General features: G+C 39.4%; 45 protein-coding genes and 1 tRNA gene (2 of these 46 running past the window's edge). 20 read left to right on the top strand and 26 right to left on the bottom strand.

The genetic code is table 11. From position 1 onward, the window contains the following. Positions 1-542, top strand: partial view of a copper homeostasis protein CutC gene (locus CBM24_RS23130; RefSeq protein ID WP_088162897.1) — the 3' portion only. The gene continues 205 nt to the left of window position 1, outside the view; only the last 542 of its 747 coding nucleotides appear in the window; its start codon lies off the left edge, out of view; the stop codon is at positions 540-542. 33 nt (positions 543-575) lie between these two features. Here CBM24_RS23130 and CBM24_RS23125 read toward each other — a convergent pair whose 3' ends face one another. Next, entirely contained in the window at positions 576-755 is a 180-nt protein-coding gene (locus tag CBM24_RS23125) for a hypothetical protein (RefSeq protein WP_046671880.1), read from the bottom strand. A 33-nt stretch (positions 756-788) separates the two neighbouring features. Beyond that, positions 789-859, bottom strand: a tRNA-Cys gene (locus CBM24_RS23120). A gap of 449 nt (positions 860-1,308) precedes the next feature. Between CBM24_RS23120 and CBM24_RS23110 the strand changes: the two genes are divergently transcribed. The 3 genes from CBM24_RS23110 (at position 1,309) to CBM24_RS23100 (ending at position 3,859) form a co-directional block, all read left to right on the top strand. Then, a complete protein-coding gene (locus tag CBM24_RS23110) occupies positions 1,309-1,926 on the top strand; it encodes a porin family protein (RefSeq protein ID WP_075994116.1) in 618 nt (205 codons plus the stop codon). A 116-nt stretch (positions 1,927-2,042) separates the two neighbouring features. After that, positions 2,043-3,179: an AI-2E family transporter gene (locus tag CBM24_RS23105; protein WP_088162895.1), complete on the top strand. Its 1,137-nt coding sequence runs from the start codon at positions 2,043-2,045 to the stop codon at positions 3,177-3,179. Positions 3,180-3,232: 53 nt separating this feature from the next. Further along, complete coding sequence (locus tag CBM24_RS23100) at positions 3,233-3,859, top strand: porin family protein (protein WP_088162894.1); 627 nt, start codon at positions 3,233-3,235, stop codon at positions 3,857-3,859. 214 nt (positions 3,860-4,073) lie between these two features. Here the strand turns inward: CBM24_RS23100 and rpsJ are convergent, their stop codons facing one another. The 4 genes from rpsJ to rpsL all read right to left on the bottom strand — a co-directional run bounded on the left by rpsJ (position 4,074) and on the right by rpsL (position 7,613). After that, positions 4,074-4,379 carry a 30S ribosomal protein S10 gene (gene rpsJ, locus CBM24_RS23095; RefSeq protein ID WP_028070501.1) on the bottom strand — a complete coding sequence of 102 codons (306 nt, stop codon included), beginning with the start codon at positions 4,377-4,379 and terminating at the stop codon, positions 4,074-4,076. A 78-nt stretch (positions 4,380-4,457) separates the two neighbouring features. Continuing rightward, complete coding sequence (fusA, locus tag CBM24_RS23090) at positions 4,458-6,581, bottom strand: elongation factor G (protein WP_088162893.1); 2,124 nt, start codon at positions 6,579-6,581, stop codon at positions 4,458-4,460. Between the two features lie 131 nt (positions 6,582-6,712). After that, positions 6,713-7,180, bottom strand: a complete 468-nt coding sequence (gene rpsG, locus CBM24_RS23085) for a 30S ribosomal protein S7 (RefSeq protein WP_046671863.1) — start codon at positions 7,178-7,180, stop codon at positions 6,713-6,715. Positions 7,181-7,199: 19 nt separating this feature from the next. Next, a complete protein-coding gene (rpsL, locus tag CBM24_RS23080; RefSeq protein ID WP_002993550.1) occupies positions 7,200-7,613 on the bottom strand; it encodes a 30S ribosomal protein S12 in 414 nt (137 codons plus the stop codon). A gap of 594 nt (positions 7,614-8,207) precedes the next feature. On the opposite strand from rpsL, the gene CBM24_RS23075 reads away from it, so the two are divergent. Next, positions 8,208-8,678: a hypothetical protein gene (locus CBM24_RS23075; RefSeq protein ID WP_088162892.1), complete on the top strand. Its 471-nt coding sequence runs from the start codon at positions 8,208-8,210 to the stop codon at positions 8,676-8,678. Between the two features lie 133 nt (positions 8,679-8,811). Here CBM24_RS23075 and rnr read toward each other — a convergent pair whose 3' ends face one another. From rnr to fsa, 3 genes are all read right to left on the bottom strand, one after another. Continuing rightward, entirely contained in the window at positions 8,812-10,944 is a 2,133-nt protein-coding gene (gene rnr, locus CBM24_RS23070) for a ribonuclease R (RefSeq protein WP_088162891.1), read from the bottom strand. Between the two features lie 259 nt (positions 10,945-11,203). Next, positions 11,204-11,632 carry a Fur family transcriptional regulator gene (locus tag CBM24_RS23065; RefSeq protein WP_075994111.1) on the bottom strand — a complete coding sequence of 143 codons (429 nt, stop codon included), beginning with the start codon at positions 11,630-11,632 and terminating at the stop codon, positions 11,204-11,206. A gap of 266 nt (positions 11,633-11,898) precedes the next feature. After that, a complete protein-coding gene (gene fsa, locus CBM24_RS23060) occupies positions 11,899-12,558 on the bottom strand; it encodes a fructose-6-phosphate aldolase (protein ID WP_075994110.1) in 660 nt (219 codons plus the stop codon). Between the two features lie 181 nt (positions 12,559-12,739). Here fsa and CBM24_RS23055 point away from each other — a divergent pair, with 181 nt between their 5' ends. Then, entirely contained in the window at positions 12,740-13,960 is a 1,221-nt protein-coding gene (locus CBM24_RS23055) for an MFS transporter (RefSeq protein WP_088162890.1), read from the top strand. Here CBM24_RS23055 and CBM24_RS23050 read toward each other — a convergent pair. The 7 genes from CBM24_RS23050 to CBM24_RS23020 all read right to left on the bottom strand — a co-directional run bounded on the left by CBM24_RS23050 (position 13,946) and on the right by CBM24_RS23020 (position 27,621). Further along, a complete protein-coding gene (locus CBM24_RS23050) occupies positions 13,946-14,389 on the bottom strand; it encodes a retropepsin-like aspartic protease (RefSeq protein WP_088163761.1) in 444 nt (147 codons plus the stop codon). The genes CBM24_RS23055 and CBM24_RS23050 overlap by 15 nt on opposite strands. Positions 14,390-14,544: 155 nt before the next feature. Then, positions 14,545-15,483, bottom strand: coding sequence for a malate dehydrogenase (locus tag CBM24_RS23045; protein ID WP_088162889.1), 939 nt, complete (start codon positions 15,481-15,483; stop codon positions 14,545-14,547). A 361-nt stretch (positions 15,484-15,844) separates the two neighbouring features. Continuing rightward, positions 15,845-18,169 (bottom strand): BamA/TamA family outer membrane protein, encoded by a 2,325-nt coding sequence (locus CBM24_RS23040; protein WP_232475614.1) that lies wholly within the window; start codon positions 18,167-18,169, stop codon positions 15,845-15,847. Then, positions 18,141-23,426: a translocation/assembly module TamB gene (locus CBM24_RS23035; RefSeq protein ID WP_088162887.1), complete on the bottom strand. Its 5,286-nt coding sequence runs from the start codon at positions 23,424-23,426 to the stop codon at positions 18,141-18,143. The genes CBM24_RS23040 and CBM24_RS23035 overlap by 29 nt, the downstream gene beginning before the upstream one ends. A gap of 379 nt (positions 23,427-23,805) precedes the next feature. Further along, positions 23,806-24,180 carry a DoxX family protein gene (locus tag CBM24_RS23030; protein ID WP_075994106.1) on the bottom strand — a complete coding sequence of 125 codons (375 nt, stop codon included), beginning with the start codon at positions 24,178-24,180 and terminating at the stop codon, positions 23,806-23,808. Positions 24,181-24,200: 20 nt separating this feature from the next. After that, positions 24,201-24,542 (bottom strand): DUF4342 domain-containing protein, encoded by a 342-nt coding sequence (locus CBM24_RS23025; RefSeq protein WP_232475613.1) that lies wholly within the window; start codon positions 24,540-24,542, stop codon positions 24,201-24,203. A 442-nt stretch (positions 24,543-24,984) separates the two neighbouring features. Then, positions 24,985-27,621, bottom strand: a complete 2,637-nt coding sequence (locus CBM24_RS23020; RefSeq protein ID WP_088162886.1) for a valine--tRNA ligase — start codon at positions 27,619-27,621, stop codon at positions 24,985-24,987. A 503-nt stretch (positions 27,622-28,124) separates the two neighbouring features. Between CBM24_RS23020 and CBM24_RS23015 the strand changes: the two genes are divergently transcribed. After that, positions 28,125-29,789 carry an LTA synthase family protein gene (locus tag CBM24_RS23015; protein ID WP_232475612.1) on the top strand — a complete coding sequence of 555 codons (1,665 nt, stop codon included), beginning with the start codon at positions 28,125-28,127 and terminating at the stop codon, positions 29,787-29,789. 4 nt (positions 29,790-29,793) lie between these two features. Further along, positions 29,794-31,719, top strand: coding sequence for an LTA synthase family protein (locus tag CBM24_RS23010; RefSeq protein ID WP_088162884.1), 1,926 nt, complete (start codon positions 29,794-29,796; stop codon positions 31,717-31,719). Between the two features lie 11 nt (positions 31,720-31,730). Here CBM24_RS23010 and CBM24_RS23005 read toward each other — a convergent pair whose 3' ends face one another. The 4 genes from CBM24_RS23005 to CBM24_RS22990 form a co-directional block, all read right to left on the bottom strand. Then, the gene (locus tag CBM24_RS23005; protein WP_157698576.1) at positions 31,731-32,801 is read right to left on the bottom strand and encodes a hypothetical protein; all 1,071 of its coding nucleotides are present in this window, start codon (positions 32,799-32,801) and stop codon (positions 31,731-31,733) included. 345 nt (positions 32,802-33,146) lie between these two features. After that, the gene (gene odhB, locus CBM24_RS23000; protein WP_088162882.1) at positions 33,147-34,385 is read right to left on the bottom strand and encodes a 2-oxoglutarate dehydrogenase complex dihydrolipoyllysine-residue succinyltransferase; all 1,239 of its coding nucleotides are present in this window, start codon (positions 34,383-34,385) and stop codon (positions 33,147-33,149) included. Positions 34,386-34,448: 63 nt separating this feature from the next. After that, the gene (locus CBM24_RS22995; protein WP_070562932.1) at positions 34,449-37,190 is read right to left on the bottom strand and encodes a 2-oxoglutarate dehydrogenase E1 component; all 2,742 of its coding nucleotides are present in this window, start codon (positions 37,188-37,190) and stop codon (positions 34,449-34,451) included. A gap of 181 nt (positions 37,191-37,371) precedes the next feature. Further along, complete coding sequence (locus CBM24_RS22990) at positions 37,372-38,628, bottom strand: deoxyribodipyrimidine photo-lyase (RefSeq protein ID WP_232475611.1); 1,257 nt, start codon at positions 38,626-38,628, stop codon at positions 37,372-37,374. Between the two features lie 482 nt (positions 38,629-39,110). Here CBM24_RS22990 and CBM24_RS22985 point away from each other — a divergent pair, with 482 nt between their 5' ends. From CBM24_RS22985 to CBM24_RS22975, 3 genes are all read left to right on the top strand, one after another. Beyond that, on the top strand, positions 39,111-39,980 hold the full coding sequence (locus CBM24_RS22985; RefSeq protein WP_088162881.1) for an NAD(P)-dependent oxidoreductase: 870 nt from the start codon (positions 39,111-39,113) through the stop codon (positions 39,978-39,980). Positions 39,981-40,176: 196 nt separating this feature from the next. Then, positions 40,177-42,015, top strand: a complete 1,839-nt coding sequence (locus CBM24_RS22980; protein WP_088162880.1) for a UbiD family decarboxylase — start codon at positions 40,177-40,179, stop codon at positions 42,013-42,015. 78 nt (positions 42,016-42,093) lie between these two features. Further along, a complete protein-coding gene (locus CBM24_RS22975; RefSeq protein WP_075994097.1) occupies positions 42,094-42,429 on the top strand; it encodes a HopJ type III effector protein in 336 nt (111 codons plus the stop codon). A gap of 168 nt (positions 42,430-42,597) precedes the next feature. Here the strand turns inward: CBM24_RS22975 and CBM24_RS22970 are convergent, their stop codons facing one another. Together CBM24_RS22970 and CBM24_RS22965 are read right to left on the bottom strand one after the other, a co-directional pair. Next, the gene (locus tag CBM24_RS22970) at positions 42,598-43,059 is read right to left on the bottom strand and encodes a VOC family protein (RefSeq protein ID WP_088163759.1); all 462 of its coding nucleotides are present in this window, start codon (positions 43,057-43,059) and stop codon (positions 42,598-42,600) included. A gap of 177 nt (positions 43,060-43,236) precedes the next feature. Further along, on the bottom strand, positions 43,237-43,812 hold the full coding sequence (locus CBM24_RS22965; RefSeq protein WP_088162879.1) for a Crp/Fnr family transcriptional regulator: 576 nt from the start codon (positions 43,810-43,812) through the stop codon (positions 43,237-43,239). 235 nt (positions 43,813-44,047) lie between these two features. On the opposite strand from CBM24_RS22965, the gene asnB reads away from it, so the two are divergent. The 3 genes from asnB to CBM24_RS22950 all read left to right on the top strand — a co-directional run bounded on the left by asnB (position 44,048) and on the right by CBM24_RS22950 (position 48,559). After that, positions 44,048-45,736 (top strand): asparagine synthase B, encoded by a 1,689-nt coding sequence (asnB, locus tag CBM24_RS22960; RefSeq protein ID WP_088162878.1) that lies wholly within the window; start codon positions 44,048-44,050, stop codon positions 45,734-45,736. Positions 45,737-46,019: 283 nt separating this feature from the next. Continuing rightward, a complete protein-coding gene (locus CBM24_RS22955) occupies positions 46,020-47,588 on the top strand; it encodes a M20/M25/M40 family metallo-hydrolase (protein WP_088162877.1) in 1,569 nt (522 codons plus the stop codon). Then, on the top strand, positions 47,588-48,559 hold the full coding sequence (locus CBM24_RS22950; protein WP_232475610.1) for a polysaccharide deacetylase family protein: 972 nt from the start codon (positions 47,588-47,590) through the stop codon (positions 48,557-48,559). Before CBM24_RS22955 ends, CBM24_RS22950 begins: the two co-directional genes overlap by 1 nt. Here the strand turns inward: CBM24_RS22950 and CBM24_RS22945 are convergent. From CBM24_RS22945 to CBM24_RS22935, 3 genes are all read right to left on the bottom strand, one after another. After that, complete coding sequence (locus CBM24_RS22945; protein WP_198385987.1) at positions 48,556-49,161, bottom strand: CDP-alcohol phosphatidyltransferase family protein; 606 nt, start codon at positions 49,159-49,161, stop codon at positions 48,556-48,558. The two genes, CBM24_RS22950 and CBM24_RS22945, sit on opposite strands and share 4 nt — an antisense overlap. Before the next feature lie 119 nt (positions 49,162-49,280). Continuing rightward, positions 49,281-51,464: a S9 family peptidase gene (locus CBM24_RS22940; protein WP_088162874.1), complete on the bottom strand. Its 2,184-nt coding sequence runs from the start codon at positions 51,462-51,464 to the stop codon at positions 49,281-49,283. A gap of 245 nt (positions 51,465-51,709) precedes the next feature. Then, on the bottom strand, positions 51,710-52,438 hold the full coding sequence (locus tag CBM24_RS22935) for a DUF1080 domain-containing protein (protein WP_088163757.1): 729 nt from the start codon (positions 52,436-52,438) through the stop codon (positions 51,710-51,712). Between the two features lie 72 nt (positions 52,439-52,510). On the opposite strand from CBM24_RS22935, the gene CBM24_RS22930 reads away from it, so the two are divergent. The 3 genes from CBM24_RS22930 (at position 52,511) to CBM24_RS22920 (ending at position 54,495) form a co-directional block, all read left to right on the top strand. Continuing rightward, entirely contained in the window at positions 52,511-52,879 is a 369-nt protein-coding gene (locus CBM24_RS22930; protein ID WP_088162873.1) for a dihydroneopterin aldolase, read from the top strand. Between the two features lie 78 nt (positions 52,880-52,957). Further along, a complete protein-coding gene (locus CBM24_RS22925; RefSeq protein WP_088162872.1) occupies positions 52,958-53,668 on the top strand; it encodes an AAA family ATPase in 711 nt (236 codons plus the stop codon). Positions 53,669-54,051: 383 nt separating this feature from the next. Next, positions 54,052-54,495 (top strand): Hsp20/alpha crystallin family protein, encoded by a 444-nt coding sequence (locus CBM24_RS22920; protein ID WP_088162871.1) that lies wholly within the window; start codon positions 54,052-54,054, stop codon positions 54,493-54,495. Positions 54,496-54,653: 158 nt separating this feature from the next. Here the strand turns inward: CBM24_RS22920 and CBM24_RS22915 are convergent, their stop codons facing one another. Continuing rightward, positions 54,654-55,091 (bottom strand): acyl-CoA thioesterase, encoded by a 438-nt coding sequence (locus tag CBM24_RS22915; protein ID WP_088162870.1) that lies wholly within the window; start codon positions 55,089-55,091, stop codon positions 54,654-54,656. Between the two features lie 117 nt (positions 55,092-55,208). Between CBM24_RS22915 and CBM24_RS22910 the strand changes: the two genes are divergently transcribed. From CBM24_RS22910 to CBM24_RS22900, 3 genes are all read left to right on the top strand, one after another. Then, the gene (locus CBM24_RS22910) at positions 55,209-55,712 is read left to right on the top strand and encodes an RNA polymerase sigma factor (RefSeq protein ID WP_075994087.1); all 504 of its coding nucleotides are present in this window, start codon (positions 55,209-55,211) and stop codon (positions 55,710-55,712) included. Beyond that, positions 55,702-56,343, top strand: a complete 642-nt coding sequence (locus tag CBM24_RS22905; protein ID WP_088162869.1) for a hypothetical protein — start codon at positions 55,702-55,704, stop codon at positions 56,341-56,343. Before CBM24_RS22910 ends, CBM24_RS22905 begins: the two co-directional genes overlap by 11 nt. Positions 56,344-56,437: 94 nt before the next feature. Beyond that, a protein-coding gene (locus CBM24_RS22900) for an ABC1 kinase family protein (protein ID WP_088162868.1) crosses the window boundary here: on the top strand, positions 56,438-57,671 show its 5' portion. The gene runs 419 nt beyond the window's last position; only the first 1,234 of its 1,653 coding nucleotides appear in the window; it begins with the start codon at positions 56,438-56,440; its stop codon lies off the right edge, out of view.

Here is a 57,671-nt window from a genome sequence, read left to right as displayed (position 1 = left end):
GAGGTGATTTTCTTTATACAGAGACCGAGATCTTAGAAATGATAGCAGATATTCAGTTGTGCAAGGAATTGGGGATAGATGGTGTTGTAATAGGTATGCTGAACGCAGATGGTACGGTGGATAAAGTGAATACTTTGCGATTGGTGGAAGCTGCGCGTCCCATGCATGTTACCTTTCATCGTGCTTTTGATCGCGTGGAAGATCCTTTTCAGGCATTAGAAGATGTCATCGAACTGGGGATAGATCGTATTTTGACATCTGGTCTGCAAAATTCTGCTTTAGCTGGAGCTCCACTACTCAAACAGTTAGTTCAACAAGCAAATGGCCGTATTGTGATTATGCCTGGTGCAGGTGTAGATGCAGCTAATATAGTTCATATTTTAGCGCAAACTGGTGCAGTTGCAATACATAGCTCAGCGAAAGAATTGCATGTGTCGAAGATGAGGTTTAACCAGAGTCAGGTCAATGGAATGGATGAGGCACAGTGGATGAGCTCAAAAGAAAAAGTCCACCAAATGGTGGACCTATTAAAAAGCCTTTAAAGTAGTACTTTAAAGGCTATTAAATTCTTCTTACTATTTAGCTTCTGAAGCTAATTGATTTAAGATAGCATCGTTTTTAACGATTTGGTTGCTAGCTTTCATTTTTGATCTAGAACCTAACTCTACGTTAGTTCCTAATTTCAAAAACTGAACTTCAACACGTGAAACAGTTTTATTTCTTCTATCTTTTCTTTTTAAACGTGTAACTCCCATTTTGATAATATTTTTATTGTTTAAAATAAAACGAGGTCGGAAGCGGATTCGAACCGCTGTAGGAGGTTTTGCAGACCTCAGCCTAGCCACTCGGCCATCCGACCCTATTTTTTTCCTTTTGAAGGTCTGCAAAAATAAAACTTATAATTGGAATTAAAAAATCTTTATGATAAAACTTTTATGTTTTTAAGCATCCGTCTGAAAACCAAGCTTGTATTTTGCTGTGTGATCCTTTGAGCGATAGTCAGCAGCAACATATCGGAGGGTTTTCAGCTTGGGATAACCAAGACGTTTTTGACAAAGCACTTTCCTCGGTAAAATCAAACACCGAACCCCTTGCAGCTCGCCATCAGATTGAAATAATACGCCAATCACTGTATCTTTTAAAGGACAATGCTAAATCGTGAAAAGATACTTTTTTGTGATGTTTTACTTTGTAAATTAAAGGCTTATGGATTTTGGAATAGATATTGCAAATGGAAATGTAATAAATCTCATACAGGAAATTATGAGATTAAGTGATAAAAGAAGAAAGTAAATTAAATTAGGAAACATGAAAAAACTATTATTATCTGCAGCAATTTTATTTGGTTCGTTAGGAGCTTTTGCACAAGGTGGATTGGGATATGGTCTCCGTGCGGGTGTAAATATTCCTAAATATTCTTTAAGTAATGAAAGCACACAATCAAATACAGGATTTTTTGTAACGGGTTATTTGGACGCTCCCGTTTCGCCTTATTTTTCTATTCAGCCGGGATTGTCTTTGCAAAATAAAGGTGGAAAGTGGACACCAGGTTCAGCTTCTGAAATTAAAGAGAGTGTAATGTCACTTGATATTCCAGTAAACCTAGTGGCTAAATTACCTACAGGAGATTCTGGTAACTTTTTTATTGGTGCAGGACCTTATGTTGGATTCGGATTAAGTGGTAAACGTAAAGGAGAGTTAGGCGAGGGAAATGTGAAAATTGAACGTGATCTAAATTTTGGTAGCAATGAAAATGATGATCTTAAACGTACCGATTTTGGTATCAATTTCTTAGCTGGTTACCAATTGACTAATGGTTTTCAGATCAATGCTGGTTATGGTTTAGGTTTAACCAACTTAGCTCCAGGGTCAGGTGATATGGCTAAAAATCGTATTTGGTCTGTTGGTATCGGTTTCGGACTATAAGAAATATAAGTACTTAAACTTATTATGAGGAAAGAGTCCCTGCATTTGTGGGGACTTTTTTATTGGATTAAACTTTAGTCAACCGAAATTGTTATTTTTATTCAAAAGATTGCTGCATGAAAAGATTTCTTCCTTTACCCTTTTATGTCAAACTTGCCTGTGTATTGATCAGTATACTTTTATTGGGATATTTGGCAAAGATCGGAGATACCATACTTATTCCCATGATTTTGGGCTTGTTGTTTTCGCTGCTGCTGATTCCGCTAAGTAATTTTATGGAACGGAAGCTACATTTTCCAAGGACACTGGCCGGCATATTGAGCGTTATTTTATTTTTCGGTGTTTTGGGGTACGGACTTTTTCTATTGGCCTCACAGCTTACACTCCTTAAAGAAGATTTCCCGGCTTTTAAGCAACAGATTATGGATGGCGTGGGTAATCTACAGACCTGGGTGAGCCAACAGTTTGGAATCCAGCATAAAGATCAGATTGATTTTATTAATAAAACAGCATCAAAATCCGTTGATTCGGGAACTTTATTTTTAGGTACTGCATTGGTTTCCCTGTCGTCGATGTTTATTCTGTTTGTCTTTACCTTTCTTTACACATTCTTCTTACTGATATATAGGGGACATATTGTCAAGTTTCTTTTATTTGTCAATCGTGTAGAGGACCGACCGATTGTTCTGGACGTGGTTCAACAGGTTCAGTATGTCGTCAAAAAATATCTGATCGGACTACTGATCCAAATGAGCTTGGTTTCCCTTTTGGTCTTTATTGTCCTTTCGTTGATTGGGGTAAAATATAGTCTGCTTTTGGCATTAATCACCGGGGTATTCAATGTGCTACCTTATGTTGGTATTTTCTCTTCCATGCTCATCATTGCCATTCTGACATTTGCGACATCTTCTTTTACTCATGTCGTCCTGGTCATTATCGCCCTCATTATTATACATATGATCGACAGTAATTTTATTGTTCCTAAGATTGTGGGTTCTAAGGTGAAAGTTAATTCGTTGTTTGCTATGCTCTCCATTATTATTGGCGAAATGGTATGGGGTATTTCCGGTATGTTTTTGGCGATTCCTATTTTGGCGATTGTCAAAATTATAATGGACCGCATTAAGGAGTTAAAACCTTGGGGATTTCTTTTAGGGGAAGAAGATAGTAAGGATGACGTTTACAATGATATGTACGCGACCTTGCACCATGAACTTCCCCCTTCGACTGAAATTGATAAAGAAGCCGAATAGTTTTTTTATTACTTTTGCCCGCTATCTCAAACATAACGAATAAAAGTAATTATATGAAGAGAATATTATTAACCACATTAGCCATTGTGGGAATGACAACCGGGCTTCAGGCTCAAATATCTTTCGGCCTTCGTACGGCGGCCAATTTTGCAAAGGAAATGAGATATTCAAGCTATGGAAGCTCGGCCTATCCTGCCATCACAAGATTGCATATAGAAGCATACGTAGAGCTTCCATTGCGTAATAATTTTGCCTTGCAACCTGGTGTGGCTCTTCAACAGACAGGGTCCAAAATGAGTACAGGTTCGCAAAATGGTGAAATTTTGATGGATGGCTGGCGTAAGGTACAATATCTTGAAGTCCCTTTAAACTTAATGTATTATTTTCCTCAAAATAATTTTGGTCAATTTTTTCTAGCTGGGGGACCATATACAAGCGTTGCAATCTCTGGGAAAGAGAAATTTTCTAGGACTGTAGAAGAAATTCAGTTTGGGACTAGAAAAAATAGCAATGAGATGAAAAAATATGATGCTGGATTAAATTTTTTAGCGGGATTTAAATTAACAAATGGCTTTTCGGTGCATGGCGGATATGCGTTAGGGCTTTTAAATATCAAGCTAGATGATAAGATTGATACCTATAATCGTGTATTTTCAATCGGACTTGGTTATCAGCTATAATTTTAGTTGCTCGAAAAATGTCTTTCATCCTCATGTTTTGGATTTATTAGTTTCATGAGGAATATTTGCGCAAACAAAACCTTCATGATTCGGCAGACAGCAACAGCAATGGAAGCCGACTGAAGGTTTCTTTCTAGCTAATAATATCAGACACATTCACAAAAAAAGGGCTTTTCTTACGAAAGGCCCTTCTTTTTTCAGTGACTGAAATCTATCACACTTTGATTTCTACTTCAACACCTGAAGGCAATTCAAGTTTCATCAATGCGTCAACAGTTTTAGCGTTTGATGAATAGATATCCAACAATCTTTTGTAAGCACACAATTGGAATTGCTCACGTGCTTTTTTGTTAACGTGTGGTGAACGTAATACCGTATAGATTTTTTTCTCAGTAGGCAATGGAATAGGACCACTAACAACTGCACCTGTAGGTTTTACTGTTTTTACGATTTTTTCAGCTGATTTGTCAACCAAATTGTAATCGTAAGATTTCAATTTAATTCTGATTCTTTGGCTCATAGTATATGATATTATTTAAAAATGACCGCTGATTAGAGCTATTAACAACCAGCGGTCGGTTTATTTTTGAGTTCTATATTATTCTACAGAACCTTTGATTTTACCTTTTGATTTTGCAATCACCTCTTCAGCAACGTTACGAGGGGCTTCTTCAAAGTGATCAAATTCCATTGTCGATGTTGCACGACCTGAAGTGATTGTACGTAATTGCGTTACGTAACCGAACATTTCAGAAAGTGGAACCAATGCTTTGATTACCTGTACACCGTTACGTGAATCCAAACCTTGCATTTGACCACGACGACGGTTTAAGTCACCCATTACATCACCCATGTTTTCTTCTGGTGTTAAAACCTCTATTTTCATAATTGGTTCCATTAACACTGGAGAACATTTAGGTAATCCTTCACGGTATGCTTGACGAGCAGCTAATTCGAAAGACAATGAATCTGAATCGACAGCGTGGAATGAACCATCAATCAAACGAACTTTCATTCCTGATAATGGGAATCCTGCTAATACACCATTTTTCATTGAAGTTTCAAATCCTTTTTGAACTGAAGGGATAAACTCTTTAGGAATTTTACCACCAACAATTTCATTAACGAATTGAAGTGGTGATTTTGATAAATCGAAATCTTCATCCGCTGGAGAAATAACAACTTTGATATCCGCGAATTTACCACGACCACCTGATTGTTTTTTGAATACCTCACGGTGCTCAGTAGTACCGTTGATAGACTCTTTGTATGATACTTGAGGAGCACCTTGGTTAACCTCTACTTTAAATTCACGTTTCAAACGGTCGATCAAGATCTCTAAGTGAAGCTCACCCATACCAGAGATAACTGTTTGACCAGTTTCTTCGTCAGTTTTTACAACGAATGTAGGATCCTCTTCAGCCAATTTACCAAGACCAATACCTAATCTATCAACGTCAGCTTGAGTTTTAGGCTCAATCGCCAAACCAATTACTGGCTCAGGGAAAGTCATAGACTCAAGAATGATAGGTGCTTTTTCGTCACAAAGTGTATCACCAGTTTTGATGTCTTTGAAACCTACAACAGCACCGATATCACCAGCCTCGATGAAAGGGATAGGGTTTTGTTTGTTCGCGTGCATTTGGAAGATACGAGAGATACGCTCTTTGTTTCCTGAACGAGTGTTCAATACATAAGAACCAGCATCTAACTTACCCGAGTAAGCACGGATAAAACATAGACGACCTACAAATGGGTCAGTCGCAATTTTAAAACCTAAAGCTGCGAAAGGCTCGTTTACAGATGGTTTACGTAAAATTTCTTCACCTGTATCAGGGTTAGTACCTTTTACAGCATCGATATCAAGAGGTGAAGGCAATAATTCCATTACTAGATCCAACATGGTTTGAACACCTTTGTTTTTGAAAGATGAACCACATACCATAGGAACAATTGCATTATCTAATACCGCTTTACGTAAAGCATCTAAGATTTCACGCTCAGTCAATGAATTTGGATCTTCGAAGAATTTCTCCATCAAAGTCTCATCATAACCAGCTACTGCTTCCAATAATTTCTCACGGTATTCAGCAACTTCATCCAACATATCTTCTGGAATTGGAACTTCTGTAAAGGTCATTCCTTTATCATGCTCATTCCATACGATACCACGGTTGTTGATCAAGTCAACTACACCTTTGAATGTATCTTCAGCACCGATAGGCAATTGTAAAGCTACTGCATCGGAACCTAGCATTGATTTTACTTGGCCAACAACTTTTAAGAAGTCAGCACCTGAACGGTCCATTTTATTAACGAAACCAATACGAGGTACTTTATATCCATCAGCTAGTCTCCAGTTAGTCTCAGATTGAGGCTCAACACCATCAACCGCAGAGAATAAGAAAACTAATCCGTCTAGTACACGTAACGAACGGTTTACCTCAACCGTGAAATCCACGTGTCCAGGAGTATCGATTACGTTTACTTGGTATTTGTTGTTACGGTAGTTCCAGAAAACGGTTGTAGCAGCAGAAGTAATTGTGATACCACGTTCAGCTTCTTGCTCCATCCAGTCCATTGTAGAAGCACCTTCGTGAACTTCACCAATTTTGTGGTTTACACCTGAGTAGTAAAGGATACGCTCAGTTGTTGTAGTTTTACCAGCATCGATGTGGGCAGCGATACCGATATTTCTAGTGAATTTTAAATCTCTTGCCATAATATTTTTAAGCAGCGGACCTTAATGGTCTTATGTGTTTAAATGTAATGTTAAATAAGTACACCGACCTTGATAAAAGATTGTTTTTATCGGAGGTCGGTGTAATCATATTTTTTTGAATGTCTTCAAAATTAGAATCTGAAGTGTGAGAACGCTTTGTTAGCTTCCGCCATTTTGTGCGTATCTTCTTTCTTCTTAACAGCAGCACCTTCACCTTTAGAAGCTGAAATGATTTCTCCTGCTAATTTTTCGAACATTGTTTTTTCACCACGTTTACGAGCGTATGAAATTAACCATTTCATACCCAAAGCGATTTTACGATCTGGACGAACTTCCATAGGAACTTGGAAGTTAGCACCACCAACACGGCGTGATTTAACTTCAACAGCAGGCATAACGTTGTTCAAAGCTTTTTTCCAAGCTTCTAAACCGCTTTCTTGTGTTTTTTGTTCTACTAATTCTACTGCGTCGTAAAAAATAGAATAAGCGATAGATTTTTTACCATCTACCATCATATTGTTTACGAAACGTGTTACCTGAACGTCATTAAACTTTGGATCAGGTAAAATGATTCTCTTTTTCGGTTTTGATTTTCTCATTTTTCTTTCCTCCGTTTAATTATTTCTTTTTACCTTTTGCTGGAGCTGCAGCTGCTTGTCCTGGTTTAGGACGCTTAGTTCCATATTTAGAACGACGTTGGTTACGACCTGCTACACCTGAAGTATCTAATGCACCGCGGATGATGTGGTAACGTACACCTGGTAAATCCTTAACACGACCACCACGGATCAATACGATCGAGTGCTCTTGTAAGTTGTGACCTTCTCCAGGGATGTAAGCGTTGACCTCTTTACCGTTTGTTAAACGTACACGAGCTACTTTACGCATTGCTGAGTTTGGTTTTTTAGGGGTAGTAGTATATACACGTGTACATACACCTCTTCGCTGTGGACATGAGTCCAACGCTGGTGACTTACTCTTATCAACCAGAGCTACTCTACCTTTTCTAACTAATTGTTGAATAGTAGGCATTTACCTGTTTTTGTTTATAAATTTTTTTACCTTAAATATTTTAAGTTCGCAAAGATACTGATTCCCTTTTGAATATGAAATAGTTAGTGTATAAAATTTAGATTATTTTTTGAATTGGTGCTACTCGTTTCTTTATTATCAATTGGCTTCTTTCGTATTCTCTGATCCTGACTATCCCTTTTTTCCTATTGCAGTGTGTTAAGCGAACCGTTTAGTATTTTTAGTCATTTGTAGCTTTGATTCAGGAAACTATCTGCAAGCAAGCTGAATATCCTCGTTTAGGCAACGATGGGTAGATTCTATATCCTTTTCGACAATAACTATTCAACTCCTGATGGTTTGTTGTACACGAATATGGACGATTATAGGGTAGCAAAACGGCAAAAAGCTATGTAATATAGGTTTCTTCTTGTAAGCACTCTAAGTTGTTCTTTCGCTGTGCAGTACCCTTTAAATAATGGTATTCTTTCGAAAATATTCTTCTACTGGTTTTCAGGTATATTGCACCTCCTGCATGTTTTTGCGTTCTGTTTGGCAAAGTGTTTGATAAACACGTGTAAATATTTAGTAGAAACAAATTAATGTATTCAAGTTATGAAAATCAAAATGAAATTAATGTATGCAGTGGTACTGGCCTTGGTAACCTTCGCTTTTGTTGGATGCTCAAAGGACGACGATAATACTGTACCATCAGAGAACAAAGGGGCTCTTAAGGTTACAGTTACAACTTCTTCATCTTTCACTGTTGACGGTGGAGATGTGTCTGTATCTTGTGGGTCTGCGGGAGGCGATGCTAAGCCACAAACGTGGACTGTTAATGGAGCTGCAGGGACAACAGGTCAAGTGTTATATTCAGTTGAAAAAGAGTATTTTCAAGGAGGTAAAACTGCTGTTTTGGAATCACCGGCTAATTATTTGACTGCTAGTGTAAATATTTCTGCATTTACAATTAAGCAACCATTTACACTTACATACAAGGTTGAGCAGGGAGGGAAAGTAATTGTTGAGAAATCTCAGGAAATTAAATCTGGAGTAACTCCTATATCAGTCTCATTAACATATTAGTATGTTAGTATTTTCGAGATGTGTCTGTAGAAACTAAATTGTTTTATTTTTTTAATACAAACTCAGGTTTTTTACAATCAATTTTTTAAGAAAAAGAGCGTTAATTTTGAATAATAACGCTCTTTTTTTATTCTTAACTCAACAACGTAAAATCAATCTGCCTTTTATCCAGATCCACTTTCTTTACGCGGATTTGAACCTCATCACCCAGCTGGAATTTCTTTTTCTTCCGTTGGCCAATGATCGCATAGTTCTTCTCGTCAAGTACGTAAAAGTCATCGGTGATATCCCGCAACCTGACCATACCCTCACATTTGTTTTCCTCAATCTCCACATACATCCCCCATTCGGTAACACCCGAGACAATACCCGTATATTCCGTACCAATCTGATCCTGCAAGTATTCGGCCTGTTTGTACTTAATCGATGCACGTTCGGCCTCAGCGGCTTTTTTCTCCATTTGGGAAGAATGCTCGGCCATTTTTTCGTAATGCTCTGCATTGATCTTGGTACCGCCCTCCAGATAGAATTGTAAAAGACGGTGTACCATCACATCGGGATAACGACGGATAGGAGAGGTGAAATGGGTGTAATAATCAAATGCAAGTCCATAGTGACTTGTCTTCTTTGTCGTATAGATCGCTTTGGCCATCGAACGTACCGCAAGTGAAGTCAGCATATTTTGCTCTTTGCTACCTTCTATCTTCGTCATCAGCGCATTTAAAGATTTCGCTGTTTCCTTATCCGTTTTGATGGTCAATTTATGACCAAACCGCGCTGCAAATTGAGAGAAAGTTGTCAGCGTCTCCGGATTAGGTACATCGTGGAACCGGTATACAAAAGTAAGCTTGTTTTTTCCACGGCCTTGTTTGCCAATAAACTCGGCAACCTTACGATTCGCCAATAACATAAAATCTTCAATCAGCTTGTGCGCATCTTTACGGACTTTGGTATATACCCCTGTAGGTTTGCCATTTTCATCCAAGGTGAATTTTACCTCTTCACTTTCAAAGGCTATTGCACCATTTTTGAACTTACGCTCCCGCAGAATATAAGCCAGTTCATTTAATTTCAGGATCTCTTCACTGAAATCACCCGATTTCGTTTCGATCACCTCCTGTGCTTCTTCATAACTGAAACGTCGGTCCGAATGGATAATCGTACGGCCGAACCATTGATCATGCACATTGGCTTTTTCGTCCAATTCAAAAACAGCCGAAAAACAAAGTTTATCTTCATGCGGACGTAGCGAACAGACACCATTGGAAAGACGCTCCGGAAGCATCGGAATAACGCGGTCAACCAGATAGACGGATGTGCCGCGGTTGAATGCTTCTTTGTCCAATTCTGTGTCGGGTATGACAAAATGCGAAACATCCGCAATATGAACACCGATTTCATAATTGCCATTCTCTAATTTTTGAAAGGAGATGGCGTCATCGAAATCTTTTGCATCCGCTGGGTCAATGGTAAAGGTCGTAACGTTTCTAAAATCACGCCGCTTTGCAATTTCTTCCGCGCTTATTTTTTCCGAAATCTGATTGGCTTCAGCTTCAACTTTTTTAGGGAACTCCAATGGGAAACCATAGTCGGCCAAAATAGCGTTCATCTCGGTGTTATTTTCCCCCTTGGTACCCAAAACATGTTTTACCGTTCCGACAGGATTTTTGCTCCCGCTTGGCCAGTCGATAATCGAAACGACCACTTTTTCCTTATCCTTGGCTCCATTCAGATTGTCCAAAGGGATAAAAATGTCGTGTAACATCTTGCGGTCATCCGCAATAAAAAAAGCAAAATTGTTGGAGATGCTGATCGTTCCCGTGAAATCAGTCTTGGCCCTTTGCAGGATTTCAACGACTTCACCCTCTTTCTTACGGCCACCTTTTCTTTTTTCGAAGGTATGGACCTTCACAATATCGCCATGGAGTGCCTGTCTAAGTTTCCGTGGAGCGATATAGATGTCATTTTCAAATTCGTCATCAGGAATTACATAGGCAGAACCGTCTGCAGTCATATCTACTTTTCCTGTGACATAAACTTTAAGTTGTTTCAGATTAAATTTGCCGCGCTCGACCTCAATAAAAAGCCCATTTCTTACATTATCATGTAAAATATCGGCTATAGCGACTTTTGAGTCGTTATCGGTAAGATTCAATTTTGACGAAACTTGTTTATAGTTGAGCGGCTTATTACCCGATTTTTCGAAGATATCGATAATCAGTTGTGTTAAGACCTCTTTATATGGATTTTCTTTTCTTGTTTTCATCCAATTATTATTTGTTAATTATTCATTTGCATCGATTTGCGGCAGTCTTCCTATTGCAGCGAAATGGCTGTGATAGCGAATTTGTAAATTCAGCCGATACAATAGATCATGAGCGAGCCGTACATCAAGATCGATGCCACTACAATGTACGAAAAAAACAGCATTTGAAACGACAATAACGAGCTAAACGGAGCATCTTCCGATAGCCAATGTATAGACAGTTCAGCCGAAAAATAGTTTTGGATTCGTACAGCCTGATTTACTTTTTGCAATGATTGCACACACCAAGTGCATTTACGGCTATCGCTTCGAGACTGAAGCCTTCTGGGATCGATACTTTTGGTAAGATCATATCTTCCAGACAGTACACAGAATTGCATACCCGGCAAATAAAATGTACGTGTTGGTCATGATGATCATGTTCTGAACAGTTTGTCGAACACATGGCGTAAGTAGCTGTACCGTGTAGATCAAAGATTTTATGGATAATCCCTTTCTCTTCAAAGCTGGCCAATACCCGGTATAATGTGACACGGTCAATATCCTTGCCCAGTAATTTTTCCAGTTCCGGCTGCGAAATTGCAGACTCTTTCCTCGAAATAATTTCAAGTACCTTCAACCGGGGTTGGGTAACTTTTAAACTATTTCGTTTGAGAATTTCTGGATATACAGTGTTGGAATCTTCCATGGATTTCTTCGTTAAGCCTTAGATCAAATACAAACTAAGAGAAATTTACTTTTATTTGCAAGTTTAAAAACTATCCGACGAATTTATTCATCGTATTTTTTCCTTTGCATAGACCATTAACGAACAGAAATGGGCCATTTCCTTTCTCAAAGATGCTTTTGACAGTACAAAAATACGGAATCTATTAAAAATAAGAAAACCGATAAGTTTAAGATTCGTGTCATCTTACTTATCGGTTTTCGTTACTATATCGAAATATAGGAATCTTATTTGCCTGCAGCTTTAGCGTGATCAGCTAAGAATGTCGCTAGACCGCTGTCTGTCAATGGGTGTTTCAATAACGCTAGGATCGCTGATAAAGGACCTGTCATAACATCAGCACCGATTTTAGCACATCCTAAAATGTGTGCACTGTGACGTACAGAAGCAGCTAAAATTTGTGTAGGATAGTTGTAGTTATCATAGATTAAACGAATATCTTCGATCAACGCTAATCCATCTGTAGAGATATCATCCAAACGACCGATAAAAGGAGATACATAGGTTGCTCCAGCTTTAGCAGCCAATAGTGCCTGACCAGCTGTAAATACCAATGTACAATTTGTTTTAATACCTTTTTTGCTGAAATATTTAATTGCTTTTACGCCATCTTTGATCATAGGGACTTTAACAACTATCTTGCTGTCAAGAGCTGCTAACGCTTCTCCTTCTTTGATCATTTCTTCATAATTTGTAGAAATAACTTCAGCACTGACATCGCCATCAACGATTGCACAGATCGCTTTATAATGGTTGATTACGTTTTCATCACCGCTAATACCTTCTTTAGCCATTAAACTTGGATTGGTTGTTACCCCGTCTAATACGCCTAAGTCTTGGGCTTCTTTGATTTGCTCTAGGTTCGCTGTGTCAATAAAAAATTTCATTGTATATGTTATTGAATGATAATTATTTGATTATTCTAAAGTTCGAAATAATGATGCAAAGTTATTGATTATATTCCAGTATTGAAGCATTGATTTTCACCTATTGTATCTTTATTTTAGCAAAAAGGAATCTCTTCTCCTAATTTTTTGTTATACTTTTAATATAGTATTATCTTTACATATGCAGGTTTTTCGTTCGCTCCATTATAGAAATTTCCGGTTACATGTTATAGGTCAAGCAATTTCCCTTATGGGAACTTGGATGCAGCGGATAGCCATCAGTTGGTTAGTCTATGAATTGACCGGATCTGTGTTTTGGCTTGGTTTTGTGCAGTTTATCTCCCTATTGCCTTCTTTGGTCCTGTCTCCATTTATCGGCAGTTTTGTCGATAAGCATAAAAAGTATAAATTGGTTCTGATAACCCAAATTGGTTTGATGATACAGGCTGGGATCTTGACCTTGGTCGTTTATCTGAAATGGGAGAGTGTCTTATGGCTTTCCATCTTAGGTCTTATACAAGGAGTTATTAATTCCTTCGATGTTTTGGGGCGTCAGTCGCTCATGATGTATTTGGTTGGGGACCGTAAAGATCTGCCGAATGCCATAGCGCTGAATTCAACAATTTTCAATGGCGCACGAATGTTGGGCCCTGCTATAGGCGGTATTTTACTGAGTACATACGGTGAACTCGTCTGTTTTGCCCTGAATTTTATCAGTTTTGTTCCGGTTATTATTACATTATTGATGATGAAGGTCGATGAAACACATGTTCAACTGAGCAAGGGAAGCAATTGGGAAGGCTTGGTCGAAGGCTTTCGTTACCTCAAACGTTCACCGCACATCTCCTCGCTGATTATTATCATGACATTCTCCAGCTTGATCGTTATTCCGTATACCTCGTTGCTGCCTGCCATAGCAAAAGAAATGTTTCATGGTGATGAACGTACGTTCTCCTGGTTTGAAAGTGCGGCCGGCCTGGGTGCCATGATTGGTGCTTTTAATATGGCCCGTTTAAAATCGGGTACCAATTTGCGCTATCAGGTGATGGGGGCTGCTGCGCTTATGGGAGTTGCATTATTGTTTTTGGCGCATTCGAGTATGCTGCAGATGGCACTCGTCTATGTGATGTTGGTATCCTTTGCCATGATGATGCAAAACTCAAGTATCAATACATATATTCAGACGCATGCCATACCGATCTATCGTGCTCGGGCAATCTCGTATTACGTCATGGCTTTTCAGGGGATATTTCCCATTGGTACATTGATGATAGGTTCCTTAGCCAGTTACTGTGGGCTTCGAACGACATTATACGTCATGGGGGGACTGGGGATATTGATTGCAATTGTGTACTATAGCTATCTCCGGCTCCATATCCACAAACGTCTATTTAAGTTTTAATTTCCGGGTTCTTAATTTTAAGGTGCGCTTTGCATAATCAATGACAGCGCCATAGTCTGCAAAAATATCTCCACCCAATACGCCGATCACTGGTTCGAGATCCATCTGCTGATAGGCATAATTGATCGAGCTTAAATCCAATACCGCAGTATTTAAGTTTTTTATCTGCCATTCACCTAATGTCAGACTCGGAATTTTTATATTGAAACTCTCCATTGAATTGGTGCCAAGTCCTGTTGATAATGTTTCTGAAGGTTCAAGCTGCAATTGGTCATCCAAAAGATGCCCCAATTGCGTTTTATCAAATACAGTTTTAGATGCGCCAGTATCAACTACCATCTTGAACGAACGATTATATATTTCTACATCGACTAAAATGTGTGTGCCCTGGCCTTGTAAATCCAATAATTGAAATGGTACTGTTGTCATATAGCCAAACATACCCAAAAATTCCCTTAAAAAAGAAATTTTAAAACCCGCAGTGCGTGTTGAACGTTCATAAAAAAAGCTGTTATTGATAGAATAACAGCTTTTTATCTCTTGATAGTTTATAAGCTACAGCTTATCTTTTTATTGTTTATGAGCTACAGCGCTTTTATTTCTTTCAGTACATTATTCATTGTACGTACTGCTTCTGCACTTTTATTGAATTTTTCTTTGTCCTCGTCATCGAGTTGAATGGGGACGATGCGATCCCATCCTTTTTTATTGATGATAACCGGTACGCCCAGATTGATATCTTCTTGACCAAATTCACCTTCCAAATAAACGGATGCTGTAAATAATTTTCCTTGATCACGTACGATACTTTCGACGACTGCAGCTGTTGCGGCTCCCGGAGCATACCAGGCTGAGGTGCCGATTAGGCTGGTTAATGTTGCTCCACCAACCATAGTTTTGTGTACAATTTCGCCTTGCTCTTCCGGGGTAAGGAAATCAGTGACTGGAATACTGTTCCACGTGGAGTGCTTGATGAGTGGTATCATTGTTGTATCTCCATGACCGCCAATGACAATGGCATTGAGATCGGCCGCAGAAGCATTCAGTTTTTCACTCAGTTGATATTTGAATCGTGCTGAATCCAATGTACCGCCCATTCCAATAATTCTATTCTTAGGCAATCCACTTGATTTAAGTGCTAGATAGGTCATGGTATCCATGGGATTAGATACGATAACAATGATAATATCCGGAGAATGTTTTACTAAGTTTTCGACAACCGACTTGACAATATTGGCATTTGTCCCAATCAATTCTTCGCGTGTCATTCCAGGTTTACGTGGAATCCCCGACGTAATAACGGCAACAGTTGAACCTGCAGTTGACAGATAATCATTGGTTACCCCCTTGATTTTTGATTCAAAACCCAATAATGCGGCAGTTTGTGCCATATCTTGCGCTTTGCCTTCTGCAAAACCTTCTTTAATATCCAATAATACAATCTCCTCTGCGACATTTCGACGGATTAAATTGTCCGCTGTAGTTGCGCCTACAGCTCCAGCACCAACAATAGTTACTTTCATATGTAAATTATTTGTTTATTCATGAGCTAATTGTCCGCTTAAGTATATACATCTGCCTTTTAATTATATAGCTGCCTTCGGCGGTTTTTATGCCACATCGCATACCCGGTCCATCTTCACGAATGCTTGTACTTTTTTTATATGGATATTTCATGAGCATTTATGTGGATTATTAAATAATTCTTGAATTTAATCAATTATTGTCAGTAAATCAATGTATTTAGCGGGAATAACTTGTTTTTTGACATAAGAAATAGACCCCTCCAAAATCGATGACTTTTATAAAATAGCAAAAAAAAATAACAGGCCTGAAATTCGTTCAAGCCTGTTATTTCTATCGTGTAAAATCAAATTTGAAATCCTAGAACGGATAGCCGATGGCTAGGTTGAACATCAAATTATCCTTTCTCCATTTTGAACTTCCAAAGTCGATATCCTTAAATACCCAACGTTCTCCTTTTGGAAGATAGGGAATGCGGAAAGGTATGGACATATCTGTACGAATGATCAAAAACGTAAAGTCGAAGCGTAATCCAGCTCCACCGCCGACGGCTAATTCATTTAAAAAGTTCTTGCTGAACTTACCACCCGGCTTGTTGACATCATCCCGTTGCAACCACACGTTCCCGGCATCAATGAATGCTGCCCAATGAACAAAGCCTGCTAATTTAGCTCTGTATTCTGTGTTAAGTTCCAATTTGATATCACCGGTCTGGTCGGCATAGAAGAGGCCGTTGCTTAATTTTTCAGGGGCAACTGTTCCTGGTCCAATTGCACGAGCACCAAATGCACGGATACTGTTAGGTCCACCCACATAATATTGTTTTAAATAGGGAAGTGACCGAGAGTTACCATAGGAATAGCTTAATCCTAAACTGACCCGAGAAGCAAGCTGCGAATTCTCCGACAATTTGAGATAGTGTCTGCCATCGCCACTGATCTTGATATATTGGGAGAAATAAGCATCGAACAATTTGAACGTTTTCCCTTTATTGAAATCAGCTCCTTTTATCAAACCGAGTATATTCCCCGAGAGGTCCAGGTTGCCTTTGAAATAAAATGTATTTTTCAAATGCTGCTTCATCGTATTTTGAAACGTGAAGTTATAATTTGGGCCAATCGTAAATTGTGGATCTATTGCGTGCCTTAACGCCGGAATAGTATCCATTTGTTTTTGGTAGTTTTCAGAAATACCTTTAGGCTGAACATAGGTAATCTCCATTAACGCAAGATCGTGCTGCTTCTCTTCAGACTCCTGCCAGATATAACCGTAATCCAATGCGATGGAATTTAAGGTATATGCTTTGCGGCGATTTAAAAATTCATAGCGGCCTTTGACATAAGTCTTCGGAATAAAACGTCGCGTAGGAGAAATCCTTCCAAAAGGGGACAATATCCGCGGGAAAGTCAGTGTAGCCTCCATCCCGTAACGGTAATAACTCGAATTGAGGTCAGCTGATCCACCGGTCTGGGTTTCATAACCACCGAATACATTAAAACTTAACTGCTCTGCGCCTTTAAATGCGTTGCGTAAAGTCCAGTTGACATTAACTTCTGTACCATTGTATACCGAAGCCATTTTTCCCAAAAGTTCCACACGGAGTGATTTTTTTGGCAATGGGGTTAAGTAGTAGTAGACGTCTAGTGCATTGGGAACTTCTTTGCTGTCAACAAAGTTATTTTTGACAAATTTCCAGCTATTGAGATTCACCAGATGGCTGATGGTTTGGTTGTGGGCATTACGGTTGTAGACGTCGCCGGGGTGGAAGAAGATATGATTCGCGATAACAGGCTTTCTATAAAGATGCTGGCGGTCTATAAAATAGTAGCTGCTATCATATAGTTCCGCGTTACGGGTGGATCGCTGATAACCGGTGCTTGTTTCCGTGTAGTTCGGGTAAACGTAGATTTTATTGATCTTTGACGGTACCCTCGCCTGTGCCGGTGTTTCCTTCTTTACAGTAACATACATGTCGACCTTGTTGTTCCGGTGTGAACTGTCTACCTGAACCAGGATGTAATCAGGGCTGAAATAATAATACCCTTTATTTTTGAGGTCATTGTCGATGCGGTCACGCTCATTTAGGATAACATCAAGGCTATAATTTTTGCCCACCTGTAAGAGACTTTGATCGGAGCTCGAACGAATATCTTTACCCAGCTGTGTGGTGCTGTCAATATCAAATTGAACAGATCTTATTCGGTAGATAAAATTTGGCTTGGCCGTATAATTAACCGTTGCTTTTTTGTTTTCAACTAAAGTGTCGGATTTTACTTCAGCATTAAAGAAACCAAAATTCTCCAGACGATTACGCAGTAGATTTTCATTGTACTCGCGATTGACATCGCTCAACAATACCGGTTTCTCACCAATTTTCTTGAAAAATTTTTTAATGATATTATTCCCTACAGAATCGCCGGCCATATTGTTGAAGTACAACTTGAATGGTACGCCAGCTAGACGTTTATTGGGTTTGGGCATCAATGCCGCTTCTAAATGCGTCGCAATCTTTTCCTTGTTTTCCTTGGAGATGGTGTCCGAATCGACTATCACGTTGCCTTTAACATATAAGCTTTCTCCTTCTTTCAGATTCTTGGTTGAAGAACAGGATGCTAGAAATGCAGCGCATGAAACTATTCCAACAATATACTTTAGTTTAGCTTGCATGATAACTCCTTTCCTCATCTTCATTTTTTATAGCTGTCGTTCTGATGGTATCTATAGTTGATTTTGGACTATCGCTTTTCGGCGTGTTTTTACTGGAGTCCAACTGTTGTTTACGTTTCTCTTGTTCTCTTTCCTCCATACGTTTTCTGTACTCAGGGCTATGGGTCATCAAACTATCTCTGATGACTGTGCGTACGCTATCACGATACACTGAATCGGTTTCCATACGTTCCACATCAAAACGTTTTCTGAAACCTTTGCTATTCGTGTCATAGTACGCTTTGAGTTTTTTCGAACTCATCCAGATTTCCCGGAACCTGTTGTAATCCATATTGATGATAAATCCGATACCTGTTTCTACATATTGGCCTTGGAGCGTAACCTGATATTGATTTTTACGATATACCCGTGCAAAATAACGGCCATCTTGCGAAAGTTGATAATCCAATTGGATATCCCCAGCAATATTGTTGGCGGTTTCTCCCGGACGTGTATTTCCTTCAACCTCAAAATTAGAACCAACGGTAATTTTTAGACGATCATTTAAAAGCATTTTAGATACACCGATATTCAGATCTGTTCGGGTTTGGCCCGCTCCAGTAGCATAATCTTCCTCCGAAGTTAAGTTGAAATCCAGTTCTACTCCGGTGATAAGCTCGGAGGCAAGGCGGTTCAATTGACCGCTCAGGAATGAACTGATGCTATTTCTGACAATGGCTTCTGTGCCGCCCCCACCGGATAAACTTTCAAATGGATTGGTCGACATAAAGCGTCCTAAAACGATGAGTGAAAAGACCTGCTTGTTCAGTTCAGATGGATTTTCACGCAAGGTGGTCAATGCGTTATTTACTTTGCTGATCACATCTTGGGAAACAACGGAGTTGTTTTCGTCCAAGTCGATATCAAAATTCAGTTGCGGTTGGAACAATTTGTCTGTAATCTTCAACAAGACATTGAAAGGAATACGTTGCTTGTATAAATTAGCGTTTTCTGATCCCAGTTGCGTCGCTACAAGCTCCAGCGTTGGAGCTTTGGTTGTGTATGCCGCTGTGATATTAAGCTGCGCATCCAAGGGATCTCCGTTCCAGGTGATCGTACTTCCTTTTCGGAATGTAAAATCTTTTTTTACGGGACCAAAACTGAATGAATAGCTCCCTTTGTCTACGGTAAATGTACCTGACAAGGTAATTTTGCTGCTCGCATCAATGCCTGCGTTCAGTTCCGCTTCTCCTTGGATATTCAGTGCATCCTGTGAACCGGCATCCAAGAGGATTTTAAATTTGGCATCTTTATCCGTTTGAAGATTCAGATCTACGTCGATTCCCGTCAGACGGGTTACGGTCATCGAATCTAATTTAGCAAATACGTTGGCTCTTGTGGTATCACTCTTATCAACAAATTCGACAACACCTTTACGATCGGCCATCCCGGGATCTTCGTTTGGCATAACAAAGGTGAAATCGGTATCATCTAATACCTTGATTGTACCATCAACGATAGGCTTATCAAGATTTCCCCGAATGCGAAGGTTCGAGGTAAGATACATTTTACCATAGAACATATCGTTGTCGCTTTGTGTTGAATTGAGCACCTCAAAATTGTCCGTATTGATATTGAGATTAAAATCAAAATCAGTATACGTTTTGGTTTCTATGGATCCTGTTACCTTGGCAATATTTCCTTTCTTGTCTTCTAATGCAAATTTAGGGAAAGTAATACCCCTTTCATCCAAATGAATGGTTTCATCTTTAGCTTTGAAAAGTGCATTCAACATAGCAATATTGAATTGTGCATCTTTAAACTTCACATCGCCGTTAATGAGTGGTTTGGATGGCGATCCCGTTATTTTTAACTGGCCTTCAAGATTTCCTTTCGAGTCTTTTAGATAACCCAAACTGAATGCCTGAACTGTCTGCATGGAGAGTGGCGCAATATCCAAGGTGAAATCCAGGGTTGCTTCTCCCTTTGGAGGATTGATAAAATCACCACTTAATACGACATTATTGCCATTTTCACTGATACTGATATTCGCATTATAGGTGTTTTCCTTTTCATTGTTAACTTTTATGTTGACATTACCGACAGTATCTTGTCCAATATAGAATTTGTCGATCGTAAGATCGGATACAAATACAGGGCTACTTTCCAAACGTGATATGGTTGCCTGACCATTAATCCCGCCGCCAAGATCGACTGTTTCACTTTCAAGCATTTTACTTAATGTCTCAATGCGGAAATTTTTAAAGGCAATGTTGAGTGGCGAATTGAGCACACTATCCTGCGATGATATACTCAGCTCTTGTCCTTTATTACTTAAGATAAAGTCATTGGCCTGAATACCCGTGCTTCCAAATTTGAGCACGTTGTTTGGATTTATCGTCCACTTGTCGTAGTTCAGCATAAGGCCATCCTGAAGTAGGCTAAAAACAAACGCTCCATTATCAACGCGCATATTGGCGCCCAAATGATACTGCTCTTTCTCTTTCTTGTCTTTAATCCAAAGGCCAAAATCCAAATTGTTTTGAATGACTTTACCACTGAAGACTGTATTCACCAGTTCGATATTGCTCACCTTGATTTTATTGATCAAGGCCGAGTAGTAAAGTGTACTGTCCAAGGTATTAATATCCAAGGTGACGTTATTGATTTCGGTGCCACTATAGGTGATTTTAGGGGCATCCAATTTCGCAAGAATAGTTTTTGACTGACTATTGAACATACCATCCAACGTAATATCAGACATTTCCGTTAATTCTGGAAGAAAATCCTTTACAAATTTAGTCCTGGTCAATTGGGCGGAAAACTCAATATTCTGAGGCTCATATTTGGGAACTTTAACACCTTTTCCCGGCTGGTAGTATACCTGTAAAATGTCTTGAATGGCATTCTGCAACTCTAAAATTTTGTATTTTCCGACCAAATGGGCATTCAAAAAGTCTGATTTGAGTAGCAGCAAATTGCGGCTGGTATCGGCTTTTGCAACAAGTGAAATGCTGTCTAAAGTATAATATGCGTCGTTGTAAAGAATGGATGAATTGGTGATATGTGACTCCCCATTTAAAAAATTCGGATCGGCTGAACTGAAATTGCCCACAAGTTTACCGTGGTATTTGAGATCGTCGTCCATTAATTTTAAGTTTTTAAGATTAATGGTATCTACCATAAGCTCAAAATCCACCTGCGGATATTTGGACTTCATGTTGGCCGTTGCATTTAACTTCAATTGAATATTAGGGTCGGGACTAACCACAGAGGCTTTGATATCACCTTTATCGGCAGTGAGATTCATATCAATATTCTGATAACGATAACCCATCGCATCCATTCGATTTACTTTGCCATCAAAATTGGCGACAAGTTTCTTCGGATCTGTTCCATGACCTTTGATTTTTCCCTCAAATGAAAGTATGCCTAATGTACTGTCCATTTTCATGATCTTACCAATGTCAAAATCACGAATACTCACAAATGCATCATAGGTTGTATCGCGACCTATCATGCCTACTTTACCATTGAACTTGGCTGTTCCTTTCTCTGTTACCAGCGAAAGATTGGTGTTAAAGGCATTCATCCCACCATTAAAAGTTCCGGTAAGGCCGATCGTATTGGGCAACTCTATTCCGCTAGGAAGCATTTTTTTTGAAACCAGCTTTTCGATATCCGAACGTCCTGTGGTCAATTTCTTTAAATTAAGATCCATTGACATTTTATCGACGTTGGGTAGACCCTTTAAATGCAGACTTGCAATGACACGTGTATTGGACAGGGTTTGGAAATCAATTGCCGGAATATTTAAATCATTTACCTTACCCACAACGCGACCATCAATATTAAACTTTTTGTCCATCAATGGTTTCATCACCTGCATGGTATCCAAAAAAGGAGCAAAATAGTAGATGTCGCGCATATCTACGTGGCTCTTTTTGATCGTTGCATTGACATAGATCAGCTCTGGCTTTTGGGCAATAATATCCAAAGATGGATAGGTTACTTTTAAGTAATCACGCAGTAGGGTACGTGGTGTTTCTGCGTACAGGTTTTTGATCTCCGCGCCGGTATTTGTATACTTAAAATCCCCTTTCAATTGCTTGATCACAAACCCGGAATGATCAGAGGCTACAAGCTCTTTTAATGATCCGCTGATCGAATCGGCGCTATAGTAAAGATCATTTAAACTGGTTTTCATTCCAGGGATCTTAATATTGAAGTAATCAAAGCCTTTCATACGGGCCTGATTGTTGTCTCTATACGCTAAGCTTGTATTGTTGATTTGGATTTCTTTGGCTGAGACAACCCAGTTTATTTTGGTGGTATCCGCGGTGTTTTTCGCTTCTGTGTTTACTTTTTTCTGGATCTTTCCAAAGAGCACATTATTGTCTGAACCGTCAAGATTGATCGTTTGAATATCGACAAGTTCTTTGTTAAGGTCGATCTTGTTAATGTCTGCATGAAGATTTTTGATATAAAATTTTGTATTCAGCAGACTGGATTGATCCTCATAGCGCACTAAGATATTGGTCAGGTCAGCAATCTGTATACCGACATCGGGAAGCAAGGTGGTTACTTGTGCCGTTTTATCTGTAATGCCAAAATCTTTGACCGTGGGTGCCGTGCCATCAACAACTGGTCGCCATTGTTTCACTGTGGCACTCAGACCATCTATCTTCACTTTGGGCAGATTGAAAGCCATGTTTTTTGTGAGGTCGAACTTCTTGACGTTGGTATTTAGGCTGTTCAGGTAAACATCAGCACTCGTTCCAATAACATCATCGGCATAGACAATATGAAATTTATCAAATTTGACCTTATCAAGGTTAAATAGAAGGGCTGAACTGCTGTCTGCAGTCGGTTTGCTTTCCTTTTGAGAAGCGAAAGCTTTAACAATATAATCAAAGTTGAATGAACTGTCCGGCAATGTACGGCGGATTTTTGCGGTGATTCCTTCTGCTTCAATGCTTTGAATTTCAACGGTATTTTTCAGAAGTTTTAGCATGTTGATATCGACAGCTATGCTTTTTCCTGCTACTAAGGTATCCTTGCTTTGGTCAGCTAAATAGATGTCCTCTAAAACCAGTTTTTTAGGGAAATCAATATTAATGTAGCCAATTTTAACGGGGGTACCGATCTTACCTTCCACATAGTGTGTTACTTTTCCAGCAATATAATTCTGAACGGAGGGTATTCTGATTAAAAATACGATTAAAATAGCCAGCGCAATTATTACTCCAATAATCCACAATATTGTTTTGAAAGCAATTCGGGTAAATCTGTTCAACGTATAATTTGATTTAAGTATCTATTAATAAAAATTAAAACGGAAAAAAGTTTGCTAAGTTTTCAGATATATAACGTATATCGCCACGATTTCAGCAAACTAAGGTAAATTTGCGTGTAAATGCAAGTTTAATTTATGTACTATACTTGCTAGCAAATATTAGACAGCTCTTCATTTCCCTTGTATAAAATCATTTTATCGTGGGAATGTTCTAAAAACACATCAAATAATTGACCAAACCATTCTAGTCGTACAAAGTTTTTTGTTTTTTAATTTTATGTTAATAAAAACATTAAATACCTATCAATTTGTCAAAGTAATAGGTATTTAATAGATGCATTATCCTGCTCGATATTCGTTTGGAGAAGAATATAAGCAATTATTCCATCAGTTTTTTATACTTGCCCCAGTTTTCGAATACCACCCATAGCCAAATAATGAAAAGTACAGCCCAAATAATTAGTCCCATTTGGCTGTAAAAAATCATGTTGTGGGTAAAAATACCAATGAGTATGGGGAAGATGACCAGTGCACCCAGTGTTCTCGTTTTTGGGAAAATAAACAATAAACCGCCCAAGAGTTCGATGATTCCAACCAGTGGCATTAGCCATTTGATCGTGGCAAAAGCCTCAAATACTTTTTTCATGTCCATATCCATTGGTGGCGTAGGCATATAATGAAAAAGTTTATCCAGCCCTGCATTGATGAATAGCAAGGCAAATAAAATACAAAGTATATTTTTAAAGATCTTCATAACGGTCAATTTTAAATTGATTATTTTACGGTTATCGTTGTAGGGGGATCAGTGCTGTTATCTTCTTTGTCTTTTTCTTCCTTGTTTGTATTTCGTTCTACGGTGATCGTACATTCTGTAAGCAATGCGGCTACAGCACCGATTGCAGCAAAAACAGGTGCTAAGATCAAGCCTATGGCACCAACAGTTACTGGAAAGCTCATGATTTCTTTGCCATGTTTGTCCGAAATGCTGATTTTGCTCACATTGCCCTCAGCAATGATTTCTTTGATCTTTTGTAAAAGGTTTTCACCGTTAATCTGAAATGTCTCTTTGAATCCCATAATGATATAATTTAAGTTCGCTCCTATAAAGTTATTCATTTTTTTACAGGAATTTATATAAAGTTATCAGCATGGTTGATCTTTGGTTAATTATAAACTGTAGGGTTATTTTGGAATAGGGCAAAGCGCTTTGCTTCTTGTTTCAAAAGTTTTTATCGTATATCCTTGTCCTATATATTGCCTGTGCATGACGGATCAAAATTTACTTGAGTCGTCTGTTGGGCTCTTTCGTGAAAGCTCGTGCTCTTCGTGGGGTACAATTGTCAATCAAATTCGCTCTTAATACGTTTTTTTATCGGATATACTTCGGATATTTAACGGAGCTTATTCGCTGGCAACCGAAGAAGCACCGAAGAAGCACCGAACGAGCTCCGAAGAAGTACCGAACAAGCACCGAATGATCTCCGAATTTGACCGCTCGTTAAACATAAAAAAAGTCCCGTGCATTGCACGGGACTTTTCGAGATTTATAGCGTAGCTGTTAACCTAATGCTGTTAAGCTTTCTTGAAGAATTTTAATCTTCGCTTCGGCATCAGCCTTTTTACTTTTTTCGTTTTCAACAATTTCAGGTTTAGCATTTTGCACAAACCGTTCATTGGAAAGCTTTTTGTCTACAGATACAAGGAAGCCTTTTAGGTATTCCAATTCTTTCTCGATACGCTCACGTTCAGCATCCGCATCAATATTATTTTCCAACGTAACATAACATTCGTCTTTGCCAGCAAGGAAACTTGCGGCACCAGCTACTTTCTCAGAAACAAAAGTTACGCCTTCCAAGTTTGCAATCTTGGTGATGATATCAATATATTGCTCCAGGTTGACGTCCGATTGTTGATTGATCGCTAATGGTAAAGCAACTTTAGGGGAGATACCTTTAGAATTGCGAATATTCCGAACTTCCGAAATAATCTGTTGAGCGATAGCGAAATCTTTTATAAGCTGCTCATCAAAATCATTCGCTGTAAGATAAGGGGCTACGATAATGCAATCTTTCTCGTCTTTCACACCGAACAGTTCGTCATGCCACAATTCTTCTGTTAGGAAAGGCATGAAAGGATGTACTAAAGTGAGTATACGTTGGAAAAAAGATTTTACTGTTGCTAAGGTTTCGCTAGAAATAGGGGAGCCATAAGCCGGTTTCACTAATTCAAGGTACCAGGCACAGAAGTCATCCCATACCAATTTGTAGGTTGTCATCAATGCATCTGATAAACGATAGTGTTTGAAGTTTTCTTCGATATCGACCAAGGCTTGATTTAACCTTGCTTCAAACCAAGATGCCGAAATCTTATCTGAATCCGAAGCTGGAGTAGCTGTAATTTCCCAGCCTTTAACCAAGCGGAATGCATTCCAGATCTTATTGGCAAAATTACGGCCCTGTACACAAAGTTCTACATCAAAAGGAAGGTCATTACCTGCTGGAGCAGTCAATAACATTCCCATCCGCGTAGCATCTGCACCATATTCATTCATTAAATCAATCGGATCAGGAGAGTTGCCCAGTGATTTAGACATTTTACGGCCCAGTTTGTCGCGTACAATACCCGTGAAATAAACATTTTCAAAAGGCAATTGTCCGCGGAATTCATATCCTGAAACGATCATACGTGCTACCCAAAAGAAAATGATGTCTGGGGCAGTGACTAAATCTTGCGTAGGGTAATAGTAGTTGATTTCTGCATTTTCCGGTTCGTTGATGCCATTGAAAACCGAAATTGGCCATAGCCAAGCTGAAAACCAGGTATCAAGCACATCCTCATCTTGACGTAGATCGGTCAATTGAAGCGTTGTATTACCTGATTTTTCCTGCGCTAAAACAAGGGCTTCTTCAACCGTTTGTGCAACCACAAAGTCTTCGTTTCCATCGCCATAGAAATAAGCCGGTATTTGGTGCCCCCACCACAATTGTCTTGAGATATTCCAGTCGGTAACATTCTCCATCCAATTGCGGTAAATATTTTTGAATTTCGTCGGATGAAATTTAATGGTATCGTCCATGACGTTATCCAATGCAGGTTTTGCCAAGTCTTCCATTTTAAGGAACCACTGATTAGAGATTTTAGGCTCAATAACAGCACCTGTTCGCTCTGAAGTTCCAACATTATTGGTATAGTTTTCAACTTGCTCCAATAATCCTTTTTCCTCCAGCTCTTTCTCGATTTCCTTGCGGACTTTAAAACGATCCATACCGGCGTAATGCAGGCCATTGTCGTTTAGTTTTGCTTCGTCGGTAAAGATGTCGACAAATTCCAGGTTGTGCTTTTTACCTAGTGCGTAGTCATTCACATCGTGCGCTGGAGTAACTTTAAGGCATCCTGTACCAAACTCCAAATCGACATATTCATCTTCAATGATGTTCACTTTTCTACCAACGATCGGCACAATGACTTGCTTTCCTTTTAACCAGGTGTAGCGCTCATCATTGGGATTGATACACACGGCTGTGTCACCAAAGATGGTTTCAGGACGGGTAGTCGCCACAACAATATATTGATCTGTTCCCTCAACCTGATATTTCAGGTGGTATAATTTGCCGTTTTTCTCTTTATAAATAACCTCTTCGTCTGAGATATTTGTTTTTGCTTCAGGATCCCAGTTGACCATGCGGTAACCACGATAAATCAATCCTTTATGATAAAGATCGACGAATACGCGGATAACAGATTGATATAACTCCGGATCCATGGTAAAACGTGTACGATCCCAGTCACAGGAAGCGCCAAGTTTTTCGAGTTGTTTTAGAATAATACCACCGTATTTTTCCTTCCATTCCCAAGCATGTTTTAAGAAATCTTCACGCGATAAAGATCGTTTGTCAATTCCCTGTTCTTTCAACATAGCGACGACCTTAGCTTCAGTGGCAATGGAGGCGTGATCGGTCCCCGGTACCCAACAAGCGTTTTTTCCCTGCATACGTGCGCGGCGAATCAAAACGTCTTGAATGGTATTATTCAGCATATGCCCCATGTGCAATACTCCCGTGACATTCGGAGGAGGCATCACAATCGTGTAAGGTTCACGTTCGTCCGGGGTGGAACGGAAAAATCCATTCGCTTTCCAATAGCTGTACCATTTTTCTTCAGCTTCTTTTGGATTGTAAGTTTTCGCTATGCTCATTTTAAATTTTTGTATTCAAACTTTTAAGGAACACAAAAGTAAGGAATTCTATGTTATTTTCCTTAGTAATCCATTGATCTTGTTCTCAAACAAAAAGAAGTTATGAATAAAGGCTAAGCAATAAGTTTATTGAAGATTCTCCTAAGCAGAAGAGGTGGTTATTGCAGTGGGGTAAAGCATAATGCAGGATTTATACTTTTTTAATCTTTTCTTCATATTACTAAGTAATTAGCCCGTATTTCATGTAAATTAATGTAAATTTGCCTGTTTTATTTTTACACGAAGGGATGCAACGATTTGCTAATGAGCTTAGAGCTTTAACACAGTATTTTCTGTTCTGGTTAATTATCTGTTTTATAGATAGATTGATTTTTGTTACTGCTTTTTTTGAGAAAATAGGTTTTTCGAATTTTACGGAGATTTTCAGAATTTATTACCACGGTTTGAACCTGGATTTTTCTGCTGTTTCCTATATATGTGCGCTGCCGTTTCTTGTGTATTGCATGTTAAGTTTTTTCCCAAAACTGAAACCCAAACGGCTGATCCTGGATATCTATACCATTATTGTCCTGGTATTGTTCTTTGTGACAAGCTTTATCAATGTTAACATCTACCGGGAATGGGGTGACAAAATTTCTAAACGTGCCATCGATGCATTTTTTGCCTCACCTTCGGGAGCCGTAGCTTCGGCTGAGTCCACGCCGGTGTTTCTCCCCATCGTTGGGATGTTGATCGGTATATTCTGTGGTTATTTTCTGTACCGTTGGATGTTTAAAAAAGTCTCTTTTTTCAATATCAAATCTCCTGTAGGTAATTTTTTCAAACTGGCAATCGGAGTCTTTGTACTTTTCACGTTTATCCGCGGTGGTTATGGGAGAGCGACACTAAACCCTAGTAAAGCCTATTATTCCGAGGAAACGTTTTATAATCATGCAGCGGTTAATACCCAATGGTCTTTTTTACGGGATTTCTTTGCCGAAAGTACCAAACTGAAAAACCCCTATAATTATTACGCGGATCAGAAGGATATTCAGGACAAGCTACGACCCGCCTTTCAAAGCCAACCTGATTCTGCCGTTGAGGTATTGTCAACGACTCGTCCGAATGTCGTTATTATTATGTTGGAAAGTTTTGTCGGCGATCTCATTCAGTCTCTTGGCGGGGAAAAGGGAATTACGCCACACATGGAAGAGTTGATTAAAGGCGGTATTTTGTTTGACCATATTTATTCTGCTGCTGATCGATCCGATAAGGGCATGGTAGCGGTTTTGAGCGGTTTTCCGGCACAAGGACCCGAGAGTATTATCAAGTATATCGACAAACATGAAAATATGCCTGCCATTGGACAGGAGTTCGATCATGCCGGCTATGAAACATCATTTTATCATGGTGGTCAGAGCGAGTTTTACAATTTTAAATCGTATATGCTGACGCATGGGATGTCTAGGGTGGTGGATAACGCCAATTTTGGATTGGATGCCGAACGTGCCTCATGGGGTGTATATGACCATGTGGTCTTTAATCAGATGATCAAGGATTTTAGAAAAGAAAAACAACCTTTCTTTTCGACGATCTTTACCTTAATTAATCACGAACCATTTGAGTTAAAACACGGCTATAAATTTGGCAACGCTACCAATGCGGATAAATTCCGAAGTACAGCAAATTATACGGATTCAGCTGTTTTTGATTTTATCAATAAAGCTAAAAAGGAAGCTTGGTATAAAAATACCCTTTTCGTAATTGTGGCTGATCATGGACATCGCCTTCCTTCAGAAAGGTGGGAACTATTTCACCCCAATCGCTTTCATATTCCGCTGATCTTTTTCGGTGATGTTATAAAACCTGAATATCGTGGGAAAATATTTAATAGAATCGGCAATCAAACGGATTTGGCGGCGACTTTATTGACACAATTGAAGCTCCCAACAGATCGTTATCATTGGAGCCGGGATCTTTTTAATCCGACGACGCCTCAAATTGCATTTTACAATTCGAAGGATGCCTTTGGTGTGATTACCCCACAACAGGCGGTTTCTTTCGATAATGTAGGCAGAATTATCAATTACAGATCCAACAAGGAATATCCTGCTGGCAAAACAGACAGCTTATTGAATATTGGCAAAGCGTATTATCAAGACGTATATCGTGAATTTTTAAAATATTAGAGCTATGAAATTAAGAGGAGTATTTGCACCTTATTTTGCTGTCGCAATTCGTTTTATCTTTCTTTTAGTCATCTATGCGTTATTGCGATTGGGGTTTTATGGCGTCAATGCTTCCTTATTTCCTCATGTCGATGCAGGTAAGCTCTTGGTGATGTTTGCGGGTGGTATACGATTCGACATTGTAGCCCTACTGTATTTTAATATTCTTTATATTGTGATGCTGACTGTTCCAGGTCCGTTTAAATCGAATAAAATCTATCAAAAAGTTGCAAAATGGATCTTTGTCGTGACCAATTCAATTGGTATAGCGTTAAATCTGATTGATTTTGCCTACTATCCATTTACCCTAAAAAGGACGACAGGAACGGTAATTGACCAATTTTCCAATGAATCCAACCTGATGAAGCTGGCTTTTGATTTCTGTTTGGATTATTGGTATCTCATTATAGTGTTGGTACTGGTTGTGTATGGTTTGATTAAATCGTATAAGCTTATTCAGATTGAAAGGACTACGAAATATAGCTGGAAGTCATTTTTGATCCAATTGCCTTTATTTTTACTGACTGCTTTTCTTTTCATAGGTGGTGTGCGTGGCGGTTGGGCCCATAGTACCCGTCCAATTACATTAAGTAACGCGGGGGATTATGTGGAGACACCGGAAGAAATGAATATTGTGCTGAATACGCCATTCAGTATATTGAAAACTTTAAAGGCTGTCAATCTTAAACCTATCCATTATTATTCCGAACAAGAGCTTGAGCAATTATACAACCCTATTCATGTACCGCAATCAGACCAGCCCTTTGCGAAGAAAAATGTCGTCGTTCTGATTTTAGAGAGTTTTGCAAAAGAACATTTTGGTGAGTTGAATAAAGATATCCAAGGTGGAAAATACAAAGGTTACACGCCTTTTTTGGATTCATTAATCCGCAATGCTTACACATTTACAGATACTTATGCCAATGGCCGTAAATCAATTGATGCTTTACCATCAGTCATTACCGGCATTCCTTCCATTGGTGAGCCTTTTGTGCTTTCGATATATTCTGGAAATGAAACCACAAGCTTAGCGAAGCTTTTAGGGAAAAAGGGATATGAGACTGCTTTTTTCCACGGAGCACCCAATGGCAGCATGGGCTTCTCCGCTTATATGAAACTGGCGGGTATCCAGCATTATTTTGGTAAAAACGAATATAACAATGACGCTGACTTTGATGGTATATGGGGAATCTGGGATGAACCGTTTTTGCAATTTGTAGCGAATAAGATCAACACGTTTCATCAGCCATTTTTCGCTAGTTTCTTCTCTTTATCTTCGCATCACCCATTTAAGGTGCCTGAAAAGTATCAGGGGAAATTTCCTAAAGGACCTTTGCCGGTACAGGAACCCATTGGATATACCGATAATGCACTGCGTGAATTTTTTGCAACAGCATCGAAAATGCCCTGGTACAAGAATACCGTATTTGTTATCTGTGCGGACCATGCTACTGTAAGCTACCTGCCGGAATATCAAACGGCAGCAGGGGGCTTCCAAATCCCTATTATATTTTATGCACCTGGTGATAATCTAGTTGGCAAAGCGGATAAATTGGTACAGCAAATAGATATTATGCCGACAGTGTTGAATTATCTGCACTATGATGAGCCTTATTTTGCCTTTGGTTCAGATGCCTTCAAACCGGGTAAGGATAATTTTGTGCTTAATAATAACTCAGGGAGCTATAATCTCTACTATAAAGATTATATGATGTCTTATGATGGACTGAAAGTGACTTCATTTTATGATCTTAAGAAGGACCGCTTGATGAAACAGGATCTGTTAAAACAACATCCAGCGGTATTGGATACGATGGAGACCAAGATGAAAGCCTTTATCCAGCAATATAACAACCGTATGATTGAAAACAAGCTGACCTATAAAAAATAGCAGCCGGTTTTCTACCTGTTCAATTTAGCGCGAATGCTTCTATCGATAATAAACAAAACCAAATCATAGACGAGGTAGATCAAGGGTAAGGTAAAGATGACCAACAGGATAAAACCGCGGGACTTTTCGTCAAAGACTCCATTGACAAGATAGTTGGCCAGACTGGACCAAAACCAGATAAAAAAGTAGAAAGAGCTTGGAATGATTAGATTTCCAAGTAGGAGTGCATAGCGGTATCGGCCAGTTTTGTATTTTAGATAAATACAGCGGATATGCAGGCAGAGCAGGCATATTGAGCCGATCAGGGCGAGCAGCTCGGGATGTACCCAAAGAATTGCTTGTGCTAACAAAGAGATTTTTAAGCCAACTTCAATATGAAAACTCTCTTTCTTTTCTACCTGATCAATTCTCCAGTGAACAATGGAATCTGTCTGTAATTTGGCTGTTCCCAGATCCTGTGTAAGTACATCCATCTTCCCGTCGAGGTGCAGATACAGTTCAATCGGGCCAAAAGACGACCAGTACCTGGAAGGGAATAGGAGGTAGTCAATTTGGTATCTGGTCCGAATATCCCGTCGGTCATAGCCCATATAAGCGCTGTATTGAACCTGAATGCTGTTATCACCTTTGTGAAGCTTAGCGGTAAAATGAAATGCATCATTCAGCGAAATACGTTTCCATTCATCGCTGTCGTAGCTGATTTCATAATAGCCATCCTTTAAACGTAAAAAGGGAAATTTTGAACCGGGCTGATCCATTTTTTTTCCTTCAATTTCGTTCTGATTGACAAGGATGCGATCCAATCCGTCCATATTTAAAGCGAGAAATACCAGTGGTAATTCGATAGCCTCTTCTGCATGGATGTTATAGACAATGCTGAAGTGACTGCGATAGTCCGAATTATAATCAGCAGTGTCTGCCAAAAGATGAATGTCAATACGCTCATTGGTAACTTTTAGCTTTGCGGCAGGAACAAGCTGTCCTGTTATGCTATGGGGGCTCATTGGATTTGCCATGTTGGCAAACAATGTCATTACAGCGAGTAATAGATATACAGTTGTTAGTAGAATTTTATACTTCATTTGCTTGATATTGTTTGCTTAACATCAAGTTTCATATTCGTATGCCGGCCTTTAAATGACAGTGTCGGTTGTATATTAGGATATGCTTGATCTTTAACAAGATGAAAGTAAAAATTAAAAAGGAGAAATTAAAAAGGCGATTTATATTCGTCTATCTCCGATTCATATTTGTCAAGTATATTGCTTCTATTCCGATGTCAATAAAAAACTTCATGATTTCGCAGGCACCCACAGCAATGGAAGCGAACTGAAGGTTATTTCTGGCCAATAATAGGAGACTCTTTCAGAAAAAAAAGACCCATGCCGCAAAGCATAGGTCTTTTATATTTCCAATTTTATTGAGGTTTAAACACCCAACAATAAACGAGCTGGATCTTCTAATAATTGTTTTACACGAACCAAGAAGCTTACTGATTCACGGCCATCGATGATGCGGTGATCATAAGAAAGTGCGATATACATCATTGGACGGATTACCACCTGACCATTTTCAGCAATAGGACGTTGGATAATGTTGTGCATACCCAAGATTGCGGATTGTGGAGCATTGATGATTGGCGTAGACATCATTGATCCGAATACACCACCGTTGGTAATTGTAAATGTACCACCGGTCATCTCGTCAATCGTTAATTTGTTGTCACGTGCTTTAACGGCAAGTGCAGCGATTGCTTTCTCGATTTGTTCCAATGACATTGCATCAGCGTTACGGATAATCGGAACAACTAAACCTTTAGGGGCAGAAACCGCGATTGAAATATCTGCGAAATCAGAATATACAATCTCGTTATCTTCGATACGTGCATTCACAGCAGGCCATTCAGCTAATGCAGTTGTTACAGCTTTTGTAAAGAATGACATGAAGCCAAGACCGATTCCAAATTTCTCTTTAAAGGTATCTTTATATTTAGCACGAAGATCCATGATCGGCTGCATATTGACTTCATTGAATGTTGTCAACATGGCCGTTTCGTTTTTAACGGCAACTAAGCGTTTTGCGATTGTTTTACGTAATGAAGATAATTTCTCACGACGTTCGTTTCTAGAGCCCACTACAGGAGCAACTGTTGCAGCTGGAGCGGCAGGTTTTGCTGCTGGTGCAGCTGCTTTAGCAACAGGTTGAGCTTTTTCGGCATCTTCTTTTGTGATGCGACCTTCTTTACCTGTTCCTTTTATTGTAGAAGGATCAATTCCTTTTTCTCTTAAGATTTTTGCAGCAGCGGGAGAAGCTGTGCCAGCAGCATAGCTATCTGGATCTTCATCTTTTGCAGCGGCAGCCGCAACTGGAGCTGCATTTGACGCTTCTGCAGCAGGGGCAGCAGCTGGAGCTGAACCACCGGCAGGAGCAGCACCTTCTTCAATTGTACAAACAACAGCACCGATTTCTAAAGTATCACCTTCTTGTGCAATGATTCTTAAGATACCCGCTTTTTCAGCTGGTAATTCAAACGTTGCTTTGTCTGATTCCAGTTCGGCGATGTTTTCATCCATCTCCACATAATCGCCATCTTGTTTCAACCATTGTGATAAGGTTACCTCCGTGATTGATTCACCTACGGTTGGTACTTTAATTTCTAAGCTCATATATAATGTTCTTTATTGACAATTGCGTCCTATAGATAAGACGCAATTGATTTTAAATTGTTTTTATTCGAATGATTTATTTAAGATTTCTGCTTGTTGCGCAACGTGTTGTTTCATGTAACCCGTAGCTGTACTTCCACTTTCTTTACGGGCAACAAAACCTGTAAATGCAATCTCAGTACCCATTAGTTTACGGCAGTAGTAAGACCATGCTCCCATGTTCTCATTTTCTTCCTGAACCCAAACAAATTCTTTTGCCTTGTTGTATTTTTTACGGATTGCTTTCAATTGCTCTGTAGGAATTGGGAATAATTGTTCCAATCTGACGATAGCGATATCTTTGCGTTTGTCCGTTTCTTGTTTTTCTAATAAGTCGTAGTAAACTTTACCCGAACAGAATAACACGCGTTTAACGTCTTTTGCCGCAACATTTGCATCATCAATTACCTCTTGGAAAGCAGCTTCTGTAAAATCTTTCAACGGTGATACCACTTTAGGGTGGCGCAACAATGATTTTGGCGTAAATACAACCAATGGTTTACGGAACTCACGTACAAGTTGACGACGCAACAAGTGGAAATAGTTAGCTGGAGTAGTACAGTTTGCTAAGATCATATTCTCATCCGCACATAACTCTAAGAATCTTTCGATACGTGCTGAAGAGTGCTCAGGACCTTGACCTTCCATACCATGAGGAAGCATCATAACTAAACCGTTAGAACGTTTCCATTTTGTCTCTGCACTCGATAAATATTGATCAACGATGATTTGAGCACCGTTATAGAAATCTCCGAATTGAGCTTCCCAGATTGTCAACGAATTTGGATTAGAAGATGCATAACCATATTCAAATCCCAAAACAGCATATTCTGACAGTAACGAATTGTAGATAGAGAATTTATCGCCACCTTTAATATTGGCTAAAGGAACATATTTCTCTTCCGAATCTTCAAGCGTCAATACCGCATGACGGTGTGAGAATGTTCCACGTTGTACATCCTGCCCCGAGATACGTACACGGTTACCTTGATCCAATAATGTCGCGTAAGCCATCAATTCGCCCATTGCCCAATCGTATGAATCAGCAGTGATCATTTTGGCGCGATCTTCAAACAAACGTGTAATCTTACGGAAGAATTTTTTGTCCGAAGGTAAGGTTGTGATTTCTTTTGCTAATTTTAAGAATAGATCTTTTGCAACTTTCGTTTTATCCGAGGTTGTTAATACTTCACCTTTTTTAGCAGGACGCAATCCTTCCCATGCACCTTTAAACATCGGGATCTCTTCAGTCAATACCTCAACTGTTTTAGATTCCTCAAATTTAGTTTGCAATTCAGCTTTAAATTCTTTCTCGATATTTTTAGAATACGCCTCGTCAATACTTCCTTCAGTAATTAATTTTTTAGCGTAAACTTCTTTCGGGTTCGGATGTTTTTCGATGATTTTATACAACAATGGTTGCGTGAATTTTGGTTCATCAGCCTCATTGTGTCCAAATCTTCTATAACATAACAGATCGATAAATACGTCTGTTTTATATTTTTGACGGTATTCAACCGCTAAATTAATCGCATAAACTACCGCTTCAGCATCATCACCGTTCACATGGAACACAGGTGAAGAAGTGATTTTTGCTACGTCTGTACAGTATGTTCCAGAACGCGCATCCTTGTAGTTCGTTGTAAATCCAATCTGGTTGTTGATGACAATATGTACCGTACCGCCAGTTTTGTAACCATCGAGTTTGGACATTTGGGTTACTTCGTAAACTACACCTTGTCCAGCAATTGCTGCGTCACCATGAATGATGATCGGTGCAATTTTAGAAGAGTCGCCTTCGTATTTGAAATCAATCTTAGAACGGACCATACCTTCAACGATTGGATCTACAGTTTCCAAATGCGAAGGGTTCGGAGCCAAACTTAAGTGGACAGATTTGCCATCGTTTGTTTTGACCTCAGATGAAAAGCCCAAATGGTATTTTACGTCACCACCAAAGTTTACTTCAGGATCATCAGCGTAAGTCTTACCTTCAAATTCAGAGAATACTGATTTGTAAGATTTACCCATGATATTAGTCAATACATTCAGACGGCCACGGTGAGCCATACCGATAACAAATTCCTGGATACCGATTTCTGCACCTTTTTCAATGACTGAATCTAATGCTGGGATTAAACTTTCTGCGCCTTCCAATGAGAAACGTTTTTGACCTAAAAACTTAGTGCCTAAAAAGTTTTCGAATACAACGGCGTGGTTTAATTTGTTTAAAATTCTCTTTTTTGTGTCCAAAGAGAATTTTGGCATGTTACGGTCCGCTTCCATACGGTCCTGTAACCATTTAATTTTTTCTGGGTTACGGATATATTTGAATTCTGCACCAATAGAACGGCAGTAAGTATCCTCCACCAATTGACGGATGTCTTTTAATGTTGCTGGACCTAAACCGACTTCAACACCTGCATTAAAAACGGTGTTCATGTCTGCTTCAGCAAGACCAAACGTTTCTAATTCCTTGCCAGGATAGTATTTACGTCTCTCACGAACAGGGTTAGTGTGTGTGAATAGGTGGCCACGGTCACGGTAGCCATTGATCATGTTCAGCACATTGATTTCTTTCAATACGTGCTCAGGAGTAGCTTCGCCTACTGAACTTGTTGTTCCACCAGCATTTTGACCGAAATCAAAACCTTCAAAGAATTTTTGCCATCCGAAATCTACCGATTGGGGATCTTGCTTGTACGATTGATATAAGCCATCGACATAAGCCGAATCAGCATTACTCAAATATGTCAGATTGTCCATTTACAATTAAAACTATGAAATTTGTCAAAGTTATGAATAAAAAAAGAGTTTCTAATACTGAAATTGAATAATTTAATCAATAAATCTATCCAATTCTTAACATTTTTAGCATGATTTAAAAAGGGCTTCTAGCGTACTACAAATTTATTTTCTATTGGAATTATTTATTTCTGCCGAAGATTTATTTAACCAGTATTTCCTCCAGTTTTGGAAGTCCATTTGGGAAATGAGTTTTGATCAATTTTTGCCAATCCAGTGCTTTATTGTCTTTTTCACTTGTCCCAACCCCGGCAATATGAGACCACTGTCCATAAACAGTTGCCGGAGAATAGTCTAATAGATGTTCCTCATACCAGGAGGCGCCACGAAGCCAGTTTACCTGATACTCATGAACTAAATAGCTGGCCGCGATTAGGCGTGCTTGATAGGGGATATAGCCGGTCTTCTGTAATTGGACCATCACACTGTTTATAAAATCATGTTCTGTATGGCCCGATTTCCATTTTTCAAATAATTCCTCATTTCCTTCTAAGGTCGGATGATCCTGATGGGAGCTGTTTTTAGTACCCTGTGGCTTAAAAAATATATTCGGATATTTTTTAAGCATAAACCTAAAATAATCGCGCCAGAGAAGAATGTCGACAATTTTTTCAAATCGTTTGTCCTTTTTACCTTCACCAAGTTTTTTGATATTGTTATAGAGTAAAATAGGTGACAAGGCACCTGAAGCTATAAAAGGCCCTAGAATCAAGGGGTCCTGGTCCGTTTCCGGATAGGTTGACAATACCGCATGCATAATACTAAGCGCTGTGTCTTCGCCACCGAGAATATAGATGTCATCAACAGATTTGATCTCCTCCTCTGAATAGCCTAAATCTTTTAATGAAGGGATTTTGGTGTCCTCGAGATGGGGAGGGGTAAGGAAATTGGTCGGAAATGGGATTGGTTGCCGAACTAGACTTTCCCGCTCAACTTTTTTCTTGAAAATAGAAAAACCATTGGGTATATCTTTAATAGGGAAAGGGAGGTCTTCCTTGTGGTACAGGGTATGGCCAATGAAATGACGCAAATTTATTTTGCTGCTCCAAAGCTCACTTTCTACTTTTTCCGATATAGAAGTCTCCCGAAGTGCCACTTCGCGGTGGTGATAAACTTCGTTGACTTGGTATTTTTGTGCTATTCTTGGGATAATATCTTCAGGCTTGCCAATATAAGTTAATAAGTCGCTACCATGGCTCTTTAATTTTTCTTTTAAAGCGGTCACGGCTTCGATAACAAAGGCCGCCCGTAAAACACCGGTATTTAAGGTGCCAAATTGATTGCGGTCGAAATATCGGGGATCAAAACAGTATACCGGGATGATAAATGAACTTTTTTCAGAAGCTTGATAAAATACTTCATTGTCATGAAGTCTTAAATCATTTCTAAACCAGATCATTGTAGCCCTTTTGTCCATAGAGGTGAAGATAAATACTTTTTAGTGCAGCCTATTTTCAGAAGATTTACAAATATATAAGGATATTGTGTTCCTGAAAGTATTTATGCGCGAATTGACAAAAAAAGGACAATGACGGTACTTTTTTGAATGGTTTACTATATTTTGGTTAGGAAAAAATAAAAATAGTATTAAACTTATTTGATGTTTCTCTGTTCTAAAATCAGGGAATTATGATATTTGTAGGTCATTGCCGTTGCTCTTAAGACGATCGGAGTAACAGATTAAAAGCGTAAGAAAAACATGGAAAAAATAGCTGCATCACCAATGAAACCATCCTAGGGATTTTGTTCGTTTAAGAGATTAAAAGGGTAATACATAAATACAGCGTACTAGGAAGAAACGATCTTATTTAATGGCTCACAATCGTGAGAACGAATCATTAAATCGCGATGGTTTCATAGCCATAAAAATAGAGAATACGAATGAAAAAGGTTTTAATCAGCGGGCTAAATACCTATTTGGGACGACGGGCATCCTGTTATTTGCAATCCAGCGATTTTGATGTGACGGGATTAGTGCGCAACTTATCCCTTTTTAATAAAATAGTGAAAGAAAAGGTAACGGCAAAGCTTTTTGAATTGGACCTGCTACGGAAAGGAGAAGCTTTCGAGCGTTTTCAAATTGCTGATCTCAATTTTGGGATTTATTTTACACAAGTTCCTTCACTCGATAACGATATACAGCTTCAGCTTGAATTGCTTGGTCTGCGCAATTTCGTGGAAATTTGTAAACGTGGCGGAAATAATCGTGTCATTTATGTCGCAAGGCTAATGGATGAACATTTCTTGGAGCCTGTACGTGATCTACTGGAGAACTTACGTGTCCAATATACCATTGTGATTAAAAGTAGTGTGATCGGGAAAGAGAGTGTTTTAAACCGGATATTTGCGAAACTCGCCAAACGGCAGACCATATTTTATTGGAACTGGGTGGCTTCACTGAAGTTTCGACCGCTGCCTTTGCTCGATGTATACCGCTGGCTGCGGGAAATGCCTTGGGAAAATAATTTTATATCAGAAGTTATTTACCTCGGCGGCAATGAAGAAATGACATTTAGAGGCTTATTTTACCATTTCCTTAAGTGCACTTCCGAGAGTCAAAAGAGAGAAATTAGCGTCAATAAATTCTTTGCTAAACTTTTGCTGACAAGGTTGAATGATATCAATAAAGAAGATATCGACGAATTTAGAAGAGTACTTTATTATGAGAAAAATGTAGATAATTCAACTTGGCAGCGGGTGCAGGCATTTGAATTTACTCCTTTGAAATCCTATGTCTGCATGGATACCTAGTGGGCTACTGAAGCCCTTGCGCGATGTGCTTGTTTTGTTTGAACGTTGCTTTTAGGGTGTTTTGGCCATCTTATGTCGGTTGTATCCGATGGTAGGGGAGCAAGATCGAAGATCGCTAAAGGTTTTTTCTTTATATCCTGTTTAATAAATTATTCTGTTAAATTTGTGGATTAACGTGTTGAAGCAGATTTAATATATGGGATACAATAGTTTAGAAGCATGTGTTGCGGATCTTGAAAAACATGGCCATTTAATTCGGATCAAAGAGGAGGTCGATCCGTATCTGGAAATGGCTGCAATTCATATGCGGGTATTTGATGTTGAAGGACCGGCATTGTATTTTGAAAATATCAAAGGTTCGGAGTTTCCAGCTGTATCTAATTTATTTGGAACGCTGGATCGTTCGAAGTTTATGTTTCGGGATTCGTTGGATCACCTGAAGAAATTGGTGGATGTTAAGATGAATCCTGCCGCAGTGCTGAAAAATCCCTTTCAATATATTGGTTCATCGATGACCGCCCTAGGAGCTTTGCCCTGGAAAAAAAAGTCGGGGGCTCCCATACTTCACGGAAAAACATCAATTAGTAAACTTCCGCAGATTGTCAACTGGCCAATGGACGGTGGCGCTTTTGTGACGATGCCGCAGGTATATACCGAAGATATTGCCAAACCTGGTATTATGCAGGCTAATTTGGGGATGTATCGCATTCAGCTTTCCGGGAATGATTATCTGCCCGATCAGGAGATTGGTTTACATTATCAATTACATCGTGGTATCGGGGTTCATCAAACTAAGGCAAACGCGCTCGGTAAACCTTTAAAGGTGAGTATTTTTGTCGGCGGACCTCCAGCCCACCCCTTGTCTGCAGTAATGCCACTACCGGAAGGACTCTCCGAGATGATCTTTGCTGGAGCATTGGGAAATAGAAGATTTCGCTATTTTTATGATGATGAAGGCTTTTGTATCTCTGCGGATGCGGACTTTGTTATTACAGGTACCGTTTATCCCAACGAAAATAAACCGGAAGGTCCTTTTGGGGACCATATCGGCTATTATAGCTTAACTCATCCGTTTCCTTTGATGAAGGTGCATAATGTGTACCACAAGAAAAATCCAATTTGGTCTTTTACGGTTGTGGGGCGACCCCCGCAGGAAGATACTAGCTTTGGTGCTTTAATCCATGAAATTACGGGTGCGGCTATTCCAAAGGAGATTTCGGGTCTCCATGCCGTTAATGCTGTTGATGCGGCTGGTGTACATCCCTTGCTTTTTGCAATAGGGTCTGAACGGTATACGCCTTATCAGCGTGTCGATCGACCGCAGGAAATTTTAACAATAGCCAATCAGATACTGGGTAAAAACCAGCTCAGCCTTGCTAAATATTTGTTTATTTCAGCACATGAAGATAATCCGCAATTGGATATTTATGATATTCCGGCTTTTTTGGGGCATATCCTTGAACGCATAGACCTTTCTCGAGATGTTCATTTTCAGACCAATACGACTATTGATACCCTAGATTATTCTGGAGATGGATTAAATGCTGGTTCAAAGGTGGTTTTTGCTGCCGCCGGTACAAAGAAAAGAACATTGGGCCGTGAATTGCCAGCCAATTTTGAGCTGCCACGACCTTTTAATCAGGCAAAATTTGTCATACCAGGTGTGATTGCGATAGATGGACAGGCATTCTCCACATACGAGCATGAATCGAAAATTATGGCGGAATGGTGCCGCGCTGCCGCAGCAAGTTTCTGGGAAGGTTTTCCGTTGATTGTTTTATGTGATGATGCTAACTTTACCGCTGCTACTGTCAATAACTTTGTTTGGACAACGTTTACCCGGAGTAACCCTGCGTATGATATTTATGGAATAAATAGTTTTACAGCATTTAAACATTGGGGTTGTGAAGGTCCTCTGATTATTGATGCGCGAACAAAACCCCACCATGCCCCGGCTTTGATTAAAGATGAAGCGGTGGAAAGACGTGTGGATCAGCTTGCTGCAAAGGGAGGCTCGCTGCATGGAGTTATTTAAGAGCGCTTAATGCCTGTTCATTCAGGTTTATGGTTGAGAAATTAAATTAGAATAGATTTTAAAAGGTATAACATCAAGATGAATACAGCAGAATTATTGATTAAATCAAAAGGAAGCGAATTACAGTTTCAGGAAGTATTGGCTCATATTGCCGATCATTACAGCTATAGTCCCAGTGCATTTCAGAATGGGACGTTGAAAAATTCGAAAGAAGAAAATCAAGGCAGTGCAAAAGTTTTCTATTTTGCACAGTTGAATGGTCTTTCGCAGGAGGATACCTTGCGCCTTTTTGCCGAGCATTATCAGAATGTACTCGATAATCCTGAGGGAGAGGGACATCAGAACATTCGTCAATTTAGGACAAATGGCTGGGATGGGATCCTGTTTGAGCAAGAGGTATTGGTAAAGAAATAATACGTTCAGCTTTAAGGGGAGCTTACGGTGGAATAGGGATGCACTTGCTGTAGCGACAGTTTCGATTGAGATCGCATAAAATAGGCAAAAGTCACCCAAAAAAGAAAGGGCGGTAAACTGTTGTTATCGCCCTTTTTTGCCAAATATATTGCGGACTGTTTCGCTGGCTTAAGGCTTACTTTCGCAATCTTCTTCTTTATTTCCGCCAAAATATACCATCCAGCAAATTCCAAATTGATCTTGAAAAGCGCTGTATAGTTCGGCAAAGAATGTTTCGCCGAGCGGCATTTCAACAGCCTTTGCATTGGTGCTTAATGCATCATACAATGTTTTTGCCTCTGTGGTGCTTTCACACATCAGCATAACATAGCTGTTGTTTCCTTGAATGTATTGTTGACCAAAAGCAGGAATGACATCGGCACCCATCAACATGCTGTCTCCATTGATCGAAATTGCTGTATGACAGATTTTGTTTTTTGCTTCGTCTGGAACAGGTGGCATTTGTGGATCAGCGGGGATATCTCCGTAACGCATGTAGCCTGGGTTCTTTGTGTTGAAGACTTTTTCATAAAAATCGAATGCTTCTTCACAGTTTCCGTTGAAATTTAGATAAGCGTGTAATTTTGCCATGATTTCTAATTTTTGAATATAATGATTACTTCTTTTCGTTCTTTTTCTCAATTATTCTTCCCTGGGGACTACAATAAATAGCTTGGGAGTACATTCGTAAAATTAAACTGAAGTTTTCTTAAAAATCTTGCCTTAAGGCAAGATTTAAAAAAGTAGTTCTTTATTCATTAAAAAGGACTAATTTCCATGGACAATTTCCTTTCGAATACGGCTTAGGGAAGTGTCGGTGATACCTAGATAAGATGCGATATGTTTTAAGGGGGCTTGCTGTATCAATATTGGTTTTTCCTTAATCAGGCGTAGATAACGGGCAGTAGCAGGTTCTGTAATCATGGCAATAGCTCTATTTTTACTGTGAACAAGTTCTTTAGCCATCCAGGAACGGCCCCATTCCCTAAATTCAGGTATCTGATGAAAGAGTTCCTGGAAATCTTCAAATTTTATTTTCCAGAGACGGGTTTCCATGAGCGCCTGAATATTTTCCACCGTTGGATTGCGTTGAAAAAAAGAAGCCACTTCAATGACAACATCATTGTCACTACAGAAGCCGATGGTAACTTCATTGCCTTCATAATCATGTAAAAAGGAGCGTGTAAGTCCGTACTCAATCAAGTAGTAAGCATTTGAAACCTGTCCCTTGGTCAATATAAAATCGCCCTTTTTGACGGTTATGGCTTCGTGTTTCTCCGTGATGGCCGTTAATTCCTGTGGTGTGAGCGCAAGCTCACGATAGAAGGTTCTAATTAGATCCATGTCCTGGTTATTTGATTATGACGTCAATTTAACGATAAATCCGCAGATCAATTGTTAATCTATTGTGTGATTATTGTAAACAAATAAGTGTTTCGTTGATAATTTTGTTTGTTTATGAATCTATTTTTAATAAAAACACAATAAAAATTAAAAAACATTATGAATTTAGTTTTTAATTGTTTTACTTTGTGTCAATAACATAATGTAAAAACGAAATATTTAAAATTTTCATAATATGTGTGGAATTATTGGCGCTTTTGAATTAAAGCAACCTGCAAGCTCATTGAGATCTCAAGTATTAGAAATGTCAAAACGTATTCGTCACCGTGGTCCCGATTGGTCGGGTATATTCACTGGTGAGAAAGCTTTGTTGGCACACGAGAGATTAGCTATCGTTGATCCCAAATCGGGAAGTCAACCTTTGTACAGTCCGGATGGTAAAGTTGTACTAGCAGTTAATGGCGAGATCTATAACCACCATGAATTAAGAAATAGCCTTCCTGATTATGAGTTTTCTACACAAAGTGACTCTGAAGTTGTTTTGGCTTTATATTTAGCAAAAGGTCCCTCATTTGTGGATGAATTAAATGGTATTTTTGGATTTGCTCTATATGATTCGCGTGATGATTCCTTTTTTGTTGCACGTGATCATATGGGTATTATCCCTTTATATTACGGTGAAGATGAACAGGGACAGTTGTTTGTTGCATCTGAATTAAAATCACTGGAAGGTTTCTGTACGACGATTGAACAATTTCCTCCGGGACATTACTTGTATAGCGAAGCTGGGAAAACTCCGCAGCGCTGGTACCAACGTGATTGGGAAAGTTACGATGTCGTAAAAGACAACGAGACCGATATCGCCGTTTTACGCAAAGCTTTGGAAGATGCGGTACATCGTCAATTGATGTCAGATGTACCTTACGGTGTACTGCTGTCCGGAGGATTGGATTCATCCGTTATTGCGGCGGTAACGAAGAAATTTGCATCTAAACGCATCGAGAGTGACGATAAAGAAGATGCTTGGTATCCTCAATTGCATTCATTTGCGGTGGGACTGAAGGGTGCACCGGATCTAATTGCAGCACAAAAAGCTGCAGATCATATCGGAACGATACACCACGAGATCAACTTTACAATCCAAGAAGGATTAGATGCTATTCGTGATGTGATCTATCACCTGGAAACTTATGACGTCACAACGGTACGTGCTTCTACACCAATGTATTTATTAGCTCGTGTAATCAAATCAATGGGCATCAAAATGGTATTGTCGGGTGAAGGTTCAGACGAGCTTTTTGGTGGGTATCTTTATTTTCATAAAGCACCTAATGCACAGGAATTTCATGAAGAAACTGTACGCAAGCTGAAAAAGCTCTATCTGTACGATTGTCTGCGGGCAAATAAATCACTTGCGGCCTGGGGAGTAGAAGGACGTGTACCTTTCTTGGATAAAGAATTTATGGATATTGCTATGCGCATCAATCCTTCCGATAAAATGATTCGCGAAGGAAGAATGGAGAAATGGGTTGTACGTAAGGCATTTGAAGACTACTTGCCGGAGAGCATCGCATGGCGCCAGAAAGAGCAATTTTCTGATGGTGTAGGCTATAGCTGGATCGATACCTTGAAAGAGCAGGCTGAAAATAAAGTTTCTGATCAGGAATTTGCAGAGGCTTCAACGCGCTTCCCGATAAACACACCGAAAAATAAGGAAGAGTTTTTATATCGGACAATTTTCGAGTCCCATTTTCCTTCAACAGCGGCGGCACAAACTGTTCCTTCGGTAAAATCTGTCGCATGCAGTACACCAGAGGCCTTGGCTTGGGATGCTTCTTTCCAGCATCTGAATGATCCATCTGGAAGAGCTGTAGCCTCAGTCCACCAAGAGAGCTACGAGAAATCCAAAGTGGAAGCAGTGTAACTAATCAACCCTCATATCTATATTTAGTAAAGCCTGGAAAGATTCTTTTCAGGCTTTTTTATGTTCTCTTTTTAACTAAATAAGGGCATATTATTTAATTGATTAAAAATGAATGTGTTTTTTTAAATATTCTTTAGTAATTTTCGGAAAAACCAATCACAGGAAACGTTGAGTTTCTGAATTAGCTATAGGTGAACAAAATAGGAACGTGAATGTACAATTCAATATATTCCAGATGATCGTGTTCGCTGGTTAACAATTAATTATAAATAATGATATAAAGATGAAGATAGATTCAATGAAATACCATGGAATGAAATCTTTGGGGCTGGCACTTCTATTATTGAGCGCTCCAACTATTTTTGCGCAAAATAAAGACGCGATGGTTTCGTCAATTGTGCAGGAGGCAAATGCAAATTCACAATTGGAGAAGTATGCGTTTGAGCTTGTCGATATGATTGGCCCCCGTCTTGTCGGGAGTCCACAAATGCAACAGGCGCACGATTGGGTTGTCAAAAATTATAATGCGCTTGGAGCACAGGCTCGTAATGAGCCTTATGGTGAATGGCGTTCCTGGGAACGGGGAACTTCTCAAGTGACGATGACTTATCCGAGAATAAAGTCTTTAGAAGGTACACAGTTGGCTTTTAGTCCTATGACGAAGGAGAAAGGGATCGAGGCAGAAGTGGTCGCTATGCCTTTGTTTAGCTCCCAATCTGATTTTCAGTCCTGGCTTAAAACAGTTAAAGGCAAGATTGTATTGATTGGGATGAATCCACTGTCGGGGAGATCTGATGCCAACTGGAAGGAGTCTGCTTCCCCGAAAGGTTATGAAAAATATCAAACCTTAAAGAATGATCAGTTGAAAAAATGGGAAGGCAGCATGTCCTACACGGGAAGCACCCGTCGGACATTGCCATTGGCCCTGGAGAATGCGGGAGCCGTTGGTGTTATTGATTCCTACTGGACGGAGCTGCCAGGCATCACACGGATTTTTGATGCGAAGTCCAAACAGATTCCGGTATTTAATGTCGGATTGGAAGATTATGGTCTGTTATACCGCATGGCAGAACATGGGGTCAAACCTCGGGTATCACTACAGGGAAATTCAAAGGAGCTTGGGATATCAAAAACCTATAATAGTATTGCGGAGATCAAAGGAAAAGAAAAACCGGACGAATATGTTGTGCTTTCTGCACATCTGGATTCTTGGGACGGCGCTTCGGGTGCGACAGACAATGCTACCGGGGTGATTACAATGATGGAGGCAGTCCGTATTTTAAGAAAGGTTTATCCGGAAAATAAAAGAACGATTTTGGTCGGTAACTGGGGAAGTGAGGAACAGGGGCTGAACGGTTCTTCCGCATTTGTCGAGGATCATCCCGAGATCGCTAAAAATATACAGGTGGTATGGAATCAGGATAACGGGACGGGGCGAATTGTCCGTATCGGGGGGAGTGGTTTTGAAAAGTCCTACGAATACATTAGCCGCTGGGTGCAATATTTGCCTGAAGAGTTCCGTAATGAAATCCAAACCAGTTTTCCGGGCATGCCGGGGACGGGAGGGAGTGATCACTCTTCTTTCGTCCAAAAAGGAATTCCAGCCTTTGGGCTCTCTTCCACTTCCTGGGATTATGGTAAAGTGACCTGGCATACCAATCGCGATACCTACGATAAGATTGTGTTTGATGAGGTGAAACAAAACGCCATTATCGTTGCGATTTTAACTTACCTAGCCTGTGAAGAACCAACTTTGGTCTCCCGGGAAAAGATCATATTGCCAATCGATAAAGATGGCAAGCAGACGGTATGGCCAACAAATCTACAGTCAAAAAGAACAAGTGGTAATTGATGATGAAACAGCTCATTTTTGTTTGTCTATTTTTGGTATGCGTCCTATTCTCTTATGGACAGGCTTCATATGCTAATTTGGAAAACTACAGAACAGAGTGGTTAATCCTTCGTGAAAATAATAATTCCTTGGTGGGGATCCGTAGTTTCACGAAAAATGCTGTAAAATATTATTTAACGGTAGATCCTACTACATTGCAAACGCGTGTAGTAGGAGATCGATCAGTAAGCGTTCTGTACAAAGATGCGGCTCAGGTTACGAAAAGTCTAATTGGTTCGGTATATGAAAGTTGTTTTTCCTTGGTCAGAAAAACTGCAAATAACTTACAGGATGCGGGACTGAATTTTAGACTTCCCAAAGAGGCGGGTATTAATTTGACGATCGATCTATGTCCTTCACACAAACCTTTGGACAAAGCTATTTTTGAGGATCTTCTCGTTGCGTTTAAGGGAATTGATAGCACCCTGCCACTGGCCGTTTCTGTTTCGGGCAAATGGATGCTAAATCATGCTGCAGATCTGGAATGGCTAAAGTCATTGGATACAAAAGGTGTAAAGATTACCTGGATCAATCATACGTACGACCATGTTTTTAATAATAACCCTTTAACGTCCAATTTTCTGCTGTCTAAAAATACGAATCTAAATTATGAGGTATTGGAGAATGAAAAATTGATGCTAAAAAATGGGCTTATGCCTTCCGTTTTTTTTCGTTGTCCGGGCCTAGTTTCAGATCGAAATATTATTGAACGGCTGTTGTCTTATGGTCTTATTGCAGTTGGCTCGGATGCATGGTTGGCTAAAGGGCAGCAAGCCAAGAATGGAAGTATTGTTCTGATTCATGGTAATGGGAATGAAGAACTCGGTGTGCAGGATTTTATCCAATTGCTTCGGACAGAATCTCAGTCAATAAAAACAAAACATTGGACATTATATAGTTTATCTGAAGGTTTGGATGAGGAGCCGCATTAACTATTGAACAACTTGTTTTTAAGGATCGCCTTTCCTTTGCGTAGCTGGATAGCGTGATAGATACTTGGGATGTCGTTAGACCAGTTTTTGAGCGTGAGGATAATAGCAATAATTTCCAAACGTGTAAGAAGGCCTAACCAGACCGTTAACTGAAATAAGATTGTTGATTGGCAATGTAGCAGTAATTCGACTAAAAGGGCGAATAAAAACAGCGTCCAGATCTTCGCTCCAATGGAGTGTGTTGCAATTTCCTTTTTAAATTTTGCAAAGCTAATGATGTAGGTTAATATCTCTGATCCTACCAAGATCAAAATCAATGTAGCATTATCCTTAAAAAATTGTGGACAGCTCAGGTAAGTTACCAGTGAAATACAGGCAAAAAACAGGAGATCGACACTGGAGTCCCATCTGCGTAACAGCGTGGTAGAAACAGCTAGCTTACGGGCAATAATGCCGTCAAATATGTCGCTTAATAATCCGATTACAAGAAATGAAATTGCATACCATTTAAAATGATCCACTTTGAGCCAGTAAAAGAGCAACAGCAGCAGGCCTAAGACAAGGCGCAGTATAATAAGTGTAAAAGGAATGTTCTTTTTCAAAGCCTGCGGATAATCGGTTAAAGCGTTGTCATTAAAGATACGTATTGTACATGATAAAACAAAAAAGGCATCTTTTATATTGAAAGGTGCCTTTTTTGTTTTTCTAGCTTGCCTAAGTTTTACGATGGATTTTTGAGGTGTTGATTAAAGTAGTCTGCAATTTTTTCGTACATATGAATACGGTCTTTCCCCATCACATTGTGTTCATGAGTCGGGTATAGAAAATAATCTACTTGCTTTCCGGCTTTAATACAGGCTTCTAAAAACTCCATGCTGTTTTGCTGTACAACGACAGGGTCTTGTGCGCCATGAATAATCAATAGTCTTCCTTTCAGTTGATCGGCTTTAGTGAGCAGAGATGTCAATTTATAACCTTCGGGATTTTCTTGTGGAGTGTCCATGTAGCGTTCGCCATACATAACCTCATAAAATTTCCAGTCGATTACAGGGCCTCCGGCTACAGCAGCCTTGAAAATATCGTTATGATGTAGCATGAAGGAAGTCGTCATAAAACCACCGAAGCTCCACCCGAAAATACCCATGCGTTGTTGGTCAACAAAAGATTTTGATTTAAGGAACTCAATTCCTTTCATCTGGTCGGCCATTTCGTTTTGACCGAGGTTGCGGTGCGTGGCCGTATAGAAATCCCGGCCTCTGTAATTTGTGCCGCGATTGTCCATGGTGAACACGATATATCCTTGTTGGGCCATATACATATCAAAATAACCGGCCCCTCCTAGCCATTTGTTAGAAACAAGCTGCGAATGTGATCCGCCGTATAAATAGTACATGACGGGGTATTTTTTTGCAGGATCAAAATCGTTGGGATAAATGATACGTCCTGTCAATGGGTATTTTCCATCTGCAGATGTCAACTGTACAAATTCGATTTTAGGATCATTTATTTTTCCGGCAAAAGGGTTCTCTGCATTGACTAAGGTTGTTTCTTTAGCAGATTTAACGTCTTTGATCTGAATTTTATTTGGTGTTTTTAAATTACTATACTGATCGTAGATGTACTTGCCATCGCTGCTTAGCGCAGCATGGTGCATGCCCGATTCATTCGTTAGTTGAACCGTTTTCCCTGATTTTAGGTCGACTTCAAATAATTGGCGATCTAAACCGTTGTTGGTGACTCCCGTGTAACTTACTTTGTTGCCATCAGCCGAAAAGTCAAGGAATGCTTCCATGACAATATCTTTATAGCCTAATTTTTTGATCAAATTACCTTCCGTGTTATAGAGGTAAAGTTGATTATAGCCATCTTTATCCGATTGATAAAGGAATTGATCCGGTTTGTTTGGTAAAAATGTCAATGGGTTTTCTGGCTCAACCCAGGTTGTCGCAGTTTCTTCGAACAGGGTTTTGACCAAGGAGCCGTTTTCTGCATTATATTTGTTGACTTTAAGATCATTTTGCCCACGGTTAAGTACTCCGACGTAGATGTATTTACCAGAAGGATCCCATGTAACCATGGTTAAATATTGCTCTGAATGCTCGCCGGTTTGAAGGGTTACCTTTTGCCCTGTGGTGGTATTGTAAACGATCAAAGAAACTTCTTCTGATTTTTGGCCTGTCATGGGGTATTTGATCCATTTGATATCCGCAATTTTGGGACTCCATTGCGGTAATGGATAATTGGCAACCATCGTTTCGTCTTTGTGGTAGTACAGCAGTTTGTCATTTTGATTGTTCCACCACATTCCTTTCTTGATGCCAAATTCTTGACGGTGGGTATAATCGCTTCCATTGACAATCCCTTTGTCTGTATCGTTGGTTACAGCGGTAATTTTGCCGTTTTTGTCAACAATTGCGATGTTGTTGTCTACTAAATAGGCGATTTTTGAAAAATCCGAACTGACTTCGCGATTAGCTCCCTTGTTGTCATTACCGATAAAACTTTCAATATTTTTTGATTTAATGTTGTAAGCTACCGTATAGGTTTTATCTTTTCCTTCAACTTGCAGTAATAGTGCATTTCCGTCGCGCCATTTGTAGTCGTAAGGAAATACGCGCAAACTAAATGTTTCGTTCGGGATAGCTGTTTTTAGTGCTTTTTCGAGATCTGTTTTAGATACGAGATTTGTTTCGCTCCAGTTATTGGAAGCGCTTTTGGATAATAGGTTCTGGTACGATTTATCGAGATAGGAGAGGTTGTTTGATTTTGGGATCCACGATGCTCCGGCTATCGATGTTGGGGCATAAGTTCGGGGGCCAAATACTGTTTCTTCTAAATTGAGGTTACGTTGTGCATAGCTGCTGATGGAGCTTGCCAACAAGAAGAATAGCGCAATTCTTTTCATTAAACTGTAATATTGTGTGAATGTTTATACTCAACGGCATAAGTGAGCCCATTCCAGTGGTTATTTGCGTGTCATTAATCCACTCACATCAGGCTTCTAAGTCTATTGCGGTAAGAAATTAATGGCGCAAGGAGCTCATTACATTCCGTTTGTTTTTAAATTTTATAGGGCTAAATTAGGGAAATAGCCCTATAAAACCTAATACAGAATTGTTGCTTTTCTAACTAAAATTGTTTGCTGCAAACCTATAGTTTACGTAACCAGATGTTTCTGAACTGGACCAAATCACCGTGATCCTGCAGTATAATTGGGCCTGGGCCATGGCTTATCTGCTTAGGTAGTCCTATATATTCTGTGGTACCGTCGATTTGGGTATTGTTTTGTACAACGACTCCATTATGTAAGACTGTTACTGTTCCTTTAGCGGTCAATATTCCATCTTTACTGAATTGAGGAGCCTTATAAATAATATCATATACATGCCATTTGTCCGGTGCAATTACTTGCGCCAATGGTGGACGTTGTTTATACAGACTACCCGCTCCACCATTGACATAGGTTGGGTTGTTATTGTTGTCTAATACCTGAATTTCATAATGCCCCTGTAGGAAAATTCCACTATTGCCGCGTCCTTGGCCTTCACCTTTGATTACTTCGGGGCTTTTCCATTCAACATGCAGTTGAAAATCGGTAAAATGTTCGTTAGTCTCAATGGCTCCAGCTCCCGGTTTTACTTCGAGCACGTTGTTGGCTACAGTCCAATTGGCTTTTCCTTTTTCACTTTTCCACTTACTGAGATCCTTCCCGTCAAAAAGGACAATTGCATCGCTTGGAATACCATGATCGATTGTTAATGTAGGGGGGACAGGACTATAATATTCCGTGTCACTGGCTTTCATATTGGTTTGGGCCTGCAGTGCTGTGGCACCAAATAAGAGCGTTGTTGCTAGTGCTGATGATAAAAAAAAGTTCATCTGTTGGGTTTTTGGTATGGCTAAATATACAAATAATCCCATTTGTATGGAACAATTTCCTTAGGTTTGTACATGGCAACCATTTTACAAACAGTATCGTTGAAAGAAGCCCGATTCTATGCACCAATAGGTTACTATGAAGAAGAACAGGTGCTTGGCAATGAGTTTTTTGTTTCTATTGATGTATGTTTTCCCTTTTTGAATACGGAGACAGAGAACTTAAAAAATACGCTCAATTACGAAGAACTCTATCAGATTACCGCTAGCGTTATGCAGCCTAAACGAAAATTGCTCGAATCTGCAGCTTCAGAAATACTAGATCAGATTGGGCTGCGGGTGGCCGATGCTGTGACGATCGAAGTGGTGATACGTAAATCGAACCCTCCCTTTGGTGGAGATCTTTCCTGCTCCCAAGTTAGCCTTAAATATTTCAAGGATTAAATTGAAACTGGATCAGCGATATGCTGGCTGAAAGATTTAGTTTTGCCAACTGTTATCTGATAGTCTTAAATTAACATTATGAATATTTACGATCTTGTAATTGCCGATAAGGAAAGGATAGCTTTAGAAGATGTCTTCTTGGAAGAGGAGAGCCGTCAGAAGCTCCATCAGCTGATTAAAGAGCATCGTTATATTAAAGAGCTTTCACAATATGGTCTGCCGGTTAGCAATAAGATTTTACTGCACGGTTATTCTGGTTGCGGAAAAACAACAACGGCGAAAGCCTTGGCCACAGCGCTCGAAAAACCAATTTATGTGTTGAATCTGAGCAACCTCATTTCTTCTCGTATTGGTGAAACCTCGCAGCACATTAAACAGGTCTTTGATAAAGCTGGGCGTGAAAAAGCAGTTCTGTTTTTAGATGAATTCGATCAGATAGGAAAGGCACGAATTAGTGAAGAAAAGGATGTGGGGGAAATGCGTCGTCTCGTGAATACCATTATACAGTTGATCGATTATTTTCCTGCTGAAGCGGTATTGATTGCAGCAACCAACCATCCCGAAATATTGGATACAGCCATTATCCGTCGGTTTCAGCTTCGTTTGGCTTTTGAGTTGCCGACAATGGTGCAGTTGGATGCTTATTATGATAAATTATTTACACCATTTTCGCATTATGCTGATGTCGTACCTCGACGCTATGGGATCTCCTATGCAGAGGCTAAGGACTATATTTACGATGCCGTCAAATTCTTATTGATTGCTACATTGGAACAAAATCAACCTTAATGATTTTTTTGAACGCTCCGCTTGAAATACTTAATAAAAAAATAACACCCTCTGATAAACTGTTTTTCTCTTCTACGTGAGTCTGTTAGTTGAACGCTCCGCTTCAGATGCTTAATAAAAAAATAACACCTTCTGATAAACTGTTTTGTCTCCTATACGTTAGTTTGTATATGGGGATAATTTAGGATAGGACGGGGTGTCGATGACAGATTGATCGCTAAGTCGCTAACAATAATTTGTGAATGAGTCAAAATGGCATTTATTTTCATTTTAAAATGACATTTTGTCTTTTAAAAGCTGCTGGTACGCAAATTGAATAATTCTCTTCAAATAGTTAGAACAAAAAAGCTTAACAATAAAACAAAAAATTAGGAGGACAAAAAATGGCATTAATTAAATTCCCTACAAAAAGTTTAAACACTGATGCAGTAAATCCATTTGTAAACACTGTATTTGACAATTTATTCAATGATAACTTCATCTCAGATCGTTTGGTATCCCGTGTGCCGGCAGTCAATATATCGGAATCCGAAAAATCATTTAAAGTTGAAATGGCAGCGCCCGGATTGGATAAATCTGATTTTAAGATCAATGTAGATAAAAATCTAATTACGATTTCAGCTGAGAAAAAAGAGGAAAGTGTTAGTGAAGAAAAATTATACAGCAAAAAAGAATTCAATTACTCTTCGTTCTCAAGATCATTTACATTGCCAGAGACCGTAGATTACAGCAATATCGATGCTGCCTATGAAGGTGGGATATTAATTTTGACTGTTGGCAAGAAAGAAGATGCAATCATTGCAAAACGTTTGATTGAAGTTAAATAATTCAGCAATACACAGGAAATAGTTCATTTTGGGAATGACCAAAAGATGAATAAAAGGCAATAGTTTTTAGGTTTAGTTTATGTTTTAATCCCTCGGAGTTCCGTTTGTGTTCCGAGGGATTTTTCTTTTATAAGGATGATCTTGACATGATGAAAAGACTATTCCGTTTCCGTATAGTTTTCAGATCGGGGAATTTTGGCGAGATAAGGCTCCATCTCTTCTGGTAATTTGGTTAATTTCCGCTTTTGAAGGTCCAGCCAGGCTCCATCGACGTTAACGGTACAGCACAAAACTCCGTCATGACGAAAAACCTGATGTATAAATGAAAAACGACTATTTGTTTTGTTGTATTTCGTCAGTTCTACTTTTACCTGTACATATTCATCCAAATGTACTTCTTTAAAATAGATAAGTTCTTCCCTGAATAAAATCGGACCGATATGAAATTCGGCAAATTTATCCAGTGAAAAACCCATTTTGTTCAACATATTACTACGGGCCTGAGCGCATATGTCTGCGTAAGCAGAATGCCGCATATGCCTATTTGCGTCGATCTGCGCCCATATAATTTGACCTTGATAAAATATATTCTCCATAATCTTCAGCGATTAGTCTCTATTTTAATAACAATTTACATAATTTTAAATAAAGCTGTAACACTTTGTTTGTTTGCTATACTTATTACCTAAATATATTTAAAGAAAAATCGCTAGGTGAACCCATCGGAAATAGAATTTCTTCGACTGATTGACGAGAATAAAGGTATTCTCGTTAAGGTGAGCCGTATGTATATGGATGATCATGAGGGGCGGCAAGATCTGTATCAGGAAATCGTGTATCAGCTGTGGAAATCCTATGCGACATTTAAGCAACAGAGTAAATTTTCAACGTGGATGTACCGTGTTGCCCTCAATACCGCAATGGTATTCTTAAAAAAAGAAAAGAAGCATCAGATTTATGATGCGTTAGAGGAGCGACATGATTTTGCAGAAGAAGCTTACGATACCGATAAAGATGAGCAACTGAAAGTCTTTTACCAGGCCGTTCAAGAGCTCAATGCAATTGAAAAAGCCCTGATATTTTTGTTTTTGGAAGGTCAAAGTCATCGCGAGATTGCAGAGAATCTGGGTATATCGGAAGTCAACGCCCGCGTAAAATTAAACCGCACGAAGGAGCGAATTCAACAAATCATTAAAAAATACAAGTATGAATTTTGATGAGTTAAAGAAATCTTGGCAGGAACAGCCTACAGATGAGGATTTACAGAATCCAAATCTCAAATACTATAAGGAAGTTGGCAATATCATGGGCAAGTTGCGCAAGAATATCAAACGCGAGTTTATCTCCTGGGTCGTTTGTATGGGCTTTTTGTTTTTGGTGCCTATCTTGCCAATGTATAAGATTGAAGGTTATGCGGCATTTGCCTATTACTTTTTTATCGTACAGATATCATTATCAAGTCTTTTATATTACCGGAGGTTCTTTTATTTGGTAAAGAGCACGAAAAAGATCGAGTTGTTGGCTTCTAAAGAACACTTGCTCAAGTTGTATTACGATTTGAAGTATGCCGTAGAGACTTATCGTATTGCGGCCTATGTGATGATTCCACAAGCTTTGTTTCTATATCTTATTATGATAGCACAGAATAAGACAACGGTGTGGTTTGATCGGTTGTACCATTTCAAGGAAACTTTCCAAGAGGAACCGAACTTTATTGTATGGATGATTCTTTCGGCAATTGTGTCTATCGTCCTTGTTGTTGGCCTGACAGAAATTATGATTCGTTGCTACTACAGTAGGTATATCACGGAGATCAAGGAGAAATTGGATCAAATGGAAACGGAATAGAGCGACCATATGAAATATCTACTTTGTTTTACAGGTGTTCGTGTTTATAGCGCGAGGATATTTCGTATATTGTTATCGAAAATCATTGTCCATTATGTATAATCCGACAAAGAAGTTACAGCGCAGTTCTCAGATCTTAAGTATATTGGCCAAATATGGTTTTAAAGATGCAATCGCTCGATTGCCGTGGAAAGGACCCAGATCAGCCATAGAACATCCTATAGATGTCGATGAGATCAGTGTTTATGCCCGTATTCGCATGGCGCTTGAGGAGCTCGGTCCGGCTTTTATCAAGCTTGGACAATCTGCTTCGACCCGGGAAGGATTGTTGCCCAAAGATCTCGTAGATGAACTTAAGCGCCTTGAGGATAATGTTCCCCCTTTTGAAGTGGATATTAAATCTTATCTCAAAGAAGAACTTGAGCTGGATATTGATGGGCATTTCCAGGAGATTACTGCCGAACCTTTTGCTGCGGCCTCTATCGCACAGGTATATCGCGCAATCTTAAAAGATGGAACCCAAGTCGTTTTAAAAGTCCGACGTCCCGGTATCGATGAGGTTATGCGCTGTGATCTAGCACTCATGCGTGATATTGCCAAAATCCTAACCATGTACAATGATGTACTGGAAAACCTTAACCTTCTGCTGATTGTTGAATCTTTCGCTACGACCATGCAGGAAGAGATGTCCCTGGTGATTGAGCGGCATAACATCGAACGCTTCACAAAGAACTTTAAAGGAAATAAACTGATCAAGGTACCCCGTGTTTATCCTGAACTCTCGTCGGACCATGTTCTTTGCATGGAATATCTCGATGGTTTCAAGGTAACTGATGCCGTTGAAATTAAACGTCGGGGAATGGATGTCCAAACGCTGGTCAAAAATGGGATCAATTTATACCTTGAGCAAGTGATTATTCATGGTTTCTTTCATGGCGACCCCCATCCCGGCAATATGATGGTGATGCCGGATGGACGGATTGCTTTTTTGGATTTCGGAAATATGGGTAAATTATTGGGGATAGACCGTAGGCAGCTTGAAGAGTTTATTCAATCGGCTATTTCCGAAGATGCTGTCCGGCTTGCTGACGTAATTGAAGACGTTGCCGTGGTGAGCCATATTCCGGATCGTAACCGGTTTGAAAGATCCCTATATGAGATTTTCGATATGATTGATAATGTATCTCTCGGGGATCTTAGCTTAGATTTATTGTTCAATAAATTGTGGAACATCATTGGTGACAACCGCTTGTATTTTCCGGAATATATTTATCAGTTGATGCGGGGCATTTCGTTGATGGAAGGTATTGGACGCCAGTTATATCCCG

Source organism: Sphingobacterium sp. G1-14 (genome assembly GCF_002196555.1).
Taxonomy (GTDB): Bacteria; Bacteroidota; Bacteroidia; order Sphingobacteriales; family Sphingobacteriaceae; genus Sphingobacterium; species Sphingobacterium siyangense.
Note: the sequence above shows the minus strand (reverse complement) of the source record. Positions and strands in the feature narration are given on the sequence as shown.

Excerpts from the sequence above, each read along its gene's own strand:
- CBM24_RS22935 (WP_088163757.1), bottom strand. The coding sequence starts at position 52,438 with ATGAACTTTTTTTTATCATCAGCACTAGCAACAACGCTCTTATTTGGT.
- CBM24_RS23030 (WP_075994106.1), bottom strand. The coding sequence starts at position 24,180 with ATGAAGATCTTTAAAAATATACTTTGTATTTTATTTGCCTTGCTATTC.
- CBM24_RS22905 (WP_088162869.1), top strand. The coding sequence starts at position 55,702 with ATGAATTTTGATGAGTTAAAGAAATCTTGGCAGGAACAGCCTACAGAT.
- CBM24_RS23110 (WP_075994116.1), top strand. The coding sequence starts at position 1,309 with ATGAAAAAACTATTATTATCTGCAGCAATTTTATTTGGTTCGTTAGGA.
- CBM24_RS22940 (WP_088162874.1), bottom strand. The coding sequence starts at position 51,464 with ATGAAAAGAATTGCGCTATTCTTCTTGTTGGCAAGCTCCATCAGCAGC.
- CBM24_RS23045 (WP_088162889.1), bottom strand. The coding sequence starts at position 15,483 with ATGAAAGTAACTATTGTTGGTGCTGGAGCTGTAGGCGCAACTACAGCG.
- rnr (WP_088162891.1), bottom strand. The coding sequence starts at position 10,944 with ATGAAAACAAGAAAAGAAAATCCATATAAAGAGGTCTTAACACAACTG.
- CBM24_RS23020 (WP_088162886.1), bottom strand. The coding sequence starts at position 27,621 with ATGAGCATAGCGAAAACTTACAATCCAAAAGAAGCTGAAGAAAAATGG.
- CBM24_RS23015 (WP_232475612.1), top strand. The coding sequence starts at position 28,125 with ATGTTAAGTTTTTTCCCAAAACTGAAACCCAAACGGCTGATCCTGGAT.
- CBM24_RS23025 (WP_232475613.1), bottom strand. The coding sequence starts at position 24,542 with ATGAATAACTTTATAGGAGCGAACTTAAATTATATCATTATGGGATTC.
- CBM24_RS22975 (WP_075994097.1), top strand. The coding sequence starts at position 42,094 with ATGAATACAGCAGAATTATTGATTAAATCAAAAGGAAGCGAATTACAG.
- CBM24_RS23105 (WP_088162895.1), top strand. The coding sequence starts at position 2,043 with ATGAAAAGATTTCTTCCTTTACCCTTTTATGTCAAACTTGCCTGTGTA.
- CBM24_RS23055 (WP_088162890.1), top strand. The coding sequence starts at position 12,740 with ATGCAGGTTTTTCGTTCGCTCCATTATAGAAATTTCCGGTTACATGTT.
- CBM24_RS22930 (WP_088162873.1), top strand. The coding sequence starts at position 52,511 with ATGGCAACCATTTTACAAACAGTATCGTTGAAAGAAGCCCGATTCTAT.
- CBM24_RS22965 (WP_088162879.1), bottom strand. The coding sequence starts at position 43,812 with ATGGATCTAATTAGAACCTTCTATCGTGAGCTTGCGCTCACACCACAG.
- CBM24_RS22970 (WP_088163759.1), bottom strand. The coding sequence starts at position 43,059 with ATGGCAAAATTACACGCTTATCTAAATTTCAACGGAAACTGTGAAGAA.
- CBM24_RS22925 (WP_088162872.1), top strand. The coding sequence starts at position 52,958 with ATGAATATTTACGATCTTGTAATTGCCGATAAGGAAAGGATAGCTTTA.
- odhB (WP_088162882.1), bottom strand. The coding sequence starts at position 34,385 with ATGAGCTTAGAAATTAAAGTACCAACCGTAGGTGAATCAATCACGGAG.
- CBM24_RS22995 (WP_070562932.1), bottom strand. The coding sequence starts at position 37,190 with ATGGACAATCTGACATATTTGAGTAATGCTGATTCGGCTTATGTCGAT.
- CBM24_RS23075 (WP_088162892.1), top strand. The coding sequence starts at position 8,208 with ATGAAAATCAAAATGAAATTAATGTATGCAGTGGTACTGGCCTTGGTA.
- CBM24_RS22915 (WP_088162870.1), bottom strand. The coding sequence starts at position 55,091 with ATGGAGAATATATTTTATCAAGGTCAAATTATATGGGCGCAGATCGAC.
- CBM24_RS22990 (WP_232475611.1), bottom strand. The coding sequence starts at position 38,628 with ATGATCTGGTTTAGAAATGATTTAAGACTTCATGACAATGAAGTATTT.
- CBM24_RS23100 (WP_088162894.1), top strand. The coding sequence starts at position 3,233 with ATGAAGAGAATATTATTAACCACATTAGCCATTGTGGGAATGACAACC.
- CBM24_RS22920 (WP_088162871.1), top strand. The coding sequence starts at position 54,052 with ATGGCATTAATTAAATTCCCTACAAAAAGTTTAAACACTGATGCAGTA.
- rpsL (WP_002993550.1), bottom strand. The coding sequence starts at position 7,613 with ATGCCTACTATTCAACAATTAGTTAGAAAAGGTAGAGTAGCTCTGGTT.
- CBM24_RS23125 (WP_046671880.1), bottom strand. The coding sequence starts at position 755 with ATGGGAGTTACACGTTTAAAAAGAAAAGATAGAAGAAATAAAACTGTT.
- rpsG (WP_046671863.1), bottom strand. The coding sequence starts at position 7,180 with ATGAGAAAATCAAAACCGAAAAAGAGAATCATTTTACCTGATCCAAAG.
- CBM24_RS23005 (WP_157698576.1), bottom strand. The coding sequence starts at position 32,801 with ATGAAGTATAAAATTCTACTAACAACTGTATATCTATTACTCGCTGTA.
- fusA (WP_088162893.1), bottom strand. The coding sequence starts at position 6,581 with ATGGCAAGAGATTTAAAATTCACTAGAAATATCGGTATCGCTGCCCAC.
- CBM24_RS22985 (WP_088162881.1), top strand. The coding sequence starts at position 39,111 with ATGAAAAAGGTTTTAATCAGCGGGCTAAATACCTATTTGGGACGACGG.
- CBM24_RS23050 (WP_088163761.1), bottom strand. The coding sequence starts at position 14,389 with ATGACAACAGTACCATTTCAATTATTGGATTTACAAGGCCAGGGCACA.
- CBM24_RS22980 (WP_088162880.1), top strand. The coding sequence starts at position 40,177 with ATGGGATACAATAGTTTAGAAGCATGTGTTGCGGATCTTGAAAAACAT.
- CBM24_RS23040 (WP_232475614.1), bottom strand. The coding sequence starts at position 18,169 with ATGAGGAAAGGAGTTATCATGCAAGCTAAACTAAAGTATATTGTTGGA.
- CBM24_RS22950 (WP_232475610.1), top strand. The coding sequence starts at position 47,588 with ATGATGAAACAGCTCATTTTTGTTTGTCTATTTTTGGTATGCGTCCTA.
- fsa (WP_075994110.1), bottom strand. The coding sequence starts at position 12,558 with ATGAAATTTTTTATTGACACAGCGAACCTAGAGCAAATCAAAGAAGCC.
- asnB (WP_088162878.1), top strand. The coding sequence starts at position 44,048 with ATGTGTGGAATTATTGGCGCTTTTGAATTAAAGCAACCTGCAAGCTCA.
- CBM24_RS22955 (WP_088162877.1), top strand. The coding sequence starts at position 46,020 with ATGAAGATAGATTCAATGAAATACCATGGAATGAAATCTTTGGGGCTG.
- CBM24_RS23010 (WP_088162884.1), top strand. The coding sequence starts at position 29,794 with ATGAAATTAAGAGGAGTATTTGCACCTTATTTTGCTGTCGCAATTCGT.
- rpsJ (WP_028070501.1), bottom strand. The coding sequence starts at position 4,379 with ATGAGCCAAAGAATCAGAATTAAATTGAAATCTTACGATTACAATTTG.
- CBM24_RS23065 (WP_075994111.1), bottom strand. The coding sequence starts at position 11,632 with ATGGAAGATTCCAACACTGTATATCCAGAAATTCTCAAACGAAATAGT.